The 57,671-nt window shown below is 44.8% G+C and carries 60 protein-coding genes and 1 rRNA gene (1 of these 61 running past the window's edge); 19 read left to right on the top strand and 42 right to left on the bottom strand.

Annotated elements, in window-relative coordinates:
• A protein-coding gene (lysS, locus tag E7X57_RS02965; protein ID WP_135610414.1) for a lysine--tRNA ligase crosses the window boundary here: on the top strand, positions 1–529 show its final stretch. The gene continues 1,064 nt to the left of window position 1, outside the view; only the last 529 of its 1,593 coding nucleotides appear in the window; its start codon lies beyond the left edge, outside the window; the stop codon is at positions 527–529.
• 4 nt (positions 530–533) lie between these two features.
• Entirely contained in the window at positions 534–1,199 is a 666-nt protein-coding gene (locus E7X57_RS02960; RefSeq protein ID WP_135610412.1) for a bifunctional 2-polyprenyl-6-hydroxyphenol methylase/3-demethylubiquinol 3-O-methyltransferase UbiG, read from the top strand.
• Here E7X57_RS02960 and E7X57_RS02955 read toward each other — a convergent pair.
• Positions 1,173–1,418: a pro-sigmaK processing inhibitor BofA family protein gene (locus E7X57_RS02955; RefSeq protein WP_135610410.1), complete on the bottom strand. Its 246-nt coding sequence runs from the start codon at positions 1,416–1,418 to the stop codon at positions 1,173–1,175. The genes E7X57_RS02960 and E7X57_RS02955 overlap by 27 nt on opposite strands.
• A gap of 155 nt (positions 1,419–1,573) precedes the next feature.
• Here E7X57_RS02955 and E7X57_RS02950 point away from each other — a divergent pair, with 155 nt between their 5' ends.
• Entirely contained in the window at positions 1,574–2,542 is a 969-nt protein-coding gene (locus tag E7X57_RS02950) for a hypothetical protein (protein ID WP_167880868.1), read from the top strand.
• Positions 2,543–2,586: 44 nt separating this feature from the next.
• Here E7X57_RS02950 and E7X57_RS02945 read toward each other — a convergent pair whose 3' ends face one another.
• Genes E7X57_RS02945 through hisF form a run of 4 tightly spaced genes read right to left on the bottom strand, consistent with a single transcriptional unit; the run spans position 2,587 to position 6,591 of the window.
• Positions 2,587–3,003, bottom strand: a complete 417-nt coding sequence (locus E7X57_RS02945; RefSeq protein ID WP_135610406.1) for a nucleoside 2-deoxyribosyltransferase — start codon at positions 3,001–3,003, stop codon at positions 2,587–2,589.
• On the bottom strand, positions 3,000–5,438 hold the full coding sequence (locus E7X57_RS02940) for a DUF3656 domain-containing protein (RefSeq protein WP_244603576.1): 2,439 nt from the start codon (positions 5,436–5,438) through the stop codon (positions 3,000–3,002). Before E7X57_RS02940 ends, E7X57_RS02945 begins: the two co-directional genes overlap by 4 nt.
• Before the next feature lie 2 nt (positions 5,439–5,440).
• Complete coding sequence (locus E7X57_RS02935; RefSeq protein ID WP_135603670.1) at positions 5,441–5,728, bottom strand: MazG nucleotide pyrophosphohydrolase domain-containing protein; 288 nt, start codon at positions 5,726–5,728, stop codon at positions 5,441–5,443.
• A gap of 41 nt (positions 5,729–5,769) precedes the next feature.
• Positions 5,770–6,591 (bottom strand): imidazole glycerol phosphate synthase subunit HisF, encoded by an 822-nt coding sequence (hisF, locus tag E7X57_RS02930; RefSeq protein WP_135610402.1) that lies wholly within the window; start codon positions 6,589–6,591, stop codon positions 5,770–5,772.
• Between the two features lie 128 nt (positions 6,592–6,719).
• On the opposite strand from hisF, the gene E7X57_RS02925 reads away from it, so the two are divergent.
• Together E7X57_RS02925 and E7X57_RS02920 are read left to right on the top strand one after the other, a co-directional pair.
• The gene (locus E7X57_RS02925; protein ID WP_167880867.1) at positions 6,720–8,492 is read left to right on the top strand and encodes a DUF11 domain-containing protein; all 1,773 of its coding nucleotides are present in this window, start codon (positions 6,720–6,722) and stop codon (positions 8,490–8,492) included.
• Between the two features lie 81 nt (positions 8,493–8,573).
• On the top strand, positions 8,574–8,879 hold the full coding sequence (locus E7X57_RS02920) for a hypothetical protein (protein WP_244603575.1): 306 nt from the start codon (positions 8,574–8,576) through the stop codon (positions 8,877–8,879).
• A gap of 58 nt (positions 8,880–8,937) precedes the next feature.
• Here the strand turns inward: E7X57_RS02920 and E7X57_RS02915 are convergent, their stop codons facing one another.
• The 19 genes from E7X57_RS02915 to E7X57_RS02825 form a co-directional block, all read right to left on the bottom strand.
• Complete coding sequence (locus E7X57_RS02915; RefSeq protein WP_135610398.1) at positions 8,938–10,704, bottom strand: ribosome biogenesis/translation initiation ATPase RLI; 1,767 nt, start codon at positions 10,702–10,704, stop codon at positions 8,938–8,940.
• Between the two features lie 105 nt (positions 10,705–10,809).
• Positions 10,810–11,199, bottom strand: coding sequence for a hypothetical protein (locus tag E7X57_RS02910; RefSeq protein WP_135610396.1), 390 nt, complete (start codon positions 11,197–11,199; stop codon positions 10,810–10,812).
• Between the two features lie 100 nt (positions 11,200–11,299).
• Entirely contained in the window at positions 11,300–12,295 is a 996-nt protein-coding gene (locus E7X57_RS02905; RefSeq protein ID WP_135611201.1) for an MBL fold metallo-hydrolase, read from the bottom strand.
• Positions 12,296–12,432: 137 nt separating this feature from the next.
• Complete coding sequence (locus E7X57_RS02900) at positions 12,433–12,702, bottom strand: co-chaperone YbbN (RefSeq protein WP_135610394.1); 270 nt, start codon at positions 12,700–12,702, stop codon at positions 12,433–12,435.
• Positions 12,703–12,852: 150 nt separating this feature from the next.
• Positions 12,853–13,608, bottom strand: coding sequence for a coenzyme F420-0:L-glutamate ligase (cofE, locus tag E7X57_RS02895; protein WP_135611199.1), 756 nt, complete (start codon positions 13,606–13,608; stop codon positions 12,853–12,855).
• 22 nt (positions 13,609–13,630) lie between these two features.
• Positions 13,631–14,878, bottom strand: coding sequence for a phosphomethylpyrimidine synthase ThiC (gene thiC, locus E7X57_RS02890; RefSeq protein ID WP_135610393.1), 1,248 nt, complete (start codon positions 14,876–14,878; stop codon positions 13,631–13,633).
• A 32-nt stretch (positions 14,879–14,910) separates the two neighbouring features.
• Entirely contained in the window at positions 14,911–15,792 is an 882-nt protein-coding gene (locus tag E7X57_RS02885; protein WP_135610390.1) for a methylenetetrahydrofolate reductase, read from the bottom strand.
• A gap of 61 nt (positions 15,793–15,853) precedes the next feature.
• The gene (locus E7X57_RS02880; protein WP_135610388.1) at positions 15,854–16,036 is read right to left on the bottom strand and encodes a hypothetical protein; all 183 of its coding nucleotides are present in this window, start codon (positions 16,034–16,036) and stop codon (positions 15,854–15,856) included.
• Positions 16,037–16,095: 59 nt separating this feature from the next.
• Positions 16,096–16,407, bottom strand: a complete 312-nt coding sequence (locus E7X57_RS02875; protein WP_135603653.1) for a hypothetical protein — start codon at positions 16,405–16,407, stop codon at positions 16,096–16,098.
• Between the two features lie 576 nt (positions 16,408–16,983).
• Positions 16,984–17,829 carry a hypothetical protein gene (locus E7X57_RS02870; RefSeq protein ID WP_135610386.1) on the bottom strand — a complete coding sequence of 282 codons (846 nt, stop codon included), beginning with the start codon at positions 17,827–17,829 and terminating at the stop codon, positions 16,984–16,986.
• Positions 17,830–18,156: 327 nt separating this feature from the next.
• Positions 18,157–18,996 (bottom strand): hypothetical protein, encoded by an 840-nt coding sequence (locus tag E7X57_RS02865; protein WP_135610384.1) that lies wholly within the window; start codon positions 18,994–18,996, stop codon positions 18,157–18,159.
• Positions 18,997–19,443: 447 nt separating this feature from the next.
• Entirely contained in the window at positions 19,444–20,058 is a 615-nt protein-coding gene (locus E7X57_RS02860; protein ID WP_135610382.1) for a methylenetetrahydrofolate reductase C-terminal domain-containing protein, read from the bottom strand.
• Between the two features lie 85 nt (positions 20,059–20,143).
• The gene (locus E7X57_RS02855; RefSeq protein ID WP_135610380.1) at positions 20,144–21,124 is read right to left on the bottom strand and encodes a PGF-CTERM sorting domain-containing protein; all 981 of its coding nucleotides are present in this window, start codon (positions 21,122–21,124) and stop codon (positions 20,144–20,146) included.
• A gap of 310 nt (positions 21,125–21,434) precedes the next feature.
• Positions 21,435–22,049 carry a methylenetetrahydrofolate reductase C-terminal domain-containing protein gene (locus E7X57_RS02850; protein ID WP_135610378.1) on the bottom strand — a complete coding sequence of 205 codons (615 nt, stop codon included), beginning with the start codon at positions 22,047–22,049 and terminating at the stop codon, positions 21,435–21,437.
• A gap of 2 nt (positions 22,050–22,051) precedes the next feature.
• On the bottom strand, positions 22,052–23,278 hold the full coding sequence (gene folP, locus E7X57_RS02845; RefSeq protein WP_135610376.1) for a dihydropteroate synthase: 1,227 nt from the start codon (positions 23,276–23,278) through the stop codon (positions 22,052–22,054).
• Positions 23,279–23,350: 72 nt separating this feature from the next.
• Positions 23,351–24,211, bottom strand: coding sequence for a bifunctional methylenetetrahydrofolate dehydrogenase/methenyltetrahydrofolate cyclohydrolase (locus E7X57_RS02840; protein ID WP_135610373.1), 861 nt, complete (start codon positions 24,209–24,211; stop codon positions 23,351–23,353).
• 23 nt (positions 24,212–24,234) lie between these two features.
• The gene (glyA, locus tag E7X57_RS02835; RefSeq protein ID WP_135610371.1) at positions 24,235–25,479 is read right to left on the bottom strand and encodes a serine hydroxymethyltransferase; all 1,245 of its coding nucleotides are present in this window, start codon (positions 25,477–25,479) and stop codon (positions 24,235–24,237) included.
• Positions 25,480–25,525: 46 nt separating this feature from the next.
• Positions 25,526–26,134: a phosphoribosylglycinamide formyltransferase gene (gene purN, locus E7X57_RS02830; protein WP_135610369.1), complete on the bottom strand. Its 609-nt coding sequence runs from the start codon at positions 26,132–26,134 to the stop codon at positions 25,526–25,528.
• A 122-nt stretch (positions 26,135–26,256) separates the two neighbouring features.
• On the bottom strand, positions 26,257–27,228 hold the full coding sequence (locus E7X57_RS02825) for a transcriptional regulator (protein ID WP_135610367.1): 972 nt from the start codon (positions 27,226–27,228) through the stop codon (positions 26,257–26,259).
• Between the two features lie 73 nt (positions 27,229–27,301).
• Here E7X57_RS02825 and E7X57_RS02820 point away from each other — a divergent pair, with 73 nt between their 5' ends.
• Entirely contained in the window at positions 27,302–28,597 is a 1,296-nt protein-coding gene (locus E7X57_RS02820) for a tRNA(Ile)(2)-agmatinylcytidine synthase (protein ID WP_135610365.1), read from the top strand.
• Between the two features lie 11 nt (positions 28,598–28,608).
• On the opposite strand, the gene E7X57_RS02815 is transcribed toward E7X57_RS02820, so the two are convergent.
• On the bottom strand, positions 28,609–29,406 hold the full coding sequence (locus E7X57_RS02815) for an NAD+ synthase (RefSeq protein WP_135611197.1): 798 nt from the start codon (positions 29,404–29,406) through the stop codon (positions 28,609–28,611).
• A 294-nt stretch (positions 29,407–29,700) separates the two neighbouring features.
• On the opposite strand from E7X57_RS02815, the gene E7X57_RS02810 reads away from it, so the two are divergent.
• From E7X57_RS02810 to E7X57_RS02795, 4 genes are all read left to right on the top strand, one after another.
• Positions 29,701–30,633 carry a hypothetical protein gene (locus E7X57_RS02810; protein ID WP_135610363.1) on the top strand — a complete coding sequence of 311 codons (933 nt, stop codon included), beginning with the start codon at positions 29,701–29,703 and terminating at the stop codon, positions 30,631–30,633.
• A 154-nt stretch (positions 30,634–30,787) separates the two neighbouring features.
• Complete coding sequence (locus E7X57_RS02805; protein ID WP_135610360.1) at positions 30,788–32,152, top strand: ATPase domain-containing protein; 1,365 nt, start codon at positions 30,788–30,790, stop codon at positions 32,150–32,152.
• 72 nt (positions 32,153–32,224) lie between these two features.
• Positions 32,225–32,704 carry an NOB1 family endonuclease gene (locus E7X57_RS02800; protein WP_135610358.1) on the top strand — a complete coding sequence of 160 codons (480 nt, stop codon included), beginning with the start codon at positions 32,225–32,227 and terminating at the stop codon, positions 32,702–32,704.
• A 74-nt stretch (positions 32,705–32,778) separates the two neighbouring features.
• Positions 32,779–33,390 carry an orotate phosphoribosyltransferase-like protein gene (locus tag E7X57_RS02795; RefSeq protein ID WP_135610356.1) on the top strand — a complete coding sequence of 204 codons (612 nt, stop codon included), beginning with the start codon at positions 32,779–32,781 and terminating at the stop codon, positions 33,388–33,390.
• 74 nt (positions 33,391–33,464) lie between these two features.
• Here E7X57_RS02795 and E7X57_RS02790 read toward each other — a convergent pair whose 3' ends face one another.
• Positions 33,465–35,588 carry a DHH family phosphoesterase gene (locus tag E7X57_RS02790; RefSeq protein ID WP_135610354.1) on the bottom strand — a complete coding sequence of 708 codons (2,124 nt, stop codon included), beginning with the start codon at positions 35,586–35,588 and terminating at the stop codon, positions 33,465–33,467.
• Between the two features lie 113 nt (positions 35,589–35,701).
• Here E7X57_RS02790 and E7X57_RS02785 point away from each other — a divergent pair, with 113 nt between their 5' ends.
• Positions 35,702–36,460, top strand: a complete 759-nt coding sequence (locus E7X57_RS02785; protein WP_135610351.1) for a slipin family protein — start codon at positions 35,702–35,704, stop codon at positions 36,458–36,460.
• A 20-nt stretch (positions 36,461–36,480) separates the two neighbouring features.
• A complete protein-coding gene (locus tag E7X57_RS02780; protein ID WP_135610349.1) occupies positions 36,481–37,782 on the top strand; it encodes a nodulation protein NfeD in 1,302 nt (433 codons plus the stop codon).
• A 30-nt stretch (positions 37,783–37,812) separates the two neighbouring features.
• Here E7X57_RS02780 and E7X57_RS02775 read toward each other — a convergent pair whose 3' ends face one another.
• Together E7X57_RS02775 and hisH are read right to left on the bottom strand one after the other, a co-directional pair.
• Positions 37,813–39,135: an AIR synthase-related protein gene (locus E7X57_RS02775; protein WP_135610347.1), complete on the bottom strand. Its 1,323-nt coding sequence runs from the start codon at positions 39,133–39,135 to the stop codon at positions 37,813–37,815.
• Positions 39,136–39,152: 17 nt separating this feature from the next.
• Positions 39,153–39,761, bottom strand: coding sequence for an imidazole glycerol phosphate synthase subunit HisH (gene hisH, locus E7X57_RS02770; protein ID WP_135610345.1), 609 nt, complete (start codon positions 39,759–39,761; stop codon positions 39,153–39,155).
• 153 nt (positions 39,762–39,914) lie between these two features.
• Between hisH and E7X57_RS02765 the strand changes: the two genes are divergently transcribed.
• Together E7X57_RS02765 and E7X57_RS02760 are read left to right on the top strand one after the other, a co-directional pair.
• Entirely contained in the window at positions 39,915–40,397 is a 483-nt protein-coding gene (locus E7X57_RS02765; protein WP_135610343.1) for a carboxypeptidase regulatory-like domain-containing protein, read from the top strand.
• Positions 40,398–40,418: 21 nt separating this feature from the next.
• The gene (locus E7X57_RS02760) at positions 40,419–40,865 is read left to right on the top strand and encodes a carboxypeptidase-like regulatory domain-containing protein (protein WP_135610341.1); all 447 of its coding nucleotides are present in this window, start codon (positions 40,419–40,421) and stop codon (positions 40,863–40,865) included.
• Between the two features lie 82 nt (positions 40,866–40,947).
• Here E7X57_RS02760 and E7X57_RS02755 read toward each other — a convergent pair whose 3' ends face one another.
• The 10 genes from E7X57_RS02755 to hisI all read right to left on the bottom strand — a co-directional run bounded on the left by E7X57_RS02755 (position 40,948) and on the right by hisI (position 50,018).
• On the bottom strand, positions 40,948–41,490 hold the full coding sequence (locus E7X57_RS02755; protein WP_135610339.1) for a hypothetical protein: 543 nt from the start codon (positions 41,488–41,490) through the stop codon (positions 40,948–40,950).
• A gap of 5 nt (positions 41,491–41,495) precedes the next feature.
• Positions 41,496–42,791, bottom strand: coding sequence for a UDP-glucose/GDP-mannose dehydrogenase family protein (locus E7X57_RS02750; RefSeq protein WP_135610337.1), 1,296 nt, complete (start codon positions 42,789–42,791; stop codon positions 41,496–41,498).
• Positions 42,792–43,138: 347 nt separating this feature from the next.
• The gene (locus tag E7X57_RS02745; RefSeq protein ID WP_256369403.1) at positions 43,139–43,498 is read right to left on the bottom strand and encodes a nicotianamine synthase family protein; all 360 of its coding nucleotides are present in this window, start codon (positions 43,496–43,498) and stop codon (positions 43,139–43,141) included.
• Positions 43,499–43,534: 36 nt separating this feature from the next.
• Positions 43,535–44,443, bottom strand: coding sequence for an energy-coupling factor ABC transporter ATP-binding protein (locus E7X57_RS02740; protein ID WP_135610333.1), 909 nt, complete (start codon positions 44,441–44,443; stop codon positions 43,535–43,537).
• Positions 44,443–45,204: a cobalt ECF transporter T component CbiQ gene (gene cbiQ / locus E7X57_RS02735; protein WP_135610331.1), complete on the bottom strand. Its 762-nt coding sequence runs from the start codon at positions 45,202–45,204 to the stop codon at positions 44,443–44,445. The genes E7X57_RS02740 and cbiQ overlap by 1 nt, the downstream gene beginning before the upstream one ends.
• Before the next feature lie 38 nt (positions 45,205–45,242).
• A complete protein-coding gene (locus E7X57_RS02730; protein ID WP_244603573.1) occupies positions 45,243–45,689 on the bottom strand; it encodes a carboxypeptidase-like regulatory domain-containing protein in 447 nt (148 codons plus the stop codon).
• A 3-nt stretch (positions 45,690–45,692) separates the two neighbouring features.
• Positions 45,693–46,313, bottom strand: a complete 621-nt coding sequence (gene cbiM, locus E7X57_RS02725; RefSeq protein ID WP_135610329.1) for a cobalt transporter CbiM — start codon at positions 46,311–46,313, stop codon at positions 45,693–45,695.
• Positions 46,314–46,434: 121 nt separating this feature from the next.
• Entirely contained in the window at positions 46,435–47,394 is a 960-nt protein-coding gene (locus E7X57_RS02720) for a DUF4198 domain-containing protein (RefSeq protein ID WP_244603572.1), read from the bottom strand.
• A gap of 285 nt (positions 47,395–47,679) precedes the next feature.
• Positions 47,680–49,536: a PINc/VapC family ATPase gene (locus E7X57_RS02715; protein ID WP_135610327.1), complete on the bottom strand. Its 1,857-nt coding sequence runs from the start codon at positions 49,534–49,536 to the stop codon at positions 47,680–47,682.
• Between the two features lie 116 nt (positions 49,537–49,652).
• Positions 49,653–50,018 (bottom strand): phosphoribosyl-AMP cyclohydrolase, encoded by a 366-nt coding sequence (gene hisI / locus E7X57_RS02710; protein WP_135610325.1) that lies wholly within the window; start codon positions 50,016–50,018, stop codon positions 49,653–49,655.
• 124 nt (positions 50,019–50,142) lie between these two features.
• Between hisI and E7X57_RS02705 the strand changes: the two genes are divergently transcribed.
• The 5 genes from E7X57_RS02705 to E7X57_RS02685 all read left to right on the top strand — a co-directional run bounded on the left by E7X57_RS02705 (position 50,143) and on the right by E7X57_RS02685 (position 54,511).
• On the top strand, positions 50,143–50,907 hold the full coding sequence (locus E7X57_RS02705; protein WP_135610323.1) for an RAD55 family ATPase: 765 nt from the start codon (positions 50,143–50,145) through the stop codon (positions 50,905–50,907).
• A 52-nt stretch (positions 50,908–50,959) separates the two neighbouring features.
• Positions 50,960–52,168: a hypothetical protein gene (locus tag E7X57_RS02700; protein ID WP_135610321.1), complete on the top strand. Its 1,209-nt coding sequence runs from the start codon at positions 50,960–50,962 to the stop codon at positions 52,166–52,168.
• Between the two features lie 103 nt (positions 52,169–52,271).
• Positions 52,272–52,595: an iron-sulfur cluster assembly accessory protein gene (locus E7X57_RS02695; RefSeq protein ID WP_135610319.1), complete on the top strand. Its 324-nt coding sequence runs from the start codon at positions 52,272–52,274 to the stop codon at positions 52,593–52,595.
• A gap of 59 nt (positions 52,596–52,654) precedes the next feature.
• Entirely contained in the window at positions 52,655–53,005 is a 351-nt protein-coding gene (locus tag E7X57_RS02690; protein ID WP_135610317.1) for a nascent polypeptide-associated complex protein, read from the top strand.
• Between the two features lie 129 nt (positions 53,006–53,134).
• The gene (locus tag E7X57_RS02685) at positions 53,135–54,511 is read left to right on the top strand and encodes a sodium-dependent transporter (protein ID WP_135610315.1); all 1,377 of its coding nucleotides are present in this window, start codon (positions 53,135–53,137) and stop codon (positions 54,509–54,511) included.
• Positions 54,512–54,524: 13 nt separating this feature from the next.
• On the opposite strand, the gene E7X57_RS02680 is transcribed toward E7X57_RS02685, so the two are convergent.
• The 4 genes from E7X57_RS02680 to rrf all read right to left on the bottom strand — a co-directional run bounded on the left by E7X57_RS02680 (position 54,525) and on the right by rrf (position 57,566).
• Complete coding sequence (locus E7X57_RS02680; protein ID WP_135610312.1) at positions 54,525–55,952, bottom strand: dihydrolipoyl dehydrogenase; 1,428 nt, start codon at positions 55,950–55,952, stop codon at positions 54,525–54,527.
• Between the two features lie 63 nt (positions 55,953–56,015).
• Positions 56,016–56,891, bottom strand: coding sequence for a UbiA family prenyltransferase (locus E7X57_RS02675; protein ID WP_135610310.1), 876 nt, complete (start codon positions 56,889–56,891; stop codon positions 56,016–56,018).
• 4 nt (positions 56,892–56,895) lie between these two features.
• Positions 56,896–57,270, bottom strand: coding sequence for a hypothetical protein (locus E7X57_RS02670; RefSeq protein ID WP_135610308.1), 375 nt, complete (start codon positions 57,268–57,270; stop codon positions 56,896–56,898).
• Positions 57,271–57,444: 174 nt separating this feature from the next.
• Positions 57,445–57,566: ribosomal RNA gene (gene rrf / locus E7X57_RS02665) — 5S ribosomal RNA — on the bottom strand.
• Positions 57,567–57,671: the final 105 nt, after the last annotated feature.

Genomic DNA, 57,671 nt, shown 5'->3' with positions numbered 1-57,671 from the left:
AGACATCCCGTTCAAGCACATGACAACCATCTCCCAGGTAGCACATGGTGACTTCGATAAGATCATGAAGATCGTGGAACGTGCAGGATACGACACCAGCAACGAAAAATGTATCAGGGAACTGACAAACAATGTCTCCAACTGGCTTGAGATGTATGCACCACCATTTGCAAAGTTCAGCGTAAAGGATGAACTGCCTGAACAGACCGCAACACTCTCTGATGTGCAGAAAGCATTCCTCGGAGCAGTATCTGATATCATTGAAGCCAGCGGTGAACTGACAGGTGAGGATTATCACAACCTTGTATATTCTTCAAAGGAAGCAGGCTCTGACCTCCACCTTAAGATCGTGGAAAAGCTTGGCGTACCCGAAGACGAGCTGGAGATCAATCCAAAGGAAATGTTCAAGGCGATCTACACTTCAGTACTTGGCCAGCAGTCCGGACCTAAAGCAGGATGGTTCCTGTCATCCATCGACCAGGACTTCCTTGCAAAGCGCTTCAGTGAAGCATCAACATACAGACCTTAAGAGCATGACACAAGGACCGGCATCCTGCCCTCATTTTTCAGCATGGGACAGGGAATATTCCCATGTCAGATGGGGCGGTGCAGCACCGATCGAACCGATCCGCTCCCGCATCCCTGATGGATGCCGTATCCTTGATGCAGGCTCGGGGAAAGGTCGCCACCTTCTCCCCTTATCTAATTTTTACGATTGCACTGGCATCGATGTATCTCCCACAGCACTGAAAGCTTCAAGGGAATATCTTGCAAAACGTGAACGTGAAGCACAACATGCCGTATCTTCAATAACCGATCTTCCTTTTGCAAACAACAGCTTTGATGGAATCGTTTGTTTTGGAGTATTACAGCATCTCCTGGAAAGCGAACGTGAAAAGGCAGTATCAGAATTCAAGCGGATACTGAAACCCGGAGGAACGATCTTCCTGGAGGTATTCGGGGTTAAAGATATGCGATATGGAGGAGATGCCGTTGAACCCCACACATTTGTACGCCAGAGCGGGATAATCTACCATTATTTTACAAAAGAAGAAGTGCAGAATCTTTTCCGGGACTTCGGGATGCTGGACATCAATGATGTAATTACGGAAAAAAAGTTCAAGGGCGAGTCACACACCCGCCATATGATCAACGGAACTATCCAGCTGACATCAGAAGAAGATACCGAGATATGCTAAAAGCACTATCAGAACTGCTCCAATAACTCCTGTGAATGCACAGACCAGTATCACAACCCATGAAAAAGCAATGTTCAGACCCAGTGCAAAGTTGGCGATCAGAAGGAGAATCACACCCAATACGGTGTTCACTACCATATTCTTGACAGTCTTCAGCACCTTGTACAGAAGAAGAGCTATGATGATAGCCACCAGTACTACTATAATTTCCATTACCATGTTTATCTACTAAAAATAGATGTCAAAGATATTTAATCCTTACTTCAAAAAGTGTTTTGCATATTAAAACACCTAATCTAAAAAAAGAGGTGTTGCTCCAAATTTTTTAATACGATTAATGCACATTATTTTACAAGTGAGGAATGTTAAATTTGATGAGTATTGGAAGATCTGAAGCAGGCTTGCTATTCCTTGTAATTCTGATCACAGCAGGAGCAATATACGCAGACCATGTTGACAGAACAACTGAGATCCCGGATGAGAACAGGATCTTTGAGATCATCGAGTATGATATAGGAACGATAGATAGATTCTCCTGGATCCAAAGTCACTATGAAGTAGCGGTTGCAAATCCTGAGAATTTCAAGAGGTCCGCTGCTAATGGTACTGTGAATCTGAGACTATTGGGAGAAGATCTAGAAGTGCAAGTTCATGAATCGAGTGTCTTCACAAATCCGGAGATGTATCCGGACATCAAAACTTACCACGGGAAAATTGCTGGAATACCGGAAAGTTCTGCTTCATTTACAGCAGCAAATGATGTTGTTCTGGGGCATATTGATGCTGGAACTGAATCCTATTATATCGAACAGACGAATAAAAGATATGATGGAAAGGTCGTTCATGTCATCTACAGCTCAGATGCGATCGGGGAATCACATCTGAAAAGGAAGATCCTGTCCCTGGCAAGGATAATGGTGGACCTGAGACCAAAGTTCCAGAAAGGAAATTTGGAATTCACGGTCATTCCCGAAAAAACAACGGTACCAGAGAAAGAGAATTTTGATATTTACTTAACATTGACAAACGTTGGAGAAAAAACCATTAATGTTTGGGAAATGGCTGAACAGATCAGTTACGACATCTGTTTCTACGATTCAAATGACACCAAGGCCTCCTATGTTTGTGGAGTACTTATGAGAGAACAGATGACTAACGAAAACCTTGTTGAACTTAGTCCCGGACAATCCCTCAATACTACCTTTAATTCAAAGTGCTGGGACCTGAAAAAAGGGGAATATGCTCTTAATGCCATCTATCATACATCCACAGGCGAAGCCATCACAGAACCTTACTGGCTGGGTGAAGTGCAGTCCAACAACGTGACCATTGTCGTGGAGTAAAATATCGTTCCCTGAATAGAAAATACGCCATTCAGGAAAAGCCTTCAAAAAAATCCAAGGAAATCCCGGAGGATCATTTCGAGGTCTTCATTATCAGAATACTCTTTCACAGTGACGTTGCCATTGGTATTTCCCAGTATCATGGCAGAGACATTCGTATCCGGCCTATGGACACAAAGGATCGGAATGCCCTTGTTTATCGCGGAACATACTTCATAACCAACGCCTGTGGAAGCAAGGCTGACCTCTGCGATCATGCATTCACTTGTCCTTAGAAAGCCCATGTCACGTTCGAATATCTGAGTCTCGGTCATAAGTGACTCTGTCGCCTCGACACCATCGTGAGCCACATGCCAGCTCAAAACCTCATGCCCGTTCCTGCGAAGATAACTACAAATGAACTGGTACGCGGGAAGCATCTGCCTTCCTCCCCGTATGGAACCGGACAGGAATATCCTCATAGAACTCCCCTCATGTAATGGCCTGAAGTATAGCCATCAGTAATATCCTTGCATTTTCCAGCCTTCTTTTTACCATCCAGAGCAACACGATAGCGTTGTGTGACCTTTTTCACCTTCGAAGCATCCATAGTCCTTGCCTCGATCCTCACCGATGTCACACCTGCCTTGACAAGTTTGCCAATATTCTCGATCATGCAAAGCTCTTTTGAGTTCAGCACATGCATCCTGCAATCGTCATCCATGAGAACCGGGAAACAATACTCTTTCTCATCGAACAACTCGAACTCCCCATTCTCGCACGGGCGGGAACATCCGGCTCCTGTACTGAACAGGTCACCGACCATACAGTATCGTGATTCCATGACCTCAAGCCTGCCGTGGACAATGCACTCCACCGCACCGCATTGTGCGACATCTTCCACCTGGGACAATGACATTTCCGGAGACAGTACAACTGAATCGGCACCAAGTTGCTTCATGGATACATAGGAATGCAGATTGAAAACATTCATCGGACTATCAATGACCACATCCATACCCACACCTTTTGCAAGCCTGAATGTACCATAGTTCGAGACCACTGCACCATCAAACCCAAGGCCCTTTGCAAACCTGAGCGTTTCCTGCACGCGACCCATATCTTCATCAGATACGATCTTCGGAGTGTTCACGTAGATCTTCCGACCCTCTTTATTACATCTCTCGAAGGCTTCTTTCAGATCCAGAGGCTCCCTGCCCCTGAAAATTTCCCCACCGACATAGATGACATCTGCTCCGCCACTGATAGCACCCTCAAGCCTCCGGGACTCATCAACACTTACAACCAGCAAGGGCTTACCCGGATGCACTTCCTCACAGGCGACATCAGGAATTTCACAGCTGTCTTTAGGGTTACGTCGCGCTTTTTCGATCCTTAAAGCTTCCAGTTGGGACACTGCCATGTTCCTGATATCGTTAAGTGCCCTTATGGGAATGAATATATCTCCCGTAACAGTCACATCCACATCAATAGGCTCAAAAACAGAATTGCCTAATTTTGAGAGCTGCTGGATGACCTGCTCTTGCGTTGTCGGTTTCTTCTGGGCGACCTCAACAACATAATCAGATTCCACAGACACCGCATTGTCATCAGCATCCACCATTTCCAACTGCAATACTGAACCTGCAGCGATATCTGCCCTGATCCTCACATGAACTTTTCGTATCGGCTTTGGAGATGTGAATGTCTTTTTCAGCGAGTCCATTAAGGACCGGTCCATAGTTCTGTAAATTAAGTTCCCGGAACGAACCTTTTCAAAGAACGGGATCTCAACAATATCACCTTTTGTACCGGAATCAACTTCTTCACCATTCAGGACCATGCGTGTGATATTCTCACCTGCATTTTCCAGCCCTTCGGCACCGATCCCGTCCCCTAACGCCAGCTCGGTGGAAAGCTCTACCAGGATACGCCTGTCATCACTGTTGTATCCTACAACAGTACCTGCAACCACGCCACGATTGTATGGTTGCTCTCGACTCATCATGTCTGTTCTTGATGTGCCCTCAAGATAAACATCAGTAAATTCCCTGTTGAAAAGCTGTTCAAGTACAAGAGATTCCTCAGAGGATACGAAATACGAATCCGGATCAGCCATGTAGCGATCGATCAAACGCCTGTATGTGCTCACAACACCTGCCACATATTCCGGCCTTTTCATCCTGCCTTCTATCTTGAAGGAATCCACGCCTGCTTCGATCAGTTGTGGCAGCATTTCTGTTGTGTTAAGATCTTTCGGGCTTAAGAGGTAAGGGCCATCGGTGTCAATCAGTTCACCATCCAGTTCCAGTTCGTACATCTTCCGGCAGGGCTGGGCACAGTGCCCACGATTGCCACTCCTGCCACCGATCATACTACTCATGAGACATTGACCTGAATAGGAGATACAAAGTGCACCATGGACGAAAGTTTCGATCTCAACGTTGGTAGCCTGCTTTACTTCCTTTATCTCTTCAAGGGACATTTCCCTTGCAAGTACAGCCCTTTTGACACCAAGGTCTTCAAGAAAACGTACACCTTCACTATTATGAATGGTCATCTGGGTGCTTGCATGTATCGGAAGTTCGGGAACTATCTCTTTTGCAAGGGAAAGCAAACCGATATCCTGGACGAGGACCGCATCTGCACCGTATTCGCTCAGCGAGCACAACATTTTCGCAGCTTTTCCGATCTCCGAATCCTTGACCAGTGTATTTACCGTAACAAAGACCTTGACACCCCGAAGATGTGCATGATCAATAGCTTCCCGTATCTCTTCAAGGGTAAAATTGCCGGCATATGCCCTGGCACCCAGCGTCTTAGCACCAAGATATACAGCATCCGCCCCATTTTCAACAGCAGCTATAAAAGATTCCCAATTGCCTGCCGGGGCCAGAAGTTCAGGTTTTTTGCTCATGATCAGTCAGTACAAATGCAAGGATTCTTCCCGCAGGTAGGGCATACAAGCGGATACTTTTCCAGGAACGCTGCCTCGAGGTCGATCTCGAAGAGATTTGCCAGGGCACCTATCCAGGCAAAACAATCTGCAAGCTCTTCCCTCAGGTTCTCCATGTCCTCCCTGCGAACTGCCTCTGCCAGCTCCCCGATCTCCTCGACCAGCCAGAGAGTGGTGGCAGCAGCTCCTCTGCGTTTATCATTGTGTGCGTAGAGGTCATACATAAGTTTCTGGAATTCTGAGATCTCCATATTGTCAGCTCCTTAAATGTTATCAGGATAAAGAATTGTGATCAAAGCCTGACAGGAATATTCTTTTTATCAAGTGCTTCTTTCACATCACGCACAGTATACTCGCCGAAGTGGAAGATACTGGCAGCAAGTCCGGCATCAGCTTTACCATCGATGAAACCTCCATACATGTGCTCAGGTTTCCCGACGCCACCAGAAGCGATGATAGGGATCTCCAGCTCTTCTGAAAGTTTCCTTGTGATAGGGATATCGAAACCATCATAGGTGCCGTCACGATCCATACTCGTCAGCAAGATCTCACCGGAACCAAGCTCTTCTACCTTCTTCGCCCACTGGACAGCATCCAGGCCTGTGGGTTTGCGACCACCATAGATCACTACTTCATACCATGCAGGAGTTCCGTCCTCAAGCTCGAGAATTGTCTTGTCCTGATTATCCTCAACATCCGTATTGCGTTTGCAGTCGATAGCGGTCACAATACACTGTGAACCGAATATATCGGAAGCCTCCTTGATCAGCTGAGGGTTCTTCACCGCAGAAGTGTTGATGGATACCTTATCTGCACCTGCACGCAGAATTTGCCTGACATCCTCCACAGAATTGATACCTCCACCGACGGTCAGTGGGATAAAGACCTCGTTAGCAGTACGCTCTATCACATCGATCATTGTTGAGCGGCCTTCGTGGGATGCTGTAATATCCAAGAAAACAAGTTCATCCGCTCCCTGCTCATTGTAGCGTTTAGCAAGGTCCACAGGATCGCCTGCTTTTTTGAGATCTACGAATTCAACACCTTTGACCACGGTGCCACCTTCTGAATCAAGGGTAACATCAAGACAGGGTATAATCCTCTTTGTAAGCATAGTTTAGGTAATGAATGTCCTCTAATTAAATGTTGTTGAAGGATGAGAGTATATGCTCAAAAGGACGTGCACCCATCGTCACTCTGAACGGTATATTTAAACGCTATGAGCCACATAAAAAATGGCTAATGCATTTAAAGCGTATTGCTCTTGCAATCCTGATGGTCCTTTTTTTAACAGGCATATCCTCAGCTGCAGATGAATTCCAGTATGAGGAGATATGGGTGCATCAGGGGGTCTTTGATCTTGCAACAGGAGACAGGGCATCCGCAGAAAAATACACAGTCAAGCTCCATGAGATCAATGAAGATGATGACGGTTTTTCCGCTACATTACTTCTATATGTTAACGGAGAGTTCCAGAAGAGCTTCTTTGCAGATGCTTCGCTTAACAATGAATTCGTCCATGAAAAGGACCTCAAGGTAAGAACGCTTTCAATTGACGAAACGAAGGTTGCTCTCGAACTGTATCTTCACGAATACGAGCTTGTCTGGATACCATCTGAGAGCCGGAAGCTTGCAGTAGAAGACACGGTGCAGGTGGACAATGCCATCATCAAATTGCTCAATGTGAGTGATACCGTTGCTACTATGGAAGTTACAATCGATGGGAAAGCATACGTTAATGAATACGAAACAAATACCTATCAAAAATATTCAGATGACATACTGTTAAGAGTCACCTACATTGACAGGGATAACAAGGAGATCAATTTACAGTTGTACCAACCAGGTGAACCAGGCTTCAAAGTAGAGATCAACGGCCTTGCAGACCAGTATTCCCCGAACATACCTGCTTCTTTTGAGATAATCCTGAAAAACACAGGAACGATACCTGCAAGAGGTATCACCATCACTGCATCTGCCAGTAGCGGACAGCTTGATCCGGTAAGCTACGAGCTTGCAATGCTTGATACATTGAAGATCTACAAGATACCTGTCAACCTCACATTCCCCGAAACACCGGTAAAAGAGAACATAATGATCGATGTGAACGTTGACGGTTATGACTATAGGGGAAACAACTACCAGAATACAACGACAGCGCAGACCATTGTGGAACCGTACATATCTATTGAAAAGACAATTGATACCCATCTTCTGACAGAAGAGGACAAAACTAAAAGGAAGATCATCGTCGAAATGGTGGTCTACAACAATGCAAGTATTGGACATGAAGTTAACATACATGACCCAATACCTTCAACTTTCATGCCTGTGGGAGTGGAGGCAACGGACTGGACAGTATTCATTGGTGCCGGAAGATCAGAGAATATACGATACAAGGCATTACCCACAGTCGCCGGAACGTATGAACTGGGACCGGCAATTGCAAGCTGGTACTCACAGGGGGAAACTTACAGCGTTGTATCGGATAATGCTGCAGTGAACATCGATGTTGAAGGAGCATTACTGGAGATCGAAAAAGATGTTAGCCTCAATGATGTTTTCACAGGAGAGGAGGTTGACGTAACGGTAACGATCACGAACATCGGCACTAGTGATCTTGAAGTATCTTTAACAGAGGAGATCCCTGCCGGATTCAAATTCGTTAGTGGAGAGAAAAGCTGTGAAGGCTTGCTTGAGGTCGGGGATCAAAAGTGGATCACATATACGATGCTTGTACAGGAAGAAGGTATCTTTGATCTGCCACCTGCAATGGTTACATACACCGATGAAGAGAAACTTCAAGGGAAATTCGGATCGAACGTTGTGAAGCTCTATGTTTACTCACTTGGACCCGCTGAAATGAACATCGAAAGTGAGAGCATCAATATGGAAAATTCCTCACTCCCGAGAGGAGAACATGCAAGTTTTCTGTTATCAGCATTTGCCACAATAGCAGGTGTACTTTCCATCGTCCCGCTTATTGCATATTTTTATATACGCAGGTCACATTGAATAAGTCGAAAAGGTTGCATTAAACGCATACAATAAAAATAATCTGTACCCAAATCAAAAGGAGGAACTAAAACGGACATTGTGGGACTCAGCATAGCGGTATTTATATTCGCACTGTTCGCTGCTATTGTGCTGTATCTGCTTGTCAATTACTCTTCTTTAATGGCAGCCATTGTACTGCTCGTAGTTCCTTTAGTAACCATTGTTGCTGTACCTGAGACAGCAAATGTATTTCTGGCACATGAACATGCAAGGCTTGCAGGAGGACTTGTGCCCATCAACAACTATCATCTGCTGCTGTTCGTCTGGTCCACCATCATAGGGATCATACTCTATACAGAGTTCCTTACGTGGTACCTTTCAAAGAACAAGCGACCGATAAAATAAGAAATTCATGAAAATAAAAGACTGAAATAAAAGGTCAAAAAATTAGAGGGATGAGCTTTCACTCATCCAGCCTGTAGTAATATTCACCCTCTGCTTTCTGTTCCCTGTCAAGGCGGGAACCCTGCTTGTTAACCCTTGGACGTGCTGTATCCTCATCCCTTCTGAACGTGATATTAAGGTCTGAAAGGAACTTATTCATACCATCCTGCATACTCGATGGACGGTGTGCTTTACCATAAACAGCAGGCGTACCTTCGAAAACGATCAGCCTTTCGCTGAGCATATCGATCATGTATATGTCATGGTCTACCACCAGAGCGGTCTTACCGTTGTTCTCAGCAAACCTCTTGATGGCTTTTGTGGCAAGGGAACGCTGTTCCACATCAAGGTGTGCACTTGGCTCGTCAAGGATGTAAAGGTCGGCATCCCTTGAGAGACATGCAGCAATTGCTACCCTCTGCAGCTCACCACCACTGAGATCACTGAGCATTTTCTCGAAGAGAGGTTCAAGCTGGAGTGGCTTGACAACTTCTGCCTGATAGTAACTTGTATCGAACCTGCGGGTAATGCTCCTCAGGAACATCTGTACCTGCATCGTGTCTTCACCTTTGATATACTGTGGCTTGTAGGAGATGGAAACATCAATGTCCATCTCGCCCTCATCAGGCTCGATCTCCCCTGCAAGAATCTGGACAAAGGTGGATTTACCAATACCATTGGGACCTACGATACCGATAACCTCTCCCTGTTTAAGGGAGCCGGCATCTGTCTCAAGTGAGAAGGTATCGCCGTATTTCTTGGAGAATGCACTGTAATCCACGAGTGATGCAATATCCGTTTCCACGCGTGGAGGATGGACCTCGAAAGTTATGGCATCCGGACGGATACGAACGTTCTCTTCAGGAAGGAAACCCTTGAGGTACTGGTTGATAGCTACACGCACGCCTTTGGGGTGGGTCACTACACCGTACCCGCCAGGCACACCATAGGCTACCTGAACGACATCTGACAGCATATCCAGTATAGCAAGATCGTGTTCCACGACAAGGACTGCCTTTTCGGCTGAAAGCTCCTGTATGAGCTTAGAGGAATTGATACGCTGGTAGATATCCAGATATGGACTGATCTCATCAAAGAAATAGAAGTCAGCATCCCTTGCGGCACAGGCTGCAATGGCAACCCTCTGCAGTTCACCACCACTGAGGTCTCCGATATTGCGGTTGATTATAGGAGCCAGATCGAGCCTTTCAACAAGCTCATCCAGTACACCTCGCTCATCGGTACCTTCCAGAAGATCACGGGTCTTGCCATTGAAAGCTTTCGGGATCATATCCACATATTGTGGTTTTTGGGATACCTTGATCTTGCCATCGATCACATCTTTGAAATAATCATGCATGGCAGTTCCGGAATAGTGCTCCAGAACCTTATCCCAGTCGTTGTTATCGCCACCGAAGTTAGGAACAACAGCTCCTGAAAGTATCTGGACGGAAGTACTTTTACCGATACCGTTAGGTCCAAGGATACCAGTAACCCTGCCTACCTGAGGCGTGGGGAGCCCATAGAGGGCAAATCCATTGGGACCATACCTGTGGGTTGGTTCGGTCAATGCTTCAGGCAGACCGATTATCATAATGGCATCAAAAGGACATTTGTTGATACAGATGCCGCAACCTACACAGAGTTCCTCGGAGATGATGGCCTTGCCGTCCTCTCCAAAGACAATGGTCTCATCGCCGGTCCTGACCCTCGGACAGTATTTTTCACATTCGTGGCTGCATCGCCTTGGCTGGCATCTATCCTTGTTCAATATTGCAATTCGCATGGGACATCACTGAAGTTATTTAATAAAGTGTATAAATTAATCAAACTAATTGAACTGAGCTGAACTGGCTGTGTAAATACAAAAAAAGCAGGATCATGGGCTGTGTCAGTTCAACAACAGCGTCCATGTCACAAGACAGAAGTCAATTACGATGAATTCGACGTAGAACCAATCCTTAAGACCGAACTCCTTCGTATTTATCTTGATAGCAGGATAGATAACACGCTGCGCATAATATGCTAGCACAGCAACGATGACCAATGCCGCATACCAGGGAGTTTCAGTACCTGCACCAAACCTGTAAAAGGCGCCAAATCCTGCGATCATACCAATGAATGCAGCGATAGCGGTCTTGATTATACCCTGTACGTGAGCTGCCTTACGTTCCTCAGGTGTTTTTTCCTTTATCACCGTAGGCTTTGAGACAACAGGAGCGTCAGACTGATCTGCATTATCCTTTGTGCCACCTGACTTCTTTTTGCTTTCTTTTTTCAATTGGCTTCTTCTCCTGGGATAAATATGATTGGGTGTTATAAACATCAGAACATATATAAACGTTTATTCCTGAAGCACAAAAATCATAAAAATTACAAAATCAGAGGAAATCATTGCCAAGAATGTTGTCAACATCCTCAAGGCAAACAGCTCCCCTTCCAATGCTGTTCAGGTAAGAAGCGAATTTACCGGGCCGATCTCCACCCGGATGATACACCAGGGTCATTTCGGGATCGATCCTCTCGACCATATCCACAAGCCCGTTCGCATCCAGATGGTCACTTATTTGAATCGATGGATAATAATAGTCCTGTCTGCCCGTCATCACATATTTGGCCATGTTACGAGGTAGCTTCCCCAGATCCCACGGAGGCACGATGCAAACAGCATCCTCATCAAACTCGCCCAATCCCACAAGTTCCCCGGGTTCATCCAGAAGCCTGTTTGAAAGCATCAGTGATTTTTCTTCCATGGCAATAGGACCATCATGCCCGATCTCACGCAAAAGCTCCACCGCACGCTGCGCTTTTCCAAAAGCATATGCTCCAAAAGCAACCCGGGAGCCGGATTGCAGGGCATCCCTGAAGCCCTCGACATCATCCTCAAAATGACATGAAGGATCGGTATGATCTCCGTAATTTGCCTCGGTGATCAGCAAATCACATTTTGGCAATGCGGAAGGGTCCTTCACATCCCCTGTGACAAGTATCCGCGTCCCGACATCATTAACCCAGTAAAATGCAACTGCTCCTGCAGTATGCCCTGTGGGATATGTCCGTACAGTTGTGCCATTGACCTCTATGAATCCGCACATGTCAACGGTCTTGCCTTTGAACTTGCGATCATGGCGTATCTCAAGCGCTACTGCGGTCTTATCAGTACAGACCGAAAGCTCAGAGAGCATGGCAGACTTGCCGTGGTGATCAGAATGAGCATGAGTTATGAGATAGGCATCCGGTTGAGGTTGTTTTTTCGGGACACGTGTGGAATCAACGGAAAACGTGCAAACCTTCCCATCTTCTGACCTGAACCTTACAGCAAGATGGGGCTTAAAAGTTCCTCGCGAATTCTTCTGGCGGCACGCCAGAACTCCCATATCTATCAACCTATCCAAGTGATACCTCAGTTTACGGGATATGTATCAAGGTATTTACATGTTGTCAGAATGAAGAACTTAAAAAGAATAAAAATGAAGGGAAAAGAGAAATGAATTAATGAAAGAAAAGGAAAAGCTCATACGAGCTTGCCAAGCTCTGAGCGAAGTACATCGACACTTGTCACACCGGTGAAACGTTTGACCTCAGCTCCGTCCTTCTCAATGATAAGAGTAGGAACTGCACTGATCCCATATTTGCCTGCAAGGGCATTGTTCTGGTCAACATCCACCATCTTGAATTCTACCTTGTCGCCCATCTCGCCTTCAAGCTCTTCAAGGATCGGTTTCTGCATCTGGCAAGGTCCGCACCATGTTGCGGTAAAGTCCATTACTACTACATTGCTCATTGATAATCACCTTTGGTTTTGTAAAAGTAAAAAGGGTATTGTATGCTTCACACAAAACCATGTCGTTATTCTATAAATAATTTTGGTCTACGGCAATAAATAAGAAAACATCAATTAGTGCTCCAGATGTAAAAAATAACATCAATCGACTTATTTACGTTTGATATTGCTGTAATACATACACTCCTCAGGAGTGAAAAGTGGCATTTCTTCCGACCCCTTTACCATCTTCACAGGTGCACCACGTATCAGAACGCACGGGATGCATTCATCTGCTTCACCCATCAACAACTGGGAAGCAGAGACCAGATTATCCGCAACCGCCTTGCGAGTTATGTGAAGGGTCTTACCGAAAAGGTCCTTTGAACCTCTTGCATCCTCCACAGGAACGATGCCTGATGTCCCCAGTGCCACACCCACGCACCCAAGGCGCAAAGGCTGTGTCCTGCTGTCCCCGATTATTACCCCGAGATGACAGCAGCAGAACTCCTCCATGCCGGCACGGATCCTGGCTGCACTTTTTTGTGCGTTCTCAGGCAGGAGGACCACATGACCCTCAGGTGCGTTGGAACCGTCTATACCGGCATTCGGGGAAAGGGTTCCCTTTGTGATCGTAAGAGCTGCTCCCGGTACACCGCCGATGATCTCATCGCATTCACAGAGAACAAGCTCCATTTCCCTGGAATCCACACAGTACTTGTGTGCAAGTTCCTCTGCTTCTTTTCCCGGGACGACCGTGGAAAGATCTACCATCCTGCCTTCTGATGTGGCCACTGCAGACTCTGCCAGCACCAGCACATCCCCGTCCTGCAGGAATATCTCATTTTCATTGAGGGAAGAGATTAGCACTTCTACGATATTATCCCCCGGTTTAATCAGGGGAGTGCGTATACCAATGACCTGCATACAAGGAAGTTCAGAACTCAATTCATGCACCGCCGGATAAATAATCGGACATTATCTTGATAGCGCAGTATTCACCGCACATGGAACAGGGACCTGTCTGCGGGCACATCCCTTTTGGTTTATCAGGGTCAAGAGCAAGTTCCATCTGCCCATCCCAGTCGAACTTTGCACGCCTGTCAGCAAGGAGCTTGTCCCTCTCATCCAGACCGTATTTCATTGAATCACCAATATGTGCTGCGATCCTGAAAGCGATGAGTCCTTCCCGGACCTGTTCAGGTGTCGGAAGGGAAAGGTGTTCGGCAGGAGTGATGTAGCAGAGATAATCAGCACCATTTCCGCTGGCAATGCTTGCACCAACCGCACCGGAGATGTGGTCATATCCCATACCAACATCCGTTGGCAGCGGACCGGCCACAAAGAGCGGGAAGTTAGAAAGGGAACGATGTGCCTTGATGTGCTCAGGAATGTCATTTGCCTGAACATGCCCCCCCATGCCCTCGATAATTACCTGCACACCGGCTTCATTTGCCTGCTTTGCAAGCCTTGCGTTTCTCTCGATCTCCATCATCTGCGGGCTATCACAGAGGTCATGGACACAGCCACTTCGCATGGTGTTCCCGAGGGAGAGGACAACATCGTTCTTTTTCAATATTGAAAGAACTTCATCGAAATTCTCAAGATAAGGATTCTCGCAGCCATCCTTGAGCATCAGTACACTGGTAAAGGAACCGCCCTTTGAGACCATTCCCATGATACGACCTGTGCCTTTTAATTTCTCAAGCATCTGCTTTTCCACACAATGAACCACAACAGAGCTTACACCTTCATCCACCTGCTTCCTGAGGTAGGAGATAACATCATCGCCGGTAACATCTTTCATCCCGCATTCCACCACTGCCTGGTAGACCGGTACAGTGGTAATTGGCAGGGTTGTGTTGTCAAAGACCATCTTCCTGATAGCAGAGATATCGCCACCCATTGAGAGGTCTGTGATGGTATCCGCACCATATTTCTCTGCAATCTTGACCTTTTCCAGCTCTGCTTCGGGATCAATGCTTGCAGAAGATGTCCCGAGGTTAACGTTGATCTTCGTAGTCGCGCCTTTGCCGATCGCAACAGGAGGACAGCCTTCACGTACCATCACAACAAGACTTCCGTCAGCAACCCGTGAGAGTACAGTTTCCTCATCGAGGGACTCAACTTTAGCCACATGTTCCATTTCCGGAGTCAGCGTGCCGTTCTTTGCGTATTCTACCTGTGTGGATCTCATGTTATTCTACTCTTAAATATCGTTTTTATAAATTATTGTAAAGAGGAAATTCCTGCCATTTCAAGCAGTTTAGGTGTATTGGAATTGCCCCCGATAGGCATCAGATGGACACCCCTGCACATCTTCCGGAGTTCACGGATGCTCTCTGCGGCTATCTCGAGCCCTTCCTGAACAGGGTCTTCAGCACTTTCCATGCGGGATATCAGTTCATCCCCAACCCTTATCCCAGGAATGTTGGCATTCATAAAATGTGCCATTCCTGCCGAACGCAGCGGGATTATCCCTGCTATTACCGGCACATCAGGATGGGAGAACGATTCCACGAACTCACCAAAACCTTCTACGTCATAGACCGCCTGTGTCTGTATGAACTGTGCACCTGCATCGATTTTCTTCTGAAGCTTTATCATCTGCATCCTGCGTGTGGCATCCGTATTGGAGACCGCACCCACGGTAAATGACGGAGTGCCTGCAAGCTCATTGCCTACCATGTCATGTCCGCCCATCATCCTGGTGATAACTGAGAGAAGCTGCACAGAATCAAGATCATACACCGGCTTTGCACCCACATGGTCGCCTTTGGTGGGATAATCCCCTGTCATAACACAGAGATTCCTTATCCCAAGGACAGATGCCGCCAGTACATCAGACTGCAATGCCAGACGATTGCGATCACGGCAGGTGAACTGCACTATAACCTCATGCCCGGCATCCATCAGTAATTTGCCTACGGCTACCGGACTCATGCGCATTACAGCACGCTGGTTATCCGTGATATTGATAGCATCCACCCATCCCCTGATAAGGTCTGCATCCTCAAGTACCGCCGAGATATCAGTACCCTTCGGAGGTGCCACCTCTGCGGTCACGATGAAGCGGCCTGAATTGAGCGCATCGTTGAAAGTTGATAGCATCGTGGGGTAAATACGTAGGTTTGGTTTTTAAATGCATCGAGACAGTGAGGGAAGTTCGGGTTCAACTTTTCCTTTTGATAAATTCCAGGATGATCGAGGAGAGAAGAAGAAGAACTATAGTTGCCCAGAAAAGGAGCTGACTGAACTCATCTTTTGCCCATAAAAGATAAGCGTTATAGAATGCTACAACAACTGCAGTGATGGCAATAATGCGGGACAGGGTGTTCATTGTTTTTAGATCCATATTACAACACCGTATAACAAACAGAACTCATCATATTAATTTTTTAGCAGCGTGTCCGATTAAGCAAATCCTCTAAAGTAAAATATCAGGTAGAAAAGACATGAGCAGATTGCAATCAGGTTATATTCCACTTTTTTAATTGATGCCAGATATCCGGTCAAGCCTCCTAACATTACCAGAACTCCAAAATAATATACAGCATCTACCCTGTATGAGGCTCCTGAAGAAATGTAAATGGAATAATAAAGCACAATCGGACCTGCGACACCTACTGCAGAACTCAAATACTTGTTCTTTAACGCTAAGCCACATAATATGGCTGCAATTGGAGCTAGTAATCCAATAATGAAAAGCAGGTATGAAGGAAGCATATTATCACCTTTTATTAAAATCACATTTCTACATTTGCAAGAAAAAAATCAAATACTGAACAAAATCCCCATCATTTGCCTCATTAAGCCGTATTTCTTTTAATGGTCTCTTTGATTGAAGCTGCTAACAACGAAAATAGCAAGGAAATAGACAACAGCAACTGACTGGAATTATCGTAATACCATCCCTGATAAGCATTGTAAAATGCAGTCGCTAGAGCTACTATAATGAACAAATTGAAGAAAATACCAAGATTTTTTGTACTCATTGTATTTTCCCCGTTCTCCGATATATTCCTGCATACTCGTAGAGTGTCCCACACAGAAAAGCAAAACTTGAAACTACTAACGATCCGGCAAGATCATCCAATACATAGCGGGGCACCATATATATTCCTACAAAAAAAAGAGAGACTTGAATTAGCGATGCTATTACTTTGTTTCTTTCCATGCTATCACAAAGACCTTAATTGAAGCTTTGTCTCTGCCAATATGATCAATGCCTGAGTTATTATCATCTTATTCTCTTCCGTTTACTGTTTAACCCTGTTATTTAACCCTGTTATTTCACCCTGATTAATCCAGTTTTTCCATTATTTTCACCATGAAAAACGCCAAAACAAGAACACAGATAACTAATATGATCCCCCTGGGAAATATCGGCCATAGCATATCCATATTATAGAGTTTTTCTTCAGAAGGTGAAGGAAATTCCTTGTATGCTTCAGGGAAAACCTGTTTTATGTATTCGCCATAGGTAATGTCAGTACCATACAACTTATTTGCAATCTCGAGCTTATCCTCGGACATTGTGTAGCTTTCAGATGAAACCTGAGCTGAGCTATTGGAAATGGGTTCATCTTCAACAATTGCATTTGCTTCTGCTTTTTCCAGCTCCAGAACTTCATTGTTGTACCATATTTCTGCCTTATCATGAATTCTGGATACCGAACATTCGTCACCGGCAATTCCCACATAGTGACTTGTTATCCCGTCATCATTAATTCTAAAACAGTACGCTACAATGCGTCCTCCTTCCGGAACCAGAGGTACTGAATACATTATAGAACAATATGAAGCTCCATTCTCCGACGTATTCGCATAATAGCTATTGATCACATCGTTTCTTGCTTCATTTAGTTCTGTTAGCGAAATCGAAGCTGAAAAATTACGTACCATATACACATATTTTGTGCCTTCATGTGAACGCACCATCCCATCAGCCGGTACTTCATCGGGTATTTGATAATCCCACGTAATATTACCAAAAATTGCCATTACTTCATCCGGTGTTCTAACTATTCCTTCCTGAGGCTGTTCTTCAATAATCACACAACTTTGTTCTGCATTTTCTTCAATTGCCAATCCGGACCCGATCATGCCGATCACAAACAGCAATCCCAGAAATAGCTTTATTTTCATGCAATAACCTCTTGAACCCATTGATCCGGAAACAAAGACGTACCTATAGGAGTAAACAATAAAATCTGAGATTATACCCTGGCATTTGAATTGGTTGTTCCATCAGGATTTTCCAAATATCACAACGTCTTTGCAATGTCGCATTATGTCCTAAGTGACAAGCAGTATAAATATTTTATATCCATTCCATCAAATTGTTTTTTATTGGTGCCTTTGTACTTCACGATCAACAATTTTTACATTCTTTTTAATTAGTTAGCCAAAAAAGATGCTCAAACAAGAGGGGTATCCTAAGAACAGCATTAACATGTCCATAAGATGTGCAATTCAGAATATACCCAGACTGAGCCATGAATCTTCTGCAACCCAGGTTGTAATGGTGATAAATTTATCAACTACAATATGTGGTTCCCTTCTTGATTCAGAACTTATGAACAGACCTTTACTTTCCCACTTAACTGAATTATAAAATTCGCCAAAAATCTTGCCACTTTGTAACTGTTCTTTAGTTTCAGTAACTGACAACAGAGTGCAATTTGTAAGCACCTCTGAATTTCCCGCAACAAGCACATTGTCGGAACTATCAATGAAAAACAGTCCTTCAATGTGAACATCTTTATTCTTGCCACCTTTGCAACCAATCTGGTCTTCCCAGCTTTCATGGGATATCTCAAGGGCACTTACAGTGAGAGAGGAGGAATTATTTGGATCGGGCAGGGGAATTTCAAGTTCATATAATTCTATTACTGTGCTCTCCATTAGCTTTCCGGTAGCCGAAAATTCTCTTGAGCCAAGTGGTTTCATCTCAAGGGTATTTATTTCCAGAACATTGGCTCTGTCATCAGCTATTATTTCAGTGATGTTTCCCCCTGATCCAATAAGTATAATATTTGCTTCTTCAAACTCGCTTAAACCAATTACATTTTGAGGATCAATACGAAGAGATGTGGAATCAATGACCGAATCGATATAGCCGTTTGAAGCAGAGTAGCTACTCAAAGGAACCGGATATTTATGAAAAGAAGTGTTAAACAATTCTGAAAACTTGAACTCATTACTTGAGTGATAAGGTTCCGCAGGTAAAGTAACCAAAGAAGATATCAGACTGAAGATAATGATCAGGCCTATTGTTATGGCAATTAATTTTTTAGAAGATAGCTCATACATTTTACCAAAACCTGCAGTTTATCTAAAAAATTCCCCAAAAGCAAGATCAGATTGACCTTAAACCGAATTTTAATTCACTTATCATTTGACCTTGAACTTAACATATAGTCCAGTATCAACGTAATATTAGATGATGCCAGCCCTTCTTTTCTCCTGTACCAGACCATGAATGAAACGTGGACAAACGTAACAAAGAAAGCCAGAATGAAGATTGATAAAGCACTTATTGAAATAAGTCCGGCTTCATCTATCACCACCAATGCCAAAAAAGAGAGAGAGCACTGCTATTGTGCGCCACAATTCTTCTTTCAGGATATAATCGATATAGAATCCTCCATAATCTGGTTGAAACAAATTAGAGAGGTGATCAATAATATTTAAAATGTGTGGGAGAAGCAGTAATCTTGCATCAAAATCGTAGGTTACAAGCCATGCCAAAAACAGAACTCACTTCACCAGCCTATCCTTCGCGTCCCGAACCTCATCCAGCAGATCCAGCCGGCCGATCCTCTCAAGGCGCTCGTAGATCAGCTCCCAGGCACAATCCTTCTCAGGATCAACTTCACACTTGCCGTCCATGGAACCACCGCAGGGACCGTTAAGCAATTCCTTGGGACACTGGGCTGTGGGACACACGCCACCGAACTGGGCGATGGTGCATTGGCCGCACATGGCACAGAGATGATGGATGACCTTATCCCCTGCCATGGCGCCCAGGGAATCGGTGTTGTTGGCAGGATAGACATCAACGTCCACAAAGCGTGCGATGTTGGAAGTACCGCTTCCGCATGCCATGACAAGCACTGCGTCGGCATCCTTTATTTTCGGTGCAAGCTCCTCAAGGGCTTCACATGAGCGAACACTGCATGCTGCCTTTGCAACTATTCCACCGATCACGTTTATTCCGGCGTCCTTAAGATTGGATGTCATCTCCACGACCTCAGGCTCCCCTCCCACATGCTGCTTGGCGGCGCATACGCAGCAACCTACGATAAAGACGGATTCCTTGTCTGCAAGCATGTCAAAGATCTCGCTAAAGGGTTTGGAAGATGAGATTATCATTTTGTATCACTGATAACGGTAATTTTTGTGCATAGAGCTTTTCATGAAATCGTGGCCTTGTGTATATGTGACTGAATGTCGGGTTTTATTCATGTCTTTTCGCAAAGAGAGCAGCGCCTATAATACCAACAATCATCAGAATTAGGCCAAATCCAGGAGTTGACTTTTCGTCTTTTGAAGTTTGGTTTTCATCAAATTGAATGGGGGGCTGACAAACAGCATCTGTCGGAATAGTGGATCTCCCCCATTCAAATAGTACCGGAACTTCTTCCATACTCGCTTCCTGTTCAAAATGTTTATTGATTGTCTGATATATTTCATTAATTACTGACTCATTTACTTTTTCAGGCGTATCAGAATTCATGCCCACACTTAGATATCCATTAATACTGACTCCATAACTTACTACGGGACCACCAAATTCAGCAAAAAATGGGTCAAGTTCCCTATCCTTGGTATGACCAAGCAGATCCGTCCATCTTAATTTTTCACTCTTCTCCTTAATTATGGGCATTGTCCCGTAGGCAGCTATAAATGATGAACCGCTTTTAGCTTCTTCAAAGATCTCCGGACCATAATCTGGAAGGGGCATATCTTCCTCATCCTGTGCCCACATAAAGACCACGGGTATGTCGCTGATTCCCTCTTCCTGCTCACATTGTTTATTTATTTTCCTGTAGATTTCATCAATTTTTGACTCATTCATTTTTCCCTTATAAGCAGAACCCAGATGCACTTCCAGCAATTCATCGGCGCAAAAGATGCCTTTTATAGAACTGTCAATTGTATATGAGGGACCCATTTTAGTTATGGAATCATAGCATCTGGTAACCGACTTTTCCCATTCCAGATCAGTTGTTTCGGGAAAATTTCCCCTGCTGGCTATGAACAGTGGATGAATCTTACATTCTTCAAAATAGGAATGAGAGATGTTTGAATCGGCGATCTCACCGGTATTTTCAGAATCATTTAATTTGTCAGCAGCAGCACTTGCAAAAGCTACTGATAACATGGAAACTAATAATACAAGTATCAAAATTTTACCAATTTCTTTTCTCTTTAGCATTTCATGGTCTCCGGCAATCAGTAATATATTGGAATTATTCGACAAATTTAGAATCGCATACGCCAAATAATTTAGCGATACTATTGAATCATCTTTACGATGTTTTATTATGTCCTAGGTGAGAAGCAGTATAAATGTTTTCTATCCATTCCATCAAACTGTTTTCTTTGAGTTCGACGATATGGTCACAAAAATTAGACTTTATTTCTTACAGGAAAACATGGTAGAAATCAGCAGACCTGCCCGACATCCGGCTTTGAAGCCGACCAACAAAAAAGCATTTTCAATTACAGAAAGACCGGGAAAAAACTCACTTCACCAAACGATCCTTCGCATCCCGGACCTCATCCAGCAGATCCAGCCGGCCGATCCTCTCAAGACGCTCGTAAATAAGTTCCCAGGCACAATCCTTCTCAGGATCAACTTCGCACTTGCCGTCCATGGAACCACCACAGGGACCATTAAGCAATTCCTTGGGACACTGGGCTGTGGGACAGACACCGCCGAACTCGGCGATCGTGCATTGCCCGCACATGGCACATAAATGATGTATGACCTTATCCCCTGTCATAGCACCCAGGGATTCGGTGTTGTTGGCAGGATAGACATCAACATCAACAAAGCGTGCAATGTTGGAAGTACCACTTCCACATGCCATGACCAGCACTGCATCAGCATCCTTTATTTTAGGTGCAAGTTCCTCAAGGTATTCAAGTGAGCGAACACTACATGCTGCTTTTGCAACGATTCCACCGATCACGTTCACTCCGGCGTCCTTAAGATTGGATTTCATCTCCTCTACCTCCGGCTCCCCACCCACATGCTGCTTGGCAGCGCATACACTGCAACCTACAATAAAAACGGACTCTTTGTCCATCAGCATGTCAAGGACCTCGCTAAAGGGTTTGGAAGATGAAATTATCATGATTACCTCAGATAGCAGTATTCCACATCAGATTCCTGTTTCAGTGCGTCTTTGATCATCTTTGATATCAACGGAAGGTTCCTTGCCTGGCATTCGAGCTTATCGGCAAGTTTCCTGACCTGGAGCAATGTACCCATTACAATGACATCGGTCTTCTCGGTCTCATGGGAGACAGCATCACGTTCAAGCGCTGCATCCCCGCCGCGTGCCAGGATCTCCTGCTTTATGATTAGGGCCTCGGTTGTGGTGATGTTACTGATGCGCAGTACACGATTCACGGTCTTGCCTTTCATGATAATGGAACCCGTACCGGTAACACCGATGTTTCGCATTGCAAGAGCTGCATCGTCGGGATTTGCGATGTCCAGCACACTGACCTCGAAGCCGTTTTCCTCAACCACCGGCTGCCTGCTGCGTATGGCGCCTGCGATCTGCACCACATCGAGTGTCTCTGCCACGTCGTGAGTGCGGATTATGTGTGCACCCTTCTGGACAACGATCGCTGCTGCTGCCAGACTGCCGTACAGGCGCTCAGTTGCGGGTTTATTGAGCAGGTCACCGATGAACGACTTGCGGGAGATGGCTGCAAGGAGCGGTTTTTCGAATACTTTCAGACGCTCGAACTGGTCGATGGTCTCAAGGTCATACATAGGAAGTTTTTCCGGCACCCATTTACCGATGGCGGGGTCCAGAATAAGCTGGTCAGTATCAATTCCACGTTCTTCTGAACGCACGAGGATGTCGTCAAGGGAACGCATAATGGCATCCATACCTAACGGATCGCCTGGCAGTTTTCCCGCTGCCATCACAACTGCCGGACAGCCGTGGTCAGCAACCACGTCCAGCATGCCGCCATCTGTTGCAAATCCTGCAACATCGTTGACAACGTCAGCACCTTTTTCCAGCGCCTTCTCCGCAATGTCCGAGAACACAGTGTCCACGGAGATAACAGCATCCAGATTGTCCTTAAGGATCTCCAGTGCAGGCAAAAGGCGGTTGCATTCCTCCTGCTTTGTGATAGGATCGGCCAGCGGCCAGGTTGAACGGGCACCAAGGTCAATGATAGTAGCTCCATCGCCAACCATCTTGTAAGCAACATCAAGAACGGAATCTGCGTCGACCACAGACCCCTTGTAAAAAGATTCACGGCTCAGGTTTATAACACCCATTAAGCGTACAGGGTGCTCATCACCAACTTTCAAGCCACATATGTCAACGTCAACAACCATTGTATAACCAGTGATTATGAGTTTTCATTAATTAAATATAATACGATTGAAAAGAAAAAGTGCAGACTGCCTTTAAGCAGTCTTCTGTGCTGCCATCAGGACATGCTGCATGAGTATGGAAATGGTCACAGGACCAACTCCGCCTGGAACCGGAGTTACCAGAGCAGCTTTCTTGATGACATTCTCAAAGTCAACGTCTCCGTAGACCTTACCGTTCTCTTCCGTGATACCAACATCAAAGATCACAGCGCCTTCCTTTACCATGTCTTCCTTGATGAGATGTTTCACACCTGTGGCAACCACAAGGATGTCTGCTTCTTTCGTGAACTTTGAGGTATCCTCAGTGAACACATGGCACACAGAAACAGTAGCGTTCCTGTTCACAAGCATTGCTGCCATGGGCTTTCCCACGACGTTGCTGTGACCAACGATCACCGCATGCTTGCCCTGTATGTCAATGTTGTATTCCTCAAGTGCACGAATGACACCCTTTGGAGTGCATGGCACAAGTTCCTCGATGCCAATGAGAAGCTGGCCCATGTTGAAGGGGTGGAAACCATCCGCATCCTTTGCAGGATCAATGGCATTCATTGCTTCCTGCTCATTGAGATGTCGGGGAAGCGGAAGCTGCAGGAGAATACCATGGATATCCTCCCTTGCGTTCAGTGTACTGATAAGGTCAAGAAGTTCTTCCTGTGTCGTGGACTCAGGAAGCGGATGATCCTCTGCATAAACGCCTACGCGGTCACATGCTTTGTGTTTTAACCTCACATACATCTTTGATGCAGGGTCATCGCCAACAAGAATTGTGGCCAGCCCGGGAGTTATTCCTTTTTCGCTTTTGAGCTTTTCAACTCCGGTCTTAACCTCTGCTTCCACTTTCTTTGCGACAGCTCTTCCATCAATGATCTTGGTCTGGTCCTCGTCAGGCATTAAAGGTCACCTTCTAATTACGTTTATTTCAAGTGCTCGTATATTGGGAAACGGCTGCAGAGTTCCTGTGCATCCGCATTGACTGCTTCAAGAACCTTGTCGTCATCCTTGTTGTTGAGAATGGTCTCGAAGAAGTCAGCGATCTCTACCATCTCAGCTTCCTTCATTCCACGGGTTGTTGAAGCAGGGGTTCCTGCCCTCAGTCCGCTGGTGATGAATGGACCTCTGGTCTCGAATGGAATTGTGTTCTTGTTGATCACAATACCTGCCTTGCTCATGACGACCTCTGCATCCTTTCCGGTAATGTCGTACTTGTTGAGGTTCAAAAGCATGAGGTGGTTGTCGGTACCTTCGGAAACGATATCGAAGCCTCTTTCCTGGAGTGCTGCACAAAGTGCCTTTGCATTCTTTATGGTCTGTTCCTGGTCCTTCTTGAAAGCCTCGCCCTGTGCTTCCTTGAATGCAACTGCCTTTGCAGCGATGATGTGCATAAGGGGGCCGCCCTGGATTCCCGGGAATACGGACTTATTAATCGCCTTTGCGTACTCTTCCTTGCACATTACCATTCCGCCCCTTGGACCCCGAAGGGTCTTGTGTGTGGTGGTTGTTACAAAATCAGCATATGGGAACGGATTTGGATGAACACCGGCAGCGATCAGACCTGCAATATGTGCAACATCTGCAAGCAGGTATGCTCCAACCTCGTCTGCAATGTCCCTGAATGCTTTGAAATCGATTGTCCTGGAGTATGCGGAAGCTCCTACAACGATCATCTGTGGCTTCTCTTTCTTTGCCATCTCCATAAGTGCATCGTAGTCAAGCATCTCGGTCTCCTGAGAAACACCGTATGGGACGATGTCATAGAGCTGACCGGAAAAGCTTACAGGACTTCCGTGGGAGAGATGACCACCGTGGGAGAGGTCCATTGACATGATCTTGTCGCCTGGCTTGAGCACGGAGAAATAAACGGCCATATTTGCGCCTGAGCCGGAATGTGGCTGGACGTTAACATGTTCTGCACCGAAGATGTCCTTTGCTCTCTCGATAGCAAGGGTCTCTGCAATATCAACGAATTCACAGCCGCCATAGTAGCGCTTTCCGGAGTAACCTTCTGCGTACTTGTTGGTCATAATGCAGCCCTGTGCTTCCATGACCGCACGGCTTGTGTAGTTCTCTGAAGCAATAAGGTTCAGCTTGTAATCCTGGCGCTTTGCCTCCAATTCCAATGCATTGGCAATTTCTGGGTCGATATCTGAGATATAAGACATAGTTTATCGTTCCTTTGATAGCTATCGTTTTAAATTGATCAATTGATTATAAGATAGATACGATCCTACCTTCCACCTTCAATCTGTCCTCAGCGAACAGTTTTACAGCCTCAGGGTAGATCTTATGCTCCTGTTCCAGGATGCGGTCTGCAAGAGTGTCCTCGGTGTCCCCCTCAAGCACGGGAACACATCTCTGGAGGATGATCGGTCCGGTATCCATTCCTTCGTCAACGAAATGCACTGTGCAGCCGGCGACCTTAACGCCGTAATCAAATGCCTGTTTCTGTGCATGCAGTCCCATGAAGGATGGTAAAAGTGCGGGATGGATGTTCATCATACGGTTCTTATAAGCTTCTATTACATCCCTGCCAATGATACGCATATATCCTGCAAGGAGAACCAGCTGTATATCATATTTCGCAAGCGTCCTAAGAACCTCTTTTTCATATCCCTTCTTTCCACCAAAAGCCGAAGGATCTATGAATACCGCATCAATACCTTGATCGTTAGCCCTCTCAAGTGCGTAGGCATCCCCTTTATCACTGACAACAACTTTGATAGCAGCATCCGGAATATAGCCATTTTCAATATTATCAATGATAGACTGCAGGTTCGAACCGCGTCCAGAGACAAGAACTGCAATATTGAGAGTCATTGCTCACCCATACGAGATTGCTATATATTAGAGTTTTGGGATTATATAGGCAGAAAATTTCAGGATCACGTTTTTTTCAGAAAAAACTAAAAAACAATTTAAGGATGAAAAAGTGCGTCCGATCAGTTTTCCTTTCTGTGCCTTGCCCTCTCATTGATAAGGGTTTCAAGGTCGTCTGCATCGGATAATGAATTAAGTTCATCCCTCTCGATAAGCACAGTGTTCTCCACTGACTCATACCTGCTCTTACCTTCCACAATAAAAACAGATTGTGTCTGGATAACATCCGATATACTGCTCATGAGGTGGGCTCGCTTTAGCATTGCATTGCTGTACTCGCTCACTCCCGTAAGGAAAGTACTGGAATAGTCCTTGGACACCGCCTTAAATGGTGCCTGGTTCGTTGAAAGGACATCATAGCCCAGTGTATAGATAAAGTTCAGGATATTGTCATTTGGAGGAGTGGACCTCTCTGGCTCTTCTTCCTTGGTACTTGCAGGTTCCAGGTCTTTCTCAAAGCTGCGCAGGATGTCAATGGATTTTGCAAGCGCAACATCAAGTATTTCCTCAAGATGTAATACGATGTCAATTGAAGCATCCATCTGCCCTTCTTCATATTTACTGATAGTACGACGTGACACTCCAAGCTCGGATGCAAGTGCTCCCAGTGACATTGAGATGTCCATTCTTGCATTCTTAAGCACATCACCGTCTATGGACACATACAGCCCGCCGGGTGCTGCGGATACAAGCGGAGGAACACTCTCTACAAAATAGTCAGAAAGTGTCTGGACATTCACCGCAGGTATATCGTATCTCATATACACTACGCTATCCTCAAGCATCTGGTCACGGGTCTTTGCACCCACCAGTATCGGATAACCACCAAGATACTCTGCCAGAGCTATCATTTCCCGGGCAGTTTCTTCGTTCAGACCGTCAATGTTGTATAAGACCTTACAGAATAGGAGCGTATTATCCTGACGTGCAGCGAGATCAAAGCTCCGAGGCCTGATATTGCATCGATTTGAAACTGTGAAATCAGCGCGTTCCAATACCTCAATGATCTGATGTATCAGAATATCCTTAGTCATGACGATAAATCATTGTTTGCACATCTATATAAAGGTATTTGTTAGTATATAAACGAACACGGAACAAGAGAACATGATCATAGCTATAGATGATACCGATTCCAGAGAGGGAATGTGCACTACATACCTGTGTGCAATGCTAATGGATGAGCTGAAAGAGTACGGCGATATCATAGACAGCCCGATACTCATACGCCTCAATCCGACAATACCCTACAAGACTCGTGGAAATGCATCTACAGCTTTTGAAATTGATACCAACGAACCGGAAAAGGTCATGGAACATGTGATCTTACGGGTTGAAGAGCTGGCAGAACTACAAAGCGAAATGACAAACCCGGGAATCGTGTTCATACCCGATGGTGAACAGGGAAGAGTAAAGGAAGCACTCGGGAACTTCTTCATGCAGGCCGTACGCGAGGTACTGGAAATCGAGGATGCAAAGAACCTTATTTCAGAACTTGGCCTGCCATCAAAGGGATTGAAAAATGGAAGAGGCCTTATCGGTGCCCTTGCTGCCTGTGGTGCTATGCTCAATCCCGGCTGGGATCACACTTACGAATACCTTGCATACAGGGAAAAGGATGCATGGGGAACGCCAAGAGAGGTCAATGAGGAAAGTGTAAGAAAAGCAGATCTGGAAACATACCCGGATACGTGGGACACTGTGGACTGTGCTAACGACCTTGTGGTCTGCATACCGCATGCAGGAGACCCTGTGCTTTTCGGCATCCGTGGCAACAGCATTGATGTGGTCACAAGAACCTCACAGATGATAAGCTCCGAACCTGTAGAACGTCATATGGTCTACCGGACAGACCAGGGAACAGACCTTCATCTTATACCTGTAGAAAAGATCGCGGATATCAGGGATCTGCATTCCTACACAATCGAAGTGACAGTGGCAACTGATCCACAGACGATCCGGGGAGGACATACTATTTTTTCCATCCGGGATGACTCAGGAGATGAGATGGACTGTGCTGCTTATGAGCCTACCAAGAACTTCAGGGAACTTGCCCGTAAGTTCATCCCAGGAGACAGGATCATCTTCTCAGGTAGTGTCAAGAACAATACGCTGAACATCGAAAAAATAAAGATAATATCCCTTGCAGAAAAATACGAGACTGTTAACCCTTCATGTCCGGAATGTGGAAAGAATATGAAATCCGCAGGCAAGGGACAGGGCTATCGCTGCAAGAAGTGTGGAACATCTGCAGATTCAGCTGAACTTGTGAAAGTGGAAAGAGACCTTGAGACCGGTACATATGAGGTCCCTCCATGTGCACGCAGACATCTGGCAATGCCCCTTGTGCGTTGTATGAAAGAAAAAGAGGAAGAACACGGGAACATATTCCCGTCAAGGTAATCTTTCAGTTTTCAGTCTTCCCGAAGCTCATCGAGATCAGCTATCGGAGGAGTTGCCCTTTTATGCATGTTGACCCTTAAACGCCTCATCAGTGAACTTATGTCTTCCATAGGAACTCTAAGCCTTGTACTCACACGTTCCTGCCCTTCACCTGCAAGTATAGGTTCCAGTACCTTGTCAATGGTCTCATAGGGAACACCCAGGTCATCTTCATCGGTCTGACCTTCCCAGAGTCCAGCAGAAGGTGCTTTGTTGAGTATGCTTTCAGGCAGGCCAAGCATTTTTGACATTTCCCTGACCTCGGTCTTATACAGGTCACCGATCGGTTCAAGGTCAACACCACCATCACCGTATTTTGTGAAGTATCCCAGAAGGATCTCGGTCTTGTTACCCGTGCCCATCACAGCCCTGCCAAGCATATTGGCATAGTAGTAAAGTACAGACATCCTTATCCTTGCTTTCAGGTTCCCGTCGACAGGAGCTGTGGCTTCAGAGATGTCAGGCATTATACTCTTGTAAGAACCAAGGATATCAGAGATATTTATCACCTTGAGGTCGATACCCAGTCTCTCCGCAACCTCTTTTGCATCATTTACTTCGGATTTGGGAGTAGTATTCTCCGGCATATGGATACCCAGTACATTCTCAGCACCCAGAGATTCAACAGCAAGATATGCCACAAGTGCTGAATCAATGCCACCGCTGATTCCAACAACTGCTCCGGGTATTCCTGCTTCACCCAGCTTCTTCCCGATAAAATCCACAATAATGTCCTTCGCTTTTTCCATATCCATGCTATCAAGTTCCATTTGATGATCTAATAGGAGTACTATTATGAACAGCTCCATATTTAGATTTCATGTTCAGATACGACTGATATAGGCCTTGACCATAAAGTCCCCCACTTTAAAGTAAAATGACTGACTGCAGTCAAAGAATGTAGTTTATAGTCAAACGACAACTCGGAATAGTACTTCTTATAGGTAATCTAATAATTTCATCTTTTACAAAGCAATTAAATTGTATGACTATATTTAGAAATATTATATGTATCTAAATTTATATGCATTGTTGGGAGTGTTATCACGCTAAGAAAAGATCTTTTGAGAATAGTAGGAATTGTAATTTTATGTGCAAGTACAATATTTGTATTGAATTACCTTTCAGAAGACACCTTACAGCCAAAAGAATTCAAGCCAACTCCTGAAAATACATCCGATCAAACTCAAAATAACACTTCATATATGGAATTCCAAAACGAATTGGCTTCAACAACAGAATTAATTACTGTTCCTATTGGAGGATTCCATACAAATTTCATTCGTCTAAAGCCCGGGGAGCTAGATGTTACCAATTATACGCTTTATTCCAGAAATAGTGGACCTGGAGAAGTCAGCTATAATATATATCGAGTAAAAAAAGTGTATGAAACCGAAGATATAGGGATGGCAGATGGTTTAAGCGTCAGTATAGAGCCTTCCGGATATATTGCACAACCTCATGATAATTATACTTCAAAACTCATAATCAATACAACTCCGGAACTCGCATTCCATGGTGCCGGAACTGAATACACATTATATATACAAGCGAATTTTGAAGGTGAAAGTCGAAGCAGAAGCAACGATTGGGTAAGAGTTTTAGTGGAAGGTGAAGAAACTGTACCAGGCGCTTCAGGATTTTATCAGCCATATCTGACTCTTCAGAATGAGTCAATAACATTGGAAGCTGGACAAAACGGGGAAACTTATTGTACATACCATACAGGAGGAATGGGAATTAGAGATATTTCCTACGATGTCCACAGAACAACAGACAAAAGCGACGCATTGCCAATACCAGCAGGTTTAACCGTTAATATAGAACCTTCCAATTTTATAGCCAAAAATTTTGAAAATTACACCTCACACATTACTGTAAAGACAAGTCCAGATCTACCTTCAGGTGAATATATTCTAAATATAGAGATACTATCTAATGGAAGAACAACAGAAGATGTATCATTCACAGTTAATGTAAGTGAGAATGTAATGTGAAATAATTCGCAAATAAAAATTATTACAGAACCATTTATGGTCAAGTGAGAAAGGTTGTAGTCAGATGGACTTCATGGTCAATTCCCTGTATATAACATAACCTTTAATACAGTGGTCACAGAAATTGTTTTAAATATATATTGTAGGTGCTATAATGAATCTGATGCGATCTGAGATATTGGGGCTTGATAAGATCCTGAAAGGTGGATTCCCAAAACCTTCTGCTATACTGATAGCAGGTCCTGCGGGTTCTGGCAAGACCACAATTGCAATGCAGTCGATCTTCACGGCCTCCGAGAAAAAAGAAGTATGTATGTATGTTACTTCATTGAACGAGCCTATTGCAATGGTCAACAACTTCATGTCAAAGCTCAGTTTTTACAATATTTCCCTGCTTTCCACCGGTAATATGAACTACATACCTATCGGCACCGAAACACTTGACAAAGGAATCTATTCTTTCATGTGGAACCTTGAGGAATCCATCGAGAAAATAAAGCCCGATCGAATTGTCATTGACCCTATAACAGCTATTGGCAGCACGCTTGATAAGGAAGCGAAACGCAGGTTCTATTATGACCTGTTCCTGCGCATGAAAAAATGGGACGCCCTGGTAATCGCCACCGGAGAGTTCACAAAAGAAGAACTTATGACAAGCGACCTGAGCCATGTTTCCGATGGTGTCATTTACCTTTCTGATGATGAAGTCAACAAACGCCGGGTGCGCCATCTTGAGATACTTAAACTGAGAGGTCAGGGGTACAGGACCGGCAAACATCCATTTACAATAACAGATGAAGGAGTGATACTCCACAAACAGGAACTGCCTGAACCTGATATACCATATTCAACCACCCGTGTTTCAACAGGTGTTTCCGGGCTTGACAATATGACAGAAGGAGGGATTTTCAAAGGTTCCACAATGCTCATATCCGGAAGCTGTGGTGCCGGCAAGACCACAATCGGAACCCAGTTCATTGCAGAAGGGGCAAGCTCCGGTGAAAAAGGCATGATCGTGTCTTTTGTCGAATCCGATAAGCAGACGATCAACAATGCGAGGTCTATCGGGCATGACATCAGCACCCATATTGCATCCGGACTCGTCAAGGTCCTTTACACCAACCCTTACGATCTTGAAGCTGGAGAACACGCTATCAAACTCCGTTCAATGATAAAGGAAATGGGAATCAAACGTATTTTTGTGGACGATATTCATGTATTCAACGACCTGATGACACCTTTTGATGCGAAGGACCATATCAAACTCCTTGCAGATATATTCAGATCTAACGGCATCACAGCAATGTTTGCACAAAGAACGGATGTGAACGAAACGATACGGGATGTCAATGACTATGGAATGGATTCCTCTGTCCTGCTTTCGCTGAGAGAAGAAGAAGCACATACCGAAAAGACGATTTCCGTACTCAAAATGCGTGGAAGTGCACACGATACCGGTATCCGGCAATTCGAGGTCAGAAGTTCCGGAGTTGACATCATATTGCCATCCTCCCAGTGAAGTGGGGAGGATGCATAGTTATAAGCCTGATGAGAAATATCAAAATATGAACACAGGCTGGACTAAACAAATATGACATTCTATATTACGGACTCCGCAGTTTTTATCTATGGTTATGATGGCAATCCTTCACAATTCATAACAGTACCTACTGTTAGGAATGAAATGAAGAGTCAGGAAGCTCTTATGCGATTTGAGATCGCCTGTGAAACAGGTGCCCGAGTGGAACAGCCTGACCCCGACATCAGGAAAAAGGTGGTTTCACTTGCGAAAGAGACGCGTGACGTCGAGGAACTTTCAGATACAGACATAGATATCCTCGCAAAGGCATTTGAATATAAAGATGACTCAGTTCTATTAACTGATGATTATGCTGTACAGAACGTTGCATCCGTCCTTGGTATTGAATTCAAGCCAATTGCACAGAAGAAGATACGTGATGTCCTTGTGTGGGGAAAAAAGTGCACTGCATGCAGACGTAAGTTCGATGAAGGTGAGGAATGCCCCGTTTGTGGATCACCATTGAAAAAGGTCAGGAAAAGAAAACTATAACCGTAGATATGACCTATAACAAGGTGAAAGAAAGAGAATACAATATTTCTAATTGAGATTAAAGCTGGGATAATATGAATAATATAGAAGAAATGATCCAGAAAGCAGTTGAATTGCAAGCTAACGGCCTTGTCACAGGTCAGATAGCAAACGAGCTCAACGTATCCCGGGAAACCGTCACATGGCTTTTGACACGTTCAAAGAAGGACGTCGTTGCTCCTGCACCAAAGGATATCTCTGTGAACTGGAGCAATATCGGGCAGAGTTCTTTCAGACTCAAGTGTGTATCCCAGGCACTCTGTGATATGGTTGCAGAGTCACTGGAGAAGACAGATGAGATAGCTGACCTCGTGATAGGGATCGGACTTAGTGGAATACCTATCGCTACAATAATGGCAGATGAGCTCGGACTTGAGTTCGCTATTTTCCATGATTATGATGACCAGAAAGAAAAGAGTCGTCAGAGAGGTATCTTTAGCAGGAACTTCGCCGATGTCAGGGGAAAGAATTGCATTATCGTGGATGATGTAGTCTCATCCGGTGCTACTATCACAGACGTGGTGGAACAGCTTCGCGATGTAGGTGCGAATCCTGTTGCCATAGCTGTAATTCTGGATAAGATGAATTCAGATTTGATCGCCAATGTTCCCATGAGTTCACTGGTACGGATCACACGTGTAGACTGAAAGGGGAAGATCCCCTTTTGATCTTTAAAAAACGTATTTTAGATTTTTTTTAAATAATTAATGAGGGAGAGGTTTCACTCCACTCCCACAGAACCGATCTTTTCCACCAGTTTGGAGAGTACCTCAGAACGCATTCCTTCTACGAATTTGATACTTCCAACCACAAGGTGCCCACCACCGTTAACACCGGCACCTACAATCTCCTCATGAAGCTCGCGGACCATCTGCGGGATGTTCATAAGAACTCCTTTTGAACGGATCACAGCAAAATCAGGACCGTAACCGATAGTGATGACCGGACGCCCTTCAAGTTTCTGGCACATGCGATCATGAACTTCGCCTGAGGTCTTACCCGGTGCAGGGAAAGTGAACTTATGTGCATAGTTCTCAACGTCCAGAACATTCAGGACTGCACCGTTTGGCAGGTCCTGGGATTTGACGTTCGGCATGCATGCGGTCAACTGCTCATCGATCATGGCATTTGCCTGTTCACAGAGCAAATTCACGATCTTCTTATGCCTGGTCTTATCACCAAGGTCCATGAGGTCATCCACAATACCTTTACCACTACTGAACTTGAGCCAGTATGCTTCAAAGTCAAGTGCAAGTGCAATGTCCTTGAGGTCCTGAAGCGAATACTTGTCAGCAACCAGTTGTTTATAGGCTTCCGCTTCTTCAGCCTCGGAGCGGTCACCAACTGCAGCAATTGCCGGCAGGTGCTTGATCTCATCCGTAACATCAGGATTTATCATACGTGCAACTTCTGTTGCAAGCATTCCGGCGGTCATTCCGAAATCCCCGCCAACATGTGCAGGGTTGACATGACCGAGCAGGTACTGGTCAACGATCTCATCCGGATGGTGATGGTCCACGACAACCATGTCTATGCCATAGACCTGTGCCTGCCTCATGGCTGGTACATCCTCTTCTGTGGAACCATTGTCCACCATAACAACCAGTGGAAGCTTCTGCCCATGCCTGGCAGCATCTTCGAGTGCATAGGATATATCCTTGGTAACATCCGGCATTTCGTAGAATGGTGCTTTGGATGGTGCACGTTTGTAATAATGATATTCCGCATCAGGTCCGTTTATCTCCCTGATCATCGGAAGAATAGCCCTCTCGATGGCTACTGCTGCGGTCATTCCATCAGCATCTGCATGATGGCGCAGAAGGATCGGCTTTGACCTCATTATAGCCTTCTTGATCTCCTTGGTCACCTGGCGCATTGCAGGCCTGAGCTTTTCAAGGATCTCGCTTTCCACAAGGAATTCGATCTCTGAAGGTTCAGCTCTTTTGTCAAGCACTTCATCGATCCGCTTTTTGACAGCTTCCTCCTTTGCACCGGTGAGACGTTTCATGCTCTTGACCTCTACCTGAAGCCTGTCAGCACGGGATGTTACTTCGCCTGTACCGGTTATGATCATATCGGCATCGATCTCCGGATAGGCACGCTCTCCCGCTCGCTCAAAGGCGGCACAGGAAATAAGACCTTCTTCATCAGATATCGTAAATATAGTAGGACCGCCGGTCTGTTTGACCTGTATGACCTCTCCCTCGACCTTGATAAGTTTACCAATGAACTTATCGAGCTCTATGGACTTCCTGATAGGTATTTCCTTTTCAACTTCCACGATGTTGAAATCCTTGACCTGCCTTGGGATCAGGTCCATCTTACCATCACGACGAACTTCCTTAACTTCAACGACAACAGTAGCTCCTGCCTCAAGAGGAGTACTAAGATTGCTCGAGTGTATCAGACCGCGAAGATTGGAATTCAGATCTACGAAAACACCGAAGTTTGCAAGGTTGTTCACAGTAGCACGGTACATCTTCCCGACCTCAAGCTCATCCTGATTGCAGGAATTATCCAGCACATGAACGATATCTACCTTACCACAGGTACTGCAAGCTTCCTTTCCATTGATAGGACCATCGATGGATTTTCCGCAAATATCACATTTATAGAAGGCACCTTTGCCATTGCATGCCATGCATGTTTTTCTTACTTCAACTTCCCCGCTTCCACCACATTTCGGGCAAACTGAACCATCTTTCAAAAAACTGTTCACGTCCTTTTGGGAAAGGCTCATGAGGTTAACAGACTTTGATTTTCCCGCGCCTTTACATTCAGGACATTTCTCAGTGGAGAGAACTTCATATCCTTTTCCTCCACATTCTGTACACTCTTCTCTCATTGTATCAAGCCTTAATTGTTTATGTTAGATTTAATGTCTTTGCTTATACGAAGACTGCCACAAGCAATAGTTTTTTATGATAACTTCTTCCATATAAATTGGGGGAGGTTACCATGATAGAAGAATACATAATACCTATACTTGTAATTGGAGTTATCATCTTATCTCAAGCGCTCAAGATGGTGAAAGAATACGAGCGAGTCGTTATTTTCAGATTGGGACGACTTAGCGGAGTAAAAGGACCGGGACTTTTCCTTATCATCCCTATCATCGATACAGTGATGAAGGTTGATCTGCGAGTTGTAACTATTGACGTTCCAAAACAGGCAGTCATCACAAAAGATAACGTTACTGTTGCTGTTGATGCTGTTATTTACTATAAGGTCCTCAAGCCTGATGCTGCAATCACAGAGGTTGAGAACTTCAAGTTCGCAACGGCCATGCTATCCCAGACAACCCTCAGGGATGTTATCGGACAAATCGAACTTGACCAACTCCTCTCAGAACGTGAGACCATCAATAAGGATATCCAGGAGTTGCTCGACATTTCCACAGACCCATGGGGAATAAAGGTCACAGGCGTCACTCTAAGGGATGTGAGCATCGATGACACCATGCTTCGTGCAATTGCAAAGCAGGCAGAAGCCGAAAGGGAAAAGCGTTCACGCATAATTCTTGCAGAAGGTGAGTTCCTAGCTGCACAAAAGATGAAAGATGCTGCACAGCTCTATCAGGATATACCTGTAGCTCTCAAACTAAGGGAACTGCAGACCATTGCCGAAGTTGCACGTGAAAAGAACCTCATAGTAGTAACAAGTTCAACGGATATCGGAGAAATCGCGGCACTTTCCAGTGCATTCGGTAAGAAATAAACACTTAAGAAGGTGATCAGATGCCAAACAAACCATCACCTCTTATTCCTTTTCTTTTTTTAGCATTGATATTGTTGCTGAGCCCTGCCTGCGCTTCCGCGGAAGAGAAAGTTCTGGTTCTTGAGATATCCGATTCGATCACACCGGTTTCTGATGACCTTGTGGTTGATGCACTTTTGGTAGCACAACAGGAAGAATATGAAGCACTTGTTATAACCCTCAACACCCCGGGAGGCGGGGTTGCTGAAACCCTCAGGATCATTGAAGCTATTGACCAGTCAGAAGTTCCGGTGATAGGGTATGTCTACCCCGGCGGAACAAAAGCATGGTCTGCAGGAACATTGATCCTTCTTGGAACTGATGTTGCTGCAATGGCACCCTTTACGGTCATTGGGTCTGCACAGCCGGTAACTATTTCCACAGGAGGTGTCGAACCTGTTGAGGATGACAAGATCGTGAACGCACTTGTGGCTCTTGCAAAAGAAAAAGCAAACCAGCACGGACGTAATGAGACCGCAGCAGAGAAGTTCATCACCGAGAACCTCAACCTCAATGCTGAGGAAGCACTGGAAGCAGGGGTCATCGAATATGTGGCTACAGATGTTGAAGACCTCCTTGAACAGGTGGACGGGGACACAATAAAGGGTAAGCAACTGACCACCAGCGGTGCTACTATTGATACGTATACCCCATCCCTCAGGCTGAGCCTCATGGATATAATCTCAGACCCTGTGATCTCATCGCTACTGATAATGCTCGGAATATACGGAATCGTTATCGGAATTTCAAACCCGGGAGCAGGAGCAGAGATATTTGGTGTCGTAGCTATTTCACTGGGACTTATAGGAACAGGCTTTGATGTGAATATCGCAGCTATATTCCTGATACTACTGGGGGTTATACTGTTCGTTCTCGAATTGCAGGCGCCGGGTGTTGGCATATTTGGAATATCGGGACTTATATGTTTGATAGCAGGAAGTATTTTCCTGGTACCCACGGATTTCCCGCGCTGGTATACACCTGCAGACGTTCAGCAGACAATGATCATTGCGATCGTCACGCCTACGATAGTAATGGGATTGCTGTTCGTATTTGTATTTTACAAAGTACTGGAGGTCAGGCATCGCAAACCGGTTATCGGTGAAGACTTTGCCGGCGACCTTGCCGAAGCCATCGATAAGATCGATGCTGGTTCAGAAGGATTTGTAAGATACAAGGGAGAATACTGGAAAGCAAGATCAGAAGATGATCTGGAAGAAGGTGACAGCGTTGTGATCACCGACAAAAAAGGACCGCTCCTCTTTGTGAAAAAGAGTGAGTAATAAAAGGAAGTATTTGAGGGAAGTGAAGCATTACTTCCCTTTTATCATTTCTATTACCTTTCTTTTCTTTTCAATGGCTTCATTTGCAGCATTATCTACTGCACGTTTCATCTCTTCAAAGTCCCTTGGCTCTTTATCCCCGATCATCTTTTTGATAGGAGTGTAAGCCGATTCCCTGAAGCGCGGAGTGAAATCACACATCTTTCCATCGATGTTTATCTCTGCACCGCTGCCTTCGACAACCTCTCCGATGATGTCGATATCAACACCTGCGCCCCTGACAGTCTGCATGATAGCATCTGCATATTCCCTCGGGGCGATAACGAGCAATGCATCAAGTGATACACCAAGGTAGTCGATCTCCAGCTTTTCCAGCATATCGAGAACTTTCGGATTGACAAGCGGACGCATCTTGGACTCATCAAAAACAAGCTTGACACCGGCAGTTCGTGAGATCTCTTTTGCATCACCACGGATACCACCATTGGTCACATCGGTCATTGCATGAACATGCTTTGTCAGGCCGGATGCGATCAGGGCTTCGCATGCTTCGAGGAACTTGATGTTAATGGTCTCATCCACAACATCGTGCATCTCGTAGTAAAGAGCTGCAGTGGAAACTGTCCCTCCGCCTGCACCCTCGCTCATAAGAATGACATCTCCAACCTGTGTCTGAATGCGGGCTGTAAGATCCGTAGCTGTACCCACTGCACCGACACCACCGGTCATACGTTCACCAATATCCATATCGCCGCCGATACGGAGAGTGCTTCCTGTAACAAGAGGAATGCCTGTAAGTTCGGATACCGTGGTAATTCCCGCAATATGGTCAAATATCTTGGCAACATCGCCGTCATCAGCAACATGGATATCAGACAGGAGCCCCACCGGGCGGGAACCCATCACGTACACATCACGCAGGGATGCACGGGCTACGTGGAAACCTGCAAGGAAAGGAAAATCGCTAAGACGGGAATGGATCCCATCAATTGTAATAATTATGTATCCATCCCCGGTCTCGTTCAGTATAGCACCTGAGTCGTCAAGATGGGATGTATCGACCGCTGCACTGGTCTTTCCGATGACCTCAGCAAGCTTCTCATGTGCGTAGAAATCACCCAGTCCACGGGAACCTACACCAAATTCACCCATTGTCACGCCGGAGATAGTGGATGTCAGTACCTCGCCTTCGACATTAAGTGTGGCCTTTGCTTCTACAATAGCTGCTTTTGCAAGTGACCTGGCGTGTTCGGAGGTTGTTTCCTTTATCTCAAGTATGCGTTCTGTCAGTTTGTCCTCAAGTTCAGGATCATTCTTTCGAAGTCCTTTTCTTGCATAGCCTTCTATATCCATTCGATCACTCCGGAGTATCAGCACATGCCTACAAAATTCTCAAGCATCTTCAGGCCGATATCACCACTTTTTTCAGGATGGAACTGTGTTCCTATAACATTGCCTGCGGAATTGACAACCGATGCAGCAAAATTCACACCATAATCACATGAAGCGAGAGTGTGGGAAGCATCAGTGTCCACATAATATGAATGTACGAAATAAACGAATGCACCATCTTCTATTCCCTCATAGAAAGGATGGTCCTGGTCGATGGAAAGTGAATTCCAACCCATGTGCGGGACCTTTAGTTCACTGTGCGGGAAACGGAGAACCTTTCCGGGAACAAGATCAAGACCATCTGTAAACCCGCCTTCTTCTGAATGGCTCATGAGCATCTGCTGGCCCAGGCAAATACCAAGGACCGGCTTTCCGGATTCCACATATTTGTGTATGCCATCAAGGAAAGGAACGATGTTCTTCATCGCATCAGAAAAAGCCCCGACGCCCGGAAGAATGACACCATCTGCACTTTCAAGGTCTGCAGGGTCCTTTGATATGATCACTTCCGCACCTGCGTGTTCCAGCCCTTTCTGGACACTACGGAGGTTGCCAAGACCATAGTCAATTATCACTATCTTTTTCATGGGAAGTACAGTACGGTTTTGGTACATCAATCTAACGAGATGTTGAAGTACAGTATATAATTATTGGCTTGATTATGAAAAATGGTATTATTTATAACCCATTTTTGCCTTTAGGAAAACGCCTGAAGAGGTACAGAGTACATAGGTGTTTGAATGAAAAACGTAAGAACAATCTTTAATGATGAAAGAGCGATTGAGCTACCCATCAATATCGTGGTTATGCTCGTTGTAGGAATGGTAGCACTGGCTGCACTTATCGCCATAATCCCACCACCCACAAAGAACATGGCAGTAAATATCGATGAAGCAGGCCTTCAGGGAACTGCCCCCAGTGCAGGAAATACCATCGTTGTGGATGCTGTTACCGCACAGAACCCGCTGACTATCGTGGTCAAGATCACGGCCACAGACCCTGACGGAAACCCTGTCCGTAATGCAAACGCTGTCCTGCGAGGTCTTGGCGGTGTGGCAAGCAATACCACCGACATCAACGGAGAGACCACGCTGATCACAACCGCTGCACAGGTGGAGATGGGAGCTAACCAGAACGAAGGTACAATGGACCTTACCATTGCAGCCGATGGTTTCTACGATTACGAGAAGAAAGATGCAGTGATGGTCATCAAGACAAAGTGATCTCACTTTCCTTTTTTTAATATGGCACACAAGAACATTATTCAGGACGAAAGAGCAGCCATAGGTTTGCCTATACGCATGGTGGTCCTGACGATAATAGGGATGATCGGCTTTGCAGTGATCGTATCGGCCATAGTCAACGCACCCACTGCACCCAGACCAATGTATGCAACTTCTAACGTTACGAGCATAACGTTTTCAGGAGAGACCGGCGATACAGGTCTGCTTGAGGTCACCATATCCAATTTTGACGGAGATCCCGTCGGAGGATGCAATGTTGTATTGAGAGATCCCTCAGGAACAATTGCTGCCGGGGGCCTCACAGACAGTTCTGGTCAGGTGCGGATGCAGCTTAACAACATCTCGCTTCCGATAGGAAAACATGAGGGGTACATAACTATCAAAGCAATGGCCGACGGGTATCTTGCACATACTGACAATCACTTTGTGAAAGTCATCCGCGGATGAACAGTACCCGATCGCTCTAACAATACAGCAATTGCACTTCGATCAATCAATCAATCAATCAATCAATCAATCAATCGGTCGCTCAATCAGCCTTTTTGTTGACCACATAGAACTTGGCGAGAACAGCGACAGCAAGTGCTAATCCCAATCCCAGCGAAAAGTACGGGGAGCGGAGAATATCCCACCGGCCTGCAAAGATCAAGCCTCCTGTCAGAAGCAGGAGCGCTGCCCCCATGATACCTGAAAGCTCCACAGGCATCTTGACAGAGCCGATGGTTATCCTGTTGCGGTCCTCGATGCGCATGAGTTTCTCATCCTGCGATGCAAGTGCTGTCTCAAGCTTGTCGGACAGCTTATCGATGTCCACACGAAGTGAGCCTTCCACCAGTGACCTTAGTTCTTCTAGCTCCGCTTTTAATTTGTCAATGCTCTCGATAGCGCCGCGAACATCTTCGGATGTCTGTGGTTGTTGCGCTTCGAATACAGTACCTGCAACATCTTCAGCAGGAACTTCGACAGACAGACGTCTTTCAACCGCACGAAGACGCTTCTCAAGGCTCCTTACACTCTGGTCAAAGGACTCGATCCTCCCACGGATGTCCTCTTTTTCAGTACCCCCACTCATATAACTCACCAGCAAAGACCTTCGTAAACAATATCCTCTTCGAGCTTTTCAGGATCGATCATCTTCCTGCCATCGATCACTAACTTGTTATTCATACCGGCAAATTCAGAATCGAGTTTCCTGAACTCATCCCATTCGGTCATTATCAGACATGCGATCGCACCTTCCAGTGCCTCGGCAGCACTATCGTAGTACCATATATTTTCGATCAATGCCTTCATGTTGTCCGTTGCCATCGGGTCATATGCGTTCACATCGGCCCCAAGCTCAAGAAGTCTTTTTATGACAGGAATAGAACGGGACTCACGAATGTCATCCGTTTCGTTCTTGAAAGCCAGGCCCAGGACAGCCACTCTTTTACCTTTAACATCTCCTGCGTGCTTTTCAAGAAGCTCTGTCATCTGCATCGGCTGCAGCTCGTTCACTTCGATAACGGATTCAAGAAGAGAAGGATAATAATCGATCTCCTTTGCTTTACCGATAAGTGCACGCACATCTTTTGGGAAGCACGAACCACCAAACCCGGCACCGGAGTTCAGGAAATACTCGGATATACGGAAATCCGCACCCACCGCGTTCATTACCTCATACGTATCAATTCCCAGACGCTTGCAGATATTACCGATCTCATTGGAGAACGAGATCTTTGTTGCAAGGAAAGAATTGTTCACATACTTGATCATCTCAGCAGTACTTGGTATGGTCCTTGTAACCTCACAGTCCAGATCCCGATATAGCTCTGAAACAAGAGCACCTGTTCTTTCATCAATGCTGCCAATGACGATCTTATCGGGATGCATGAAATCATACACGGCCTTGCCTTCTCTCAGGAACTCAGGGTTCATGGCAACACCGAAGTCCTTGCCTGCAACCTTGCCCGAATGTTCTTCAAGTAAAGGAAGAACTGTATTTTCAGTTGTCTGTGGAACCACTGTACTTTTTACGACCACAATGTGGAAACCATCCTTTTTTGCCATTGCCATGCCAAGGCTCTTGCAGGCCGCACCCACAATTGACAGGTCGATATTACCATGCTCATTAGATGGAGTTCCAACGCAGATAAAGGACACATCCGAATTCTGTATAGCATAATCATAATCAGATGTTGCTATGAGGTTCTTCTCCGCATGTTTTGCCATCAGCTCCCCAAGACCTTCTTCCCAGATCGGAGGAATACCATCATTGATCATTTGCACCTTTTTTTCGTCAATATCGATGCATATGACCTCATGCCCAAGTTCTGCAAAGCACGCAGCTGTAACTGAACCAACATAACCTGATCCAATAATAGATACCTTCATAAAAATCACTCCTGTTTAATAAAGTTGTAAAGGATGGGGCCTGTAGAAAACCCCTTCTTCAAACCCCAATATCACATAATCTTCTAAACCCCGATATTAGAAGTCATATTACACAATAACATTATGTGGTATAATTGTTTGTCTAAAGCATTGTTTCATAGCTATTTAGTCTTTATTTGAAGTAACCTAATATGTGGTAATTTGACAATCTCTATCAGATAGAGTATAGTTTCTCTTACATCGAGTTAGTAAATTTAGTTAACCGGTTATGTGTTAATGAAAAGTTAATTATTCTCACTTAGTATGAAGAATGGTAATATTAATATAACTAATGGGGAATAGGGAATTTAATGAATACAAAGGAGATCATTGCTGTCTACTGGGACCACAGGAGCAGTTCGTACCAGCTGACAATAATTCGGATAAAATGAATAATTTTTCAGCATTTCCCATGGTTCATTGCTGGCGAGTATGGTATTTGCATGTTCGGTTTCAAGTTTTATGGTATAAAGACATCTGAACATGGTAATAGCATCAAGTACCTGATCGAACCCATGTCCATTGAGGATGGCTTCTGCAGCTTCATCATCCATGGGTAGTGTGATTAGGTCATCCAATCTCCGATAAACTTTTTTAAGATGATCCGAAGTATCCTGTAATATCTCTTCTATTATTGATTCTGATGAATGTGCTGTAGTACTACACACCTCTATATTCGAATATGTTATGTACGATATAACGTTTTAATGATGGTCGTAGCTGTACAGGAACTTCCGGACCTCTTCATGTGTATGCTCGTGGATATGGAGATGGATGTGTCCACTGCCGCTTTCTATCGTCCTTGTGAGAAACTGTACAGCCTCATCGATCGACATGGGCAGGGTATCGCAGTCGTACCCGAAACATGCCAATACCTTGAATAGCTTGAACACGTCTGGTGCTTCTAGATGATTTATTTTCAGAAGTTCTGAATTGGAGAATATCTCCCGCGGGCTTCCCTCGCCGACAATCTTTCTGTTCAGCACATAGACGCGGTCTGAGAGGGCCGGGAGAGCGTTCACATCATGCATGGCGATCACAGTGGTGATCCCGTCCTCGTTCAAGTTATTGATCACCTGTATCAGGTCTGCCCTGCTCTTCGGATCTAGGTTGGCCGTTGGTTCGTCCAGAATCAGTATCCGTGGTTCCATGGACAGTACAGCTGCTAGTGCTGCTCTTTTCTTCTGCCCATAGCTCAGGTTATGCGGAACCCTGTCCTCAAATCCCTCAAGTCCGACACGGGACAGAGCTTTTTTCACTCGATTCTCCACATCCTCTTTGCCCAATCCCATGTTGATGGGACCGAATGCCACATCATCGAAGATGGTGGGCATGAACAGCTGGTCGTCAGGGTCCTGGAATACAATTCCCACTTCTTTAATCCTCTCTTCGACTTTCATATCGCCTAGATTCTTTCCAAAGATCATGACCGTGTTATCCTGGCTCTTGAGAGTACCGTTGAGGTGAAGGAAAAGGGTGGTTTTTCCGGCACCATTGGGTCCGATAATAACTATCTTTTCTCCTTCATTGATGGTGATGTCAATGTTTTCCAGTGCAGGGGTCCCATCAGGGTATGAATATGTAAGTCCTTTTACACGAATTGCTTCTTTCATTATAACACCAGGTGATAGGTATGCATAAAGAGTGCAATGAATATCATGGGCAGAGCTATTGCATAGTCCTTTGCCTGTAGTTCGAAGTTCACTATTGTCCTAGGGTTACCGGTGTAGCCTTTGGATATCATTGAGTAGTAAACACGCTGTGCCCTGTCATAGCTTTTTATTATCAGCATCCCGATTATGTTCCCGAGAACGGATAGTCCGTACCTGTTCGCTTTAAGCCTGAATCCTTTTGATTCCATGGCTTTCCACATCCTCTGGAACTCGTCCATTATCACGAATATGTATCTGTAAGTGAACATCAACATCTGTATAAGCGTTCCGGGCACCCTGAGCATGTAGAGTGCCTTGATCGTGATGTCAAAACGTGTGGTACCAAGCATTATAAGCACAAGGGTGACAGCTGAAAGCGCTCTTATTATAACAAGGGAGGAGTATTGCAGTCCCTCCTGTGTAACCGTTATGCCATGATACTGTGTGATGGCCTGTCCGTCAACGGTAAGCGGCATGATAATAAGCAGTGGGGCCAGGAACAGGAACACAACTTTCAAGCGGTGCATTATAAATGCTTTTGGAAGTTTTGCTATAATGTATATCAGGCTGGCTATCCCCAGGCCAACAAGGGCTTTTGTAATGCTGTCCAAAAAAACAAAGGAGAATATCATTACCATGAACGTAATGATCTTAGCACGCGGGTCGAAATTATGTATGGGTGAATCAATTGAAGCATACCTGTCTATTTCGGGATAGTCCAATGTGTTATTCTCCTGTATCGTTTTTTAGTAGTTGTTCTTTATTTTGTTTTGCGCGCTGACAGGTACATTCCAAAACCAGCAAGCCCGACAAGGTACCCAAATCCTGCTACAATTCTTGCTGAGAGTGGGAGTTCAGCTTCTTCGCTGGAGCCTTCAGAACCTGCAACGTTGAATGTGATCTCTTTCTGGTGCCCGCTTTGGGAGACTACTACTCTATATTCTACAACACCAAGTTTTGGTTCGAAGTAGTATATCCCCTCCTCATCGGTCACATCTGTGATATAAAGCTCTTCCTTTCCGTCCTTTATGGCATAAATGTTGATGTCGGCATTTGGCATGGGGTCTCCTCCTCCATACCATGATCTTATTTGTACCTCAGTGACCTGCTCCTGTGCATAAACGCGGTGTGCGGATGCAGCAGGTGCAATTGCTGTTAAAAGAACACAGGCAAATGCCAGTGTCCATATCATCTTATAATTGACCATTTTTTATTTCTCCTTGTTGATGGGGAGCAGTTCAGGCCTGACCTTCAGAAGGAATGTGACCACAGATCCTGTCAATATTCCTTCGATTATCATTATCGGTATGTTGGCAGCAGCAGCTATGTAGGCAACCTCTGTGAATTCCTCTCCTGTGGATATGAGCACGATAGCAAGCATTATTGCAGAGAGCATTGTTGCCATTGAACCGCAAATTATTCCAAGTATGGAGGGATTGAAACCCGCTGAATAGCCTTTTTTGAATATCCCATAGACGATCAGTGCAGGTATGCCCATATTGATGACGTTGACGCCAATACTTGTTATGCCACCATGCTGGAACAATAGTGCTTGAAGGACAAGGCCAATGAAGATCGCAGGGTATGCGAGGGTTCCAAGAACCACTCCAAGAAGTCCGTTGAGCACAAGGTGTACACTGGTAGGCCCAATTGACACATGTATCAGGGATGCCACAAAGAAAGCTCCTGTCATGACAGAGATCTTTGGTATCTCCTCGGCGATGTCTACATCCTTTTTGCCCCACCAGAGGGTTGCAAGGAGCAGAAGTATCGTTATTGCCCAACCTGCAGTTATCACTGCAGGGGATAGTACGCCGTCAGATATGTGCATACTTGTTTTCTCCTTTGTAATATTTATTATAACGAGTTTTGCGTTTTATCTAATTTAATGTGGATTACTGATAATCAAGTATAAAAAAAGATTGATGGGGAAGCTGTCCCCATGACATATTTTACAATTTTCTTCCTGCGATGAACAATGCTGCAAGAAGTCCGGCAACTGCGAACACAGATTCAAATCCGGGAGTAGATTGTGTGGCATCTGATTCTGGTTCCACTTCAGTTTCTTGACTAGCTGGAGCTTCTGTCTCTTCTACAGGGAACTCTTCAATTACCGGAATTATGAACACGCCTCTTACAGGCTGCCCCTCTTCAGGTTCCATGGTAGCACCAACGAACCAGATGCCCGGTTCATCGAGAGTGTACACGAACTCACCGTCAGCATTGGATCTTGTGAGCCTTGTGAATACCATTGGTGCATCATATGGGTAAAGTTCTTCTGCTTGTTCTACGATCTCAATTCCTGCTTCAAGGTCGTGGTATATCTCAACCTCAACATCGGCGTCTGCAAGTGGTTCGCCATTGTAAAGAGCTTTTCCTGCAAAGACGAATCCTTCTTCCATGCCATATGGGCGCATGTATGGGATGATCTCTGTCTGCTGGCCGACCATTGAATCCCAGCCGAACCACATCTCTTCTCCACAGTGGATGACTGCTTTGGTGTAATCGATCATGTCTTCGTCCGCATCTTCATACTTGACCGCTACAACAGTGTCGCCATACTGGTCGACTGTGAAAGAGGCTTTGTATGAAAGGAAAGTACCCATGTTACCTTCTTCATCCATACTGTCCACCATAACCTCTTCGGGAGTGAGGACTTCAATTGTACCATCGGGTTTTGTTACACTGATCTCCGGTACGCTTGACATGTCAAATGATATGTGCTCATAAGGATGTCCCCACATTGTGTAGATGGTCTTTGTGTCTCCAAGTTCTGCAATATAATCTTCCGGAGTGACATCCCATACACTGCCTTCATCATCACTTGGGAAAATCATTGTAAAGTGTGCACTTGAAAGGCCGGTGAGGCAGATCAGTGCAATAATTGATCCGATAATTATTGTTTTCTTCATGTTTTATCCTCTTTGCAGTAAGAATACTGTGAAATTCATATGCATTAAGTAACACGAACTTTAAATAAGTTGTGATTGTTTGGCCAAAATATGTGCGGGATGGGAAATTAACTCATAGATATAGACACATATATTCAAGAACTATAGCACATTCGCTCATACTTCAGTATAATCCATTAACCATGGAAAGGTAATACTTGAAGGTTCTAAAATATAGAATGAAATAAAATAAAAAATTGATGTTTGCAGAGGAAATGAAAACCCTCTACAACTTTCCCCTAAAGTTCACAAGACTTTTACAAGGATCGGCTCCCCGTCATCCACAGCATCCATTATGCTGTGAGCGATGGCAGAATTACTCCGGACCTTTACATCGCCATGGCGACCAACTGTTGCAGTGAAGAGGTAACTTTCACCTGCATAGATCTCGACATCCTGTGAAGCGATTTCAGGAACGTTCAGGATCACATGCTTCTTTGTGTGCTCAACAGTAGGACGATAAGAGCTCCCTGAGAAACGATCTTTATCCCGACCCTTGCCCTTGCTGCTTTGCTCTTTAAGCTCACGCACATCAATGTGAACCCCTACGATCTTTTCGATCTCATCGATGACCGCACCGCTTTTGCCGATCACCTTGGAGATCTCCTTCTCAAAGACCTTCACTACAGCATTTGTGTCGGAGGTCATCTCAACTTCAACAGGACCGCTGGTATAACGCTGGACAACGTCCTTGATCTCACCTTCCGCAAGAGACCAGACAGCTTTCCTGCCGCCTGTTGAAGTTGATACTGGCATGACAACGATCTGCTCTCCGAAGGTATATATCTCAAATTCGGGGGTTGAGGTCTCAAAGTCAGAAACAACGATAACAGGTCTTGCAAGATCAGCTTCCATCATTCCTGATGGCACTTTTACGGTGAACTCAAGGGTCTGGACCTGGGCGACCTCTCCTTTGTCAATAAAGATGACAGTATCAACAACCTGAGGAATAACACCAAGTTCAACCCTGCCGATGAGCCTCTGCACAGCATCGATGGCACGGTTGGCATGCACAACACCGATCATGCCGACACCTGCAAGCCTCATGTCTGCAAATATCTCGAAATCGCGGGTCTTTCGCACTTCATCATAGATAGTGTAATCAGGCCTTACAAGCAACAGCACATCTGCGGTCTTTTCCATGCTTCCTTCAAGAGGAGCATATTGTGTGATCTCCCTGGGAACCTGCAGGTCCCTTGGGGATTCCATTGTCTTTACAACATAGTTGTGCTCATGCAGGAAAGTGGCAACTCCTGCTCCAAATGTGGATTTACCCGCTCCCGGAGGACCTGATACCAGAATTCCACGCTGTCCAAGTATCCTCTCCTTGAGCTTGTCGCCCAGACGGTACTCATCCAGCTTTACCGAGGCCACAGGACGTACTGCCGTTATTTCTACATCATCTGAAAATGGAGGGTTTGAGATAGCTATTCGCATATCGCGTATCTGCAGTACGGTAGCACCGTTTAGAGACATTTCAATGAAGGATTCCGGATCAGCTCGTGCTCGCTCAAGAAGCTCACGAGTTATCTCTTTCAGCTCACTTGAAGTGCATGGAGTATCCCTTATTTCCACAAATTCCACATTCCTGATGGAACCACGTTTGCCCATTGGAATGACCTTGTTCTTCAGATGCACAGACATTGTATCATCAGTGAAGAAATCCTCAATATGCAGGGTAATGAACTCGGCTTTTTTCGGAGGAAGGTATTCAACGTCCATTCCCTTTGCCACTGCAACGTCGTACTGCACCCTGTCACCGGTCACAAAAGTAGCGTCCAGCTCTTCAGCACATGAACGAATAATCGCGTCCAATGCGCCCTCTTTAGCATACTTCCTCTCTTCAATGGTCGGGCGTTCACCTGTAAAAGATACATCGATCAAGCCCTCTCTTGCCAGTTCCTGAAGCTGTTTTAGCTCATCCAGACCTTTATTGCCGATCTCAAGACCACGATTTGCCTGGGATTCCAGTTCTGCCACCATGGCCTCAGGAATGAATATCTCTGCTCCCTCATAATCCCCTGCAACGATCATTTCGGATACAAGACCATCAATAATAACACTTGTATCCGGAACGATCCTTGTAATCTCTTTATTTTCCATAAACAGAACTACCGTTCAAAACTATTTAACACAAATGACAGAAAAGCAATGTGAGCAGAAAAAGGATAGGAAAAAGGAACAAAAGATAGTTCCTTATGACCTCAGTCTCAAAAAAATTAGTAGACCTCATCGGGGTTAAAGACCTTCTCGCCAACGACATCGCCTTCGATGTTGCGGTAGAAGCATGAACGATAGCCAGTGTGGCATGCGCCGCCTTCCTGTTCGATCTTCATTACAATGGCATCCATATCGCAATCTATCAGCATCTCATGTACTGTCTGCATGTGACCGGAGCTCTCGCCTTTTTTCCACAGCTTTTGCCTGCTACGACTCCAGTAGTGAGCTATCCCCGTCTCAATGGTAAGTTTAAGAGCCTCCTCGTTCATGTAGGCAACCATGAGAACTTCACCAGTTTTATTGTCCTGTGCAATGGCCGCGATAAGACCATTGTCATCATATTTGAGATTGTCAAGATCCATCATAGTAATCAGTTAATAAATATACTATAACTATAAAAACTAAGAGGAATCAATATGTAATGATAGTAATATAGTGTATAGAAACTTCATTAGAATATTTTTTTACATAAGATATCAAGGTGAAAGAATGGATTATAGTTTCGATGGAAGAGGGGGCTACAGGGTACCGACTGGGTTGCTAGGACTTGATGTTCAGCTTGGAGGAGGAGTTCCTCCGGGAACAACTATATTGATACTTGCAGAACCCGGTGCAAGCTCAGAGCTATTTGCACAACAGTTTATATATGGTGGTCTGACGAACAACGAGGAAGTTTACTACTTTTCTGCCGAACATCCGGTTCAGGAAATAATCGAGGATATGAGAACCTTCGGATGGGATATTGAACAATATGTCGAGAACGGGAAAATGGAATTTGTTGATGCTTATACCTTAAGGTTCTGCAATATTCTACCCAAAAGTATTACATGCAATCTCTCGGCCAAGGATTTCCTGAAACAGAATACTGATACGATGAACCAGCTTAAGACTGCTACCTCTAAAGAAAGGGGAGGGCAGTACAGAGGGGTTATCGATTCCATATCATATTTCCTGAGATCCTATGATATGAAATCTGTTACAGAAGCTATCGAAGTTATCTCGTCTATCGGAAAACTCACCAATGCTGTACAGCTCATCCTTATGACCGGTGGTACACATGACCCACAAGTGGAAAATGGACTCAAGAGCATTTGTGACGGGGTTATTGAATTCCGCATGAAAGAACGTGGAAGCGAGATCGAGAGAACGATATTGATACGTAAGATGAGAGGAATGATCCCTCCTGACAAGACCATATCATATAATATCACTCACAAAGGCATTGAACTGGAAACTACGACCAGAGTTCTCTGATCGTCTTGTGGTGGAGATATTCAGATAATGCAATAACAAATGGTTGATGAGAATGAAAGAAAAACTTGCAGAACTCCTGACAAACATATTCACAACTTCCGGACACATTGTTTCAGAATCTGACACTGTGGACCTGATCGTAGAGAAAAACGACCACCGAACCTATATTTTACTCACCGGGAAGCCAGATCCTGCACAGATCAGGAACTTTGCAGACCAGATCAGGGACGGCGTAGGACTATATGTCACCATGCAGAAAATGGAGCCGGAACTTCACGATTATGCAACTCATGTGGGTCTTATCATATGGGACCGTGACGAACTATCCCTCCAGATAGGAAAAGCTGTCATCGCCGACCTTGAAGGCAATGCCACCGATCTTCAGCTTGTGGCTTACGATGTAGACAACAATGCTATGGCGGCAGATCAGACTGCACCCACATCTACTGGTTTCTCAGGAAGCTTTGAAGTAAGCTCTGGAATATCAGCTCCTTCGGTGGAGCCTCCCACACCATCTGTCCCGCAGATGCCAGCACAGGAAGAACAGGAAGGTTTCAACATCTGGGCAACTTCCCCTGAGATGCAACAGGCAGACACAGTTGGAAACTATCAGGAGCCGGAACGATCATATATGGAAGCACCTGTGACAACTGCACCAGAGCCCCAGCAGGCATTATGGCAAGCGCCACAACCAGTTCCATCAACCCTTGACCTTCACACTGCACCTATAAAATTGGAAAAAGAAAGGGCTGCAGCAATGGCAAAGTCCGAGATAGGTATCCCCGAGGATGTTATTCTCAAGTTAGTACCTTTCTGGAATTATGCCTATGCTGTCAAAGCAGAACACAGGTTCAAGAACAAAGTAATTGATATTTCCGGCCAGGGTCAGGGTTGTCTTAATGCCCTCAACGGTAATAAGGAAGAAATGGAACTGCATCAGGTAAATGACCATGTGATACTTCCTGATGATAACTATGAGATCAAGAGCAAGATGATCGACCAAAAGGAAGCGGAAAGCACGCTAATATCAAACATTATAGAAGAATATACAAAGGATGTGCGTTTCAACAATGTCGTTGGAGAGGCAATGATATCCGAACACAAGATGTTCAAACCATCAATGGATGATATCAGATTCAAGATCGACCTTGTCTATGTGCCTATATGGGAAGTTAAAGGTGCAAGGAACTCTGTGGAGATCAACGCATATACACAGGAAATACTGACCAATCCTGTAGATGATGATGTAGAGTTCATGTGAATATTTGTTCGTTGGTACCCGAACATATATATACGAAAACTGTATATAGAGACCAACGCATTTATTGACTTTAAAAAGTTACCAAAAAATGGAGTGACAAAGAATGATCGAAATTACAGACGTTGCTGCAACAGAATTGAAAGCATTGCTCGAAGCTGAGGACAAACAGGACCATGCATTGAGAGTATTTGTTGCAGGTATGGGATGCAGCGGCATCCAGTATGGAATGGCACTCGACAACGAGATCAGTGATGAAGATGTCACAGTCGAAAACAAGGAGATCAAGATCGTTATGGGACCGGACATCAGCGAACAGCTGGACAAAGCAACCATCGATTACATTGACACAGATGGTGGCAAAGGTTTCATCATCGACAACCCAATGGCTGCAGGCGGATGCAGCAGCTGCGGTGGCAGTTGCCATTAAGAACAAGGTATTTAATTGAGTAATACCATCCTACGCGGTAATAATTAAAAGGTGATCAAATGATTCCAGGTATGGGCGGACGGGGCATGAACCCGAAAAAAGTCAAACAGATGATGAAACAGATGGGCATCAACATCGATGAGATAGAAGATGTGGAACAGGTCATCATAAGAACCGCAGATAAGGATATAGTATTTAGTGACGCAAGTGTCAGCATAATGAATGCACAGGGAGTTGACACCTATCAGATAACAGGTACTCCCGTAGATGTTCCACGTGAAGTCACAATACCTGAAGATGATGTCAGGCTTGTAGCAGAGCAGACCGGTGCAAGCGAAGACGCTGCTCTTGAAGCTCTTAAAAGTGCTAACGGAGACCTTGCGGAAGCTATTCTTGCCCTTTCCTCATGAACCCTTAACGGGTTCCTTCTTTTTTTATTGTTTTCAGATTAGATAATATTTAGAGACTTTGTAGTATTATATTTATACAGTGTATAATGTATAGTTATCCCATTAACATTCATATGAAAAGGGATAAAGATGAAAGATGATATAGCGGATACCACCCGTGAGCAATTGGCTACAAGAGTCGGGTTCTTGCTTGTTTCTGCGGGATGTGCCATAGGTCTTGGAAACATCTGGCGTTTCCCTTTTATTGCAGGAAAATACGGAGGTGCTGCCTTTGTTATCGTCTATCTTGCATTTCTCCTAATCCTCGGATTACCGATATTAATAATGGAATTTGCTACCGGAAGGGCGGGAAGGCAGAATATTGCAGGATCCTTGCGTAAACTGCAACCAGAGGGGAAAAGATGGCACCTTTTTGGATATATCGCTATCATAGGAAATGTTATCCTGCTTATGTTCTACACTACCGTTGCAGGATGGGGGCTTGCATATTTCTATTACATGGTCAAAGGTAGTTTCATTTATCTCGACCCCTCAGAAGTAGGGGTTTTCTTTGACCTGTTCATGGGTCGGACCATGGAAATGATAGCGTGGATGGCGTTGGTAGTGGGTCTTGGGATCCTTATATGTTCAGCAGGATTGCAAAAAGGGGTTGAAAGAACCGGCAAGTTCATGATGTCAGGGCTATTCTTTATTTTGATCGTGCTTGTACTTCGTTCTGTGACTCTTCCTGGTGCTGCTGAAGGGATCAGCTTTTATCTTGAACCGGATTTTTCGGGCTTAACATGGACAGGCATATATGCAGCCATGACCCAGGCATTCTTCACTTTGAGCGTGGGAGTCGGGGGTATGACCATCTTCGGAAGCTACATCAACAAAGATCATTCACTTACAGGAGAATCTCTAAGGATCACATTCCTGGATACCTCCATAGCACTCATGGCAGGCCTTATGATATTTCCGGCATGTTCTGCTTTCGGGATTGATGTAGGATCAGGTCTTGGGCTTCTCTTTGTAACATTACCGAACGTTTTCAATCAAATGCCTGCAGGCATATTGTGGGGAACTCTCTTCTTCCTGTTCCTTGCCTTTGCTTCAATGTCAACTGTAATGGGCATCTCGGAGAATGTAATAGCTTTTTCAATGGACGAATGGGGATGGAAAAGAAAGAAGGCGTCGCTCATAAGCGGAGTTGCGATCTTCATTTTATCCATACCATGTTGCCTTGGATTCGGACCATTGAGCTGGTACCAGCCTTTTGGTGAAGGAACATCTATCCTTGATCTGGAAGATTTCATATTTACTAACAATATCCTTCCAATAGGTGCACTTACACTGGTGCTGTTCTGCAGTTATAGTTTCGGATGGGGATGGAACAATTTCATTCGGGAAACTGATTCCGGAAAGGGACTGAAGTTCCCGGGCCAGGCAAGAGCATATATAAAATATATTCTACCACTCATCATAGTTTTTATACTTGTCAGAGGATGGATAGGAACACTATCATAAAAGAGAAAAGAGATCAGTATTCAAGCTCAAGGGACTTCAATACTGAGTGATATTCACCAACAGGCATCCTTGAGTAAAATGCACGTTTGACAACCTCGCTCAGGGACGGGTGGATGTCCATTCCGTGGACTATTGGACCTACATTAGCTCCAGGAGTGTTCATGAGAGTTATCACCTGATGGATAAGAACAGATGCCTGTGGTCCGATTATGTGGGCACCAACCAGAATACTAGTAGAGTTATCCAGTATGACCTTGACAAAATAATCTTCAAGGCCCATAGCCACTCCTTTACCGGTATCTTCGAACCTCTGGAAACCGATGGAAATGTTATCTTCCCCATAATGTTCAACCGCCTCTGCCTCCCCCATTCCTACACCAGCGATCTCCGGATATGAGAAAATAGCATGGGGTACTGCATGATAATCAACTTCCATATCACCATTGAGAACAGAGTTTTGGTAGACAACAGTAGACTCATAATTGCCAACGTGCTTGAAAAGATATTTACCATTGGCATCACCAAAGGCCCACACATTGGGACAGCTTGTCTCCAGATGTTTATTGACCTTTATCCAGCCTCTATCATCAATCTCAATGTTTCCTTTTTCAGGATGGAGGATATCAGTATTCGGACTTCTTCCTGTGGCTACAAGGATCTCATCGGCAAATATCTCGATCTCATCGCCTGTCTGCCTGTCCTTTGCAATGATCTTCTTCTGATTTCCTGATGTTTTAACTTCAGCAACTTCGTGATTGGTGAGTATAGAAATATGACCCCCCATTTTTCTTCGTGCAAGCTCACTGATCTCGGGTTCTTCCTGAGTGATAATTCTGGGACTGCGACCTATTATAGTTACATCAGAACCCATGGCAGAGAAAAAATGACCGTATTCGGCAGCAATATAGCCACCCCCTATGATAGCAAGACTTTCCGGCAATAAAGTTAGATCCAAAACGTTGTCACTTGTGAGATAACCGACATCATCCAGACCTTTGACCGGAGGGATCATAGGTTTTGAACCTATGCTCAGGTATATCATCTTTGAAGTGATCGTTTCATCCCCAACTTTAAGCACATATGGTTCAATGAATTCTACAGTGTCCTGGTAGTAGTCCATTTTTGGACTGGATGAAAGTCCGCTGTGGATCATCTCAATATCCTTACCTATGGTAGAACGCATCCTTTCCATAATAAAATTGAAATCGATGTTCTTGATCTCAGCATCAATTCCAAATTCTTGAGATCTTCCAATTTCCCTTACAAGTTCTGCAGGATAGAGCAACATCTTGGAGGGGATGCAACCCCTTGTAAGACAGATGCCACCGGGATCATCCTTATCTATGACAGCTACTTTCATCTCCGGGTTATCCTGCATAATCAAACCAACATAGTTCATCCCGGAACCGGTACCTATCACTATAAGATCATATTCTTTCATTTGCACACCCAAAATTACGTATAAGAAATATTATATCTGTTTCATTGTTATATATAGTGCTGTTTAGACAAGGAAACCTATCAGGTAAACCAGCGAACCTATTTGCATCAGTACTATCGTTCTCGATCTCAATTTCAATACGTTGGTCTTCGATTGATCACTTATCAAAGACCTGGAAATTAATAGATAAGCAACTGCTACTGGCACTATCAACAAAAGGAATAACGTGTCATGAACAAGATTAGGATGCAGGTCCACAAAATATGGAAGAGGATCAAGAATACAGACCACTGAGAAGATAATAGAAGAGATGATGGCTGCAGAACGTGGAGAGATGCGCCATGCTATTGTCTGGACACGGTGCTGCATATCTCCTTCCATATCAGAGATATCTGCCATTATCTCAAAGGCAAGACCTACCAGAAATGCCATTAAGATGTAGAACTGCACCAATGGCTCTGCTACAATATCCACGATAATGGTGCCGAAAATAATAGTTGCTGTGAAACAATAGGCAATGGATATGTTCTTCAGCAGAAGAACTTTTTTCAGATGGCTGCTGTAGAATATCGACAGTAGGATATTGAAGCCTATGAACAAGGAAACAAATTCACCCAGCTTCAACGATATTAAAAATGCCAGAAGCAGACAGCCAACAGCTACGTGAAGTGCAGTGTCACGTGATATTGCACCTGTAACAATTGGTCGATCCGTCCTGTTATTCGCAATGTCTACCAGATGATCGAAGTAATCGTTTATGGAAAAAGAACCCATGAACAGGAAGATGGAGACCACTGCTGCTGTCACATATTCAGTTCCATTTCCAAAAAATTCCATTGAGAGAATGCCTGAAAGGATAACGGAGAACATACCAAAAACGGAGTTTCCGAATCTCGTCAAGGCTAAGAAAGCCTGAAGTTTCTCAGTAAAAGAGACCATGGGATCAATTCCCAGCAATGAACTTCAATTTGTCATTGACAAGAGCTTTCAGATCTCCAATGTCATTGCAACCATTTATTTCATCAGGTGTTATCAGCAGATCAAGCCGGTGATCTTTTTCAAGATATACACATGGGAATGAAGCTCCGGGATAATTATATTCTTTATCGAACTCATCCTTGTGAAGAAAGACCACAGGAATGGGAAGATCATCCACAAAGGACCTCCATTCACTTTTCATGCCTGCATTACCATAGGTGATGGCACAGAGATTACATCCATAACTCGATGGTGACACCATTTTATGAACATAATCTTTCATTTCATTGAACAGACCACTGTCTGCATTGTATACAAAAACGATTGAAACTTTACTCATAGAAACCCCCGGATATCCCTAGCATTAAGAATTTAGGACTCAATCGGATATAACTTTATTTCAATGTGTATAGATTTGACTCTGCAAATTGTGATCATGGATAAAAACATATCAGAAAAACAAAGTCAAAACTAGCAGATCAAAATTAACTAAAGAAAAAGGGTAATAGAGTGAGCACAGCAGCGACGCAGATTTCCCGAGGACTCTCGTACCTCAGTACAGTAAGCAACGTGGGCAGGCTTATCTTCTGTGTTCGGAAAGGGAACAGGAGTTGCCCTGCCGCTATGGCCGCCGTACTCTAACTCATATTAATGGATGAAAGCCAAGGTCCGAATCCAGATCAGCGCTTCTGCAGCGCGCGACCTTTGAGCTTTGCTCAAGAGGTCAGGATGCTGAATCAG

Source organism: Methanococcoides sp. AM1 (genome assembly GCF_900774055.1).
Classification (GTDB): domain Archaea; phylum Halobacteriota; class Methanosarcinia; order Methanosarcinales; family Methanosarcinaceae; genus Methanococcoides.
Note: the sequence above shows the minus strand (reverse complement) of the source record. Positions and strands in the feature narration are given on the sequence as shown.

What these genes read in the sequence shown, in the direction of transcription:
- E7X57_RS02795 (WP_135610356.1), top strand. Translation starts at nt 32,779, where the DNA reads ATGAATAATATAGAAGAAATGATCCAGAAAGCAGTTGAATTGCAAGCT.
- E7X57_RS02950 (WP_167880868.1), top strand. Translation starts at nt 1,574, where the DNA reads ATGAGTATTGGAAGATCTGAAGCAGGCTTGCTATTCCTTGTAATTCTG.
- purN (WP_135610369.1), bottom strand. Translation starts at nt 26,134, where the DNA reads ATGACTCTCAATATTGCAGTTCTTGTCTCTGGACGCGGTTCGAACCTG.
- E7X57_RS02945 (WP_135610406.1), bottom strand. Translation starts at nt 3,003, where the DNA reads ATGAGGATATTCCTGTCCGGTTCCATACGGGGAGGAAGGCAGATGCTT.
- E7X57_RS02825 (WP_135610367.1), bottom strand. Translation starts at nt 27,228, where the DNA reads ATGACTAAGGATATTCTGATACATCAGATCATTGAGGTATTGGAACGC.
- E7X57_RS02755 (WP_135610339.1), bottom strand. Translation starts at nt 41,490, where the DNA reads ATGAGTGGGGGTACTGAAAAAGAGGACATCCGTGGGAGGATCGAGTCC.
- E7X57_RS02915 (WP_135610398.1), bottom strand. Translation starts at nt 10,704, where the DNA reads ATGCGAATTGCAATATTGAACAAGGATAGATGCCAGCCAAGGCGATGC.
- E7X57_RS02750 (WP_135610337.1), bottom strand. Translation starts at nt 42,791, where the DNA reads ATGAAGGTATCTATTATTGGATCAGGTTATGTTGGTTCAGTTACAGCT.
- cofE (WP_135611199.1), bottom strand. Translation starts at nt 13,608, where the DNA reads ATGCAGGTCATTGGTATACGCACTCCCCTGATTAAACCGGGGGATAAT.
- E7X57_RS02800 (WP_135610358.1), top strand. Translation starts at nt 32,225, where the DNA reads ATGACATTCTATATTACGGACTCCGCAGTTTTTATCTATGGTTATGAT.
- E7X57_RS02875 (WP_135603653.1), bottom strand. Translation starts at nt 16,407, where the DNA reads ATGCTTCCTTCATACCTGCTTTTCATTATTGGATTACTAGCTCCAATT.
- E7X57_RS02720 (WP_244603572.1), bottom strand. Translation starts at nt 47,394, where the DNA reads ATGAAGAAAACAATAATTATCGGATCAATTATTGCACTGATCTGCCTC.
- E7X57_RS02820 (WP_135610365.1), top strand. Translation starts at nt 27,302, where the DNA reads ATGATCATAGCTATAGATGATACCGATTCCAGAGAGGGAATGTGCACT.
- E7X57_RS02815 (WP_135611197.1), bottom strand. Translation starts at nt 29,406, where the DNA reads ATGGAACTTGATAGCATGGATATGGAAAAAGCGAAGGACATTATTGTG.
- E7X57_RS02690 (WP_135610317.1), top strand. Translation starts at nt 52,655, where the DNA reads ATGATTCCAGGTATGGGCGGACGGGGCATGAACCCGAAAAAAGTCAAA.
- E7X57_RS02870 (WP_135610386.1), bottom strand. Translation starts at nt 17,829, where the DNA reads ATGAAAATAAAGCTATTTCTGGGATTGCTGTTTGTGATCGGCATGATC.
- hisI (WP_135610325.1), bottom strand. Translation starts at nt 50,018, where the DNA reads ATGATGGATCTTGACAATCTCAAATATGATGACAATGGTCTTATCGCG.
- E7X57_RS02940 (WP_244603576.1), bottom strand. Translation starts at nt 5,438, where the DNA reads ATGAGCAAAAAACCTGAACTTCTGGCCCCGGCAGGCAATTGGGAATCT.
- E7X57_RS02785 (WP_135610351.1), top strand. Translation starts at nt 35,702, where the DNA reads ATGATAGAAGAATACATAATACCTATACTTGTAATTGGAGTTATCATC.
- folP (WP_135610376.1), bottom strand. Translation starts at nt 23,278, where the DNA reads ATGGTTGTTGACGTTGACATATGTGGCTTGAAAGTTGGTGATGAGCAC.
- E7X57_RS02740 (WP_135610333.1), bottom strand. Translation starts at nt 44,443, where the DNA reads ATGAAAGAAGCAATTCGTGTAAAAGGACTTACATATTCATACCCTGAT.
- thiC (WP_135610393.1), bottom strand. Translation starts at nt 14,878, where the DNA reads ATGAGATCCACACAGGTAGAATACGCAAAGAACGGCACGCTGACTCCG.
- E7X57_RS02855 (WP_135610380.1), bottom strand. Translation starts at nt 21,124, where the DNA reads ATGCTAAAGAGAAAAGAAATTGGTAAAATTTTGATACTTGTATTATTA.
- E7X57_RS02860 (WP_135610382.1), bottom strand. Translation starts at nt 20,058, where the DNA reads ATGATAATCTCATCTTCCAAACCCTTTAGCGAGATCTTTGACATGCTT.
- E7X57_RS02760 (WP_135610341.1), top strand. Translation starts at nt 40,419, where the DNA reads ATGGCACACAAGAACATTATTCAGGACGAAAGAGCAGCCATAGGTTTG.
- E7X57_RS02695 (WP_135610319.1), top strand. Translation starts at nt 52,272, where the DNA reads ATGATCGAAATTACAGACGTTGCTGCAACAGAATTGAAAGCATTGCTC.
- E7X57_RS02840 (WP_135610373.1), bottom strand. Translation starts at nt 24,211, where the DNA reads ATGCCTGACGAGGACCAGACCAAGATCATTGATGGAAGAGCTGTCGCA.
- E7X57_RS02935 (WP_135603670.1), bottom strand. Translation starts at nt 5,728, where the DNA reads ATGGAGATCTCAGAATTCCAGAAACTTATGTATGACCTCTACGCACAC.
- E7X57_RS02900 (WP_135610394.1), bottom strand. Translation starts at nt 12,702, where the DNA reads ATGAGCAATGTAGTAGTAATGGACTTTACCGCAACATGGTGCGGACCT.
- E7X57_RS02705 (WP_135610323.1), top strand. Translation starts at nt 50,143, where the DNA reads ATGGATTATAGTTTCGATGGAAGAGGGGGCTACAGGGTACCGACTGGG.
- E7X57_RS02925 (WP_167880867.1), top strand. Translation starts at nt 6,720, where the DNA reads ATGCATTTAAAGCGTATTGCTCTTGCAATCCTGATGGTCCTTTTTTTA.
- E7X57_RS02765 (WP_135610343.1), top strand. Translation starts at nt 39,915, where the DNA reads ATGAAAAACGTAAGAACAATCTTTAATGATGAAAGAGCGATTGAGCTA.
- glyA (WP_135610371.1), bottom strand. Translation starts at nt 25,479, where the DNA reads ATGTCTTATATCTCAGATATCGACCCAGAAATTGCCAATGCATTGGAA.
- E7X57_RS02885 (WP_135610390.1), bottom strand. Translation starts at nt 15,792, where the DNA reads ATGCTATCAACTTTCAACGATGCGCTCAATTCAGGCCGCTTCATCGTG.
- E7X57_RS02955 (WP_135610410.1), bottom strand. Translation starts at nt 1,418, where the DNA reads ATGGTAATGGAAATTATAGTAGTACTGGTGGCTATCATCATAGCTCTT.
- hisH (WP_135610345.1), bottom strand. Translation starts at nt 39,761, where the DNA reads ATGAAAAAGATAGTGATAATTGACTATGGTCTTGGCAACCTCCGTAGT.
- E7X57_RS02715 (WP_135610327.1), bottom strand. Translation starts at nt 49,536, where the DNA reads ATGGAAAATAAAGAGATTACAAGGATCGTTCCGGATACAAGTGTTATT.
- hisF (WP_135610402.1), bottom strand. Translation starts at nt 6,591, where the DNA reads ATGCTTACAAAGAGGATTATACCCTGTCTTGATGTTACCCTTGATTCA.
- E7X57_RS02790 (WP_135610354.1), bottom strand. Translation starts at nt 35,588, where the DNA reads ATGAGAGAAGAGTGTACAGAATGTGGAGGAAAAGGATATGAAGTTCTC.
- E7X57_RS02850 (WP_135610378.1), bottom strand. Translation starts at nt 22,049, where the DNA reads ATGATAATTTCATCTTCCAAACCCTTTAGCGAGGTCCTTGACATGCTG.
- E7X57_RS02685 (WP_135610315.1), top strand. Translation starts at nt 53,135, where the DNA reads ATGAAAGATGATATAGCGGATACCACCCGTGAGCAATTGGCTACAAGA.
- E7X57_RS02960 (WP_135610412.1), top strand. Translation starts at nt 534, where the DNA reads ATGACACAAGGACCGGCATCCTGCCCTCATTTTTCAGCATGGGACAGG.
- E7X57_RS02880 (WP_135610388.1), bottom strand. Translation starts at nt 16,036, where the DNA reads ATGGATCTAAAAACAATGAACACCCTGTCCCGCATTATTGCCATCACT.
- E7X57_RS02680 (WP_135610312.1), bottom strand. Translation starts at nt 55,952, where the DNA reads ATGAAAGAATATGATCTTATAGTGATAGGTACCGGTTCCGGGATGAAC.
- E7X57_RS02670 (WP_135610308.1), bottom strand. Translation starts at nt 57,270, where the DNA reads ATGAGTAAAGTTTCAATCGTTTTTGTATACAATGCAGACAGTGGTCTG.
- cbiM (WP_135610329.1), bottom strand. Translation starts at nt 46,313, where the DNA reads ATGCACATATCTGACGGCGTACTATCCCCTGCAGTGATAACTGCAGGT.
- E7X57_RS02775 (WP_135610347.1), bottom strand. Translation starts at nt 39,135, where the DNA reads ATGGATATAGAAGGCTATGCAAGAAAAGGACTTCGAAAGAATGATCCT.
- E7X57_RS02700 (WP_135610321.1), top strand. Translation starts at nt 50,960, where the DNA reads ATGAAAGAAAAACTTGCAGAACTCCTGACAAACATATTCACAACTTCC.
- E7X57_RS02865 (WP_135610384.1), bottom strand. Translation starts at nt 18,996, where the DNA reads ATGTATGAGCTATCTTCTAAAAAATTAATTGCCATAACAATAGGCCTG.
- E7X57_RS02905 (WP_135611201.1), bottom strand. Translation starts at nt 12,295, where the DNA reads ATGGGAGTTCTGGCGTGCCGCCAGAAGAATTCGCGAGGAACTTTTAAG.
- E7X57_RS02675 (WP_135610310.1), bottom strand. Translation starts at nt 56,891, where the DNA reads ATGGTCTCTTTTACTGAGAAACTTCAGGCTTTCTTAGCCTTGACGAGA.
- E7X57_RS02805 (WP_135610360.1), top strand. Translation starts at nt 30,788, where the DNA reads ATGAATCTGATGCGATCTGAGATATTGGGGCTTGATAAGATCCTGAAA.
- E7X57_RS02730 (WP_244603573.1), bottom strand. Translation starts at nt 45,689, where the DNA reads ATGGTCAATTATAAGATGATATGGACACTGGCATTTGCCTGTGTTCTT.
- E7X57_RS02780 (WP_135610349.1), top strand. Translation starts at nt 36,481, where the DNA reads ATGCCAAACAAACCATCACCTCTTATTCCTTTTCTTTTTTTAGCATTG.